Origin of the sequence: Nitratireductor kimnyeongensis (genome assembly GCF_019891395.1) — a bacterium.
GTDB classification, from domain to species: Bacteria; Pseudomonadota; Alphaproteobacteria; order Rhizobiales; family Rhizobiaceae; genus Nitratireductor; species Nitratireductor kimnyeongensis.
The window spans coordinates 974,625-1,025,000 of sequence record NZ_CP078143.1; the positions used below are offsets into that span (position 1 = coordinate 974,625).

Sequence of the window (50,376 nt, forward strand, 5' to 3'; positions counted from 1 at the left end):
TCTCGAAGCCGACGAAGTCCGCAACGAAGCGCGACCGCGGCCGGTTGTAGACATCCTCGGGAGATCCGACCTGCTCGATCGCGCCTTCCTTCATAACGACGATGCGGTCGGCCAGCGCCAGCGCCTCGTTCTGGTCATGCGTAACGAAGACCATGGTGACGCCGCTCTCACGCTGGACGCGTTGCAGCTCGGTGCGCATTTCAAGACGAAGGCGCGCATCGAGGTTGGACAAGGGCTCGTCAAGCAGCAGAACCTTGGGCTCCATGACCAGCGAGCGGGCAAGCGCCACGCGCTGCTGCTGACCGCCCGAGAGCTCGGCCGGTTTGCGGCTGTGGAACTTTCCGAGCCCGACCATGGCAAGGCCGGCTTCGACCCGCTGGTTGATTTCGGCGGTGGGAAGCTTTTTGAGGCGCAGGCCGAAAGCGACGTTCTCGAACACAGTTAGGTGCGGGAACAGCGCATAGGACTGGAAAACCAGCCCGACATGGCGCTTGTTGGCCGGCACATGGGTGATGTCGGCACCATCCAGCGTGATCTTTCCGGAGGCCGGACGCAGGAGGCCGGTGATGGCGCGCATGGTTGTGGTCTTGCCGCAACCGGAAGGGCCCAGAAGCGCAATCAGTTCGCCCTTGCGGATGGAAAGGTTGAGACGCTCGACCGCGACGGTCTTGCCATAGGCGAGCGTGAGATCGCTCAGATCGAGATAGGTTTCATCAGACATAGCGGGAGAACCCCAGGAAACGTTCCGCAAGGAAAACGATGGAAATGGAGAGGAAGGCGAGCAGCGCGGCAAGAGCGGCCACCGACGGATCATAGGTAATTTCCATGTACCAGATCATGTCGATGGGCAGCGTGCGCACGCCCGGCCCTGAAAGAAAGAGCGACACCGGCACCTGGTTGAAGCTGGTGACGAAGCCCAGAATGAAGGCCGCCAGAATGCCGCTCTGAATGTTGGGCAGCACGATCCGGAAGAAGGTGGCGACCCGCGAAGAGCCGAGGATCACCGCAGCCTCCTCGATATCGCTGCGCAGATTGTCGAGCGAGGCCGAAACCACCCGCACCGCATAAGGCAGGATCAGCGCTGTGTGGGCGATGAACAGCGCCAGTCCGACGCTCACATCGAGCGGGATCACCAGATAGCGCAGGAGCGCCAGACCAACAATGATGCCCGGCACGATGATCGGCGCGGAAACGATGGTGCGGATGGTCTCGCCGAACGGCAGACGATAGCGCGAGGCGGCATAGGCCACCGGCACGCCGAGCACCAGGGCAGCAAGCGTGCCGAAAATGGCGAGGAACATGGACAGCGCAAAGCTTGCCCTGAAACTCTCCACCTCGAACACCTTCATCACCCATTTGAGCGACAGGCCCTGCGGCGGAAAGGCGAGCGTTTCGCCGCCTGAAAGCGCCGCTGCGACGATGATGACGAACGGCCCGAGGAGGAAGGTCAGAACAAGGGCCAGCGTGACATAGGACAGAAGGCGGGAGGTCATCGCTTGTTCCTCGCGGTGGCCAGGCGTTTGAGCAGCAGATTGGCGGAAAAGCTCATCACCATGAGGATCATGGCGATGATGCTTGCCGAGGCAAAATCATTGGCGACGGTGACGCGCTGATAGAGCAGCGTCTCCAGCATCAAGACCTTGGAGCCGCCGAGAATGGCGGGGGTGATGTAGGCCGTGAGCGAGCCGGTGAAGACCAGCGTGCCACCAATGACGAGCCCTTCCTTGGTCAACGGGAGGATGACCTTGACGAAGACCTGCAGCCAATTGGCACCCAGAACGCGCGCGGCGGGCACGGCATCTCTGGGCATGTTTTCAAGCGCGCTGATGAGCGACAGGATCATGAGCGGCAGGAAGAGCTGCAGAAGACCGATAAAAACGGCCGTCTCGGTGAAGAGGAACCGGATGGGCGTGTCGGAAAGACCGAGCCAGACGATGGTCTCGTTGACGAAGCCGGTGCGGCCCAGAATGACGATCCAGGCATAGGTGCGGGCAACGGGCGAAATCATCAGCGGCATGACGACGAGGCCGATCATGCGGCCGCGCGCGGTGGGCGGCAGCGAGACGATGGAATAGGCCGTGGCATAGCCGATGACCGCCGACACGGCGGTGACGATCGCCCCGAGCTTCAAGGTGCGCCAGAAGACGGCGCGGTTGAGCTCGCTTTCAAAGAAGCCGGCATAGGATGCCAGGGTCCAGCTCCCCTCAGCGCGAAAGCCCTCGGAAAGCAGGATGCCCACGGGTACGAGAAAAACGATCGCCGCGAAGACCGCCGCAGGCAAGGCCAGCGCCAGTCCTTCCATCCGATTGTGAAACATGTGTTGGGACCTTGTGTTGGGTTCGGGGGCGAGCGCATCGCCCGCCCCCGAACCATCGCATCAGCGGATCGGCTTACTGGCCGATCTGGGCATTCCACTCCGAGAGCCAGCTCTCGCGATTGTCGAGTATGACGGCCGGGTCGAGCAGCTTCAGGCTCTCGACGGTTTCGGCGCCATAGGTGAGGTTTTCCGCGATATCGTCAGAGACCTTCACTTCGGCATTGGCAGGGCTGTCCACCAGCGCCTCGGCAAGCTTGGTCTGGATCTCGGTGGAGAGCCAGAAATCCATGAACTGATAGGCAAGATCCTCGTTCTTGGCGCCCTTGGTCAGGATCATGACATTCATGCCGCCAGTCTGGCCTTCCTTCGGCGTGGCCCAGGCCATGTCAAACCCCATCTTGGAGTAAGCACCCCAGGCGAAACGACCGATGGGGGCAGCGAGGATTTCTTCCTGCTGCATGAGCTGCGCGACCTGCGAGGAACGCTCATAGAAGGTGACGATGTCGACCTTGTTCTTGGCGACTTCACCGATTGCGGCCTTCAGGTCTGCAGCATCGTCGCCGATGGCCTTGCCGACCATGTAGAGCGCGGGCGGGCCCTGATTGGTGCTCACATTCGGAAATGCAACGCGGCCCTTCAGCTTGTCCTGGAACAGATCGGCCCAGCTTTCGATCGTCACCTCGTCGGCGCGGTAGGCGATCGACGTGGCGTAGAAGGTGTAGCCGACACCCATGTTGTCGCCGACCGGGTCCTTGGCGATCTCGTAGAGCTTGTCATAGTTCGAAAGGCGGCTGACATCGATAGACTGAGTGATGCCCTTGCGCGCGGCAGAAAGCGCATCATGGGTGGACATGACGGCCATGTCGATTTCCGGATCGTCCTTGCGGGCTTCGAGCTTTGCGAGGCGCTCCACGGAATTGCCTGTCTCGACCACGAGTTCACAGCCGCACTTGGCCTCGAACGGATCGTAGACGATCTCCTTGAAGGCATCCTGGGCAAAGCCGTAGACGGAGATCACGAGGGTTTTGTCGGCAGCCTGCGCTGCGCCGCTTAGTGCAGCCAGCGCGACGCCGGAGGCCAGGAGTTTCTTGAGCATGTCTGATCGCTTCCTTCTCTGGTGGTGCTTTTTCTAGACTTGGTCGATGGTGGGTGACGCCGAACCGCGAAAACCCGGCGGCGTCTCGCCAGAAACGGGGAGCCCCAACATTGGCCCGCTCGACTGACGAATGATGAGTTCCATTGGTATGGAGTTCTGATCCCGGATGGTCTTTGGATCAGGTAAGACACCGTCGGTGCCTTCCTGTTCGATCTGGGAAATCAGATCGGCAATTGCGATCGCCGCAATCCGGTCCATATCCATGCGCATGGTGGTGAGGCTCGGTGCGATCACGCCAGCCCAGATCAAATCATCGAAACCGGTCACGCTCACGTCGCCCGGAATGGAAATGCCGCCCTGCTGCAGTTCGGTGATGGCGCGCAGGGCATGAAGATCGGAAACGGCAGCGAAAGCGGTGACGCCCTCCTCGACCAGACGCACCAGCCCCAATGGGCAACCCGATCCATGGCGTCGTTCCATCTCGCTGATCCAGATGAGACGGGTTTTCCCAATGCCAGCGAACGCCGCACGGATGCCGCCAACACGATCGTTCTGAACGTTGGAATCGGCATGGAGACCGATGATCACAAGAGAGCGATGGCCAAGATCAAGCAGGTGCCGACCGATCTCCATCCCGCCATTCCAGTGATCCGCAGCGACCGTGTTGCCAGGCGTGGAGGGCGAATCGATCACCGCGACCGGACGGCCGATATCGCCAATGCGCGTGCCATGGCGGGGAACGACGATAATGCCATCGGCCCCGCGCTCGATCAGGCGGTTGATGGCGCGGGTTTGGGCATCGATATCACCACGGCTGTCGCCGATGAGGACACCATAGCCCGCTTCGGAAGCCGCATGTTCGATCGCCTGCGCGAACTGGGGAAAGAGCGGATGAGCAATGTCGGCCAGAACAAGGCCGAGCACATGGCTGCGCCCGGTGCTGAGTGCGCGGCCTGCGAGACTGGGCACATAACCCAGCTCCTTTGCCTTTTCGCGAATTACCCTGCCGAGCTCCTGCGACACGCGGCCCTTTCCGGACATCGCGTTCGAAACGGTCGCAACCGATACGCCAAGGGCCCTGGCAATATCGGACAGGTTGGCGCGTGAAGCCATCGAAGCCCGGTACAAGTGGAGATTAAGCGTTTAAGCAATATGCATGGGGGCGGGTGCTCTGTCGACTCCGTTTTTGGAGTTCCCCACAAATGGGTGTCAGGCGGGTCTATGGTCCCACCTTACCTTGCCGAGTTGGACTTGCCGAAATGAGGTCTCCCCTAATCGGCCGACCGCACAGACAGAGGTGCCCTGAAGCGCTTGAGCCGCAGGGCATTGCCGAGTACGAAAACGCTGGAAAGCGCCATGGCCCCGGCGGCAAGCATGGGCGAAAGCAAGAGCCCAGTGGCGGGATAGAGCACGCCCGCAGCGACCGGGATGAGGCTTGCATTGTAGGCGAAAGCCCAGAACAGGTTCTGCTTGATGTTCTTCATGGTCGCCTGCGAAAGACCGATGGCGTTTGCGACGCCTGTGACATCCCCGGCCATCAGAACCACGTCCGCGCTCTCGATGGCGACGTCGGTGCCAGTGCCGATGGCAATGCCCACATCGGCTTCCGCCAGAGCCGGAGCATCGTTGATGCCATCGCCGACGAAGCAAACCGGGCCTACCTGCCCGCGCAGGCGCTTGATCGCCTCGACCTTGCCTTCCGGCAGCACTTCGGCTTCCACACGGTCGATACCGAGCCTTGCAGCAATCGTTTCGGCGGTGCGGCGGTTGTCGCCGGTGACCATGGCGACCTCCAACCCCAGTGCATGAAGTGCCGCGATGGCTTCGGGAGTCGATTCCTTCACCGGATCGGCAATGGCGATCAGGGCGGCAAGCCTGCCATCGACCGCAGCGTAAAGCGGTGTCTTGGCATCGGCGGCGAGTTTCTCGGCGTCGGCTGAGGCCTTGCCGATCTCGACATTATGCTGGCGCATAAAGCGGTCCGCGCCGATGTGAAGACGTCGACCATCGACATCGGCAGCGATGCCAAAGCCCGCAACCGCCTTGAACTCGTCGACCGACTTGAGGCGCAGGTCTTCGGAACGCGCGGCTTCCACAATAGCATCCGCCACCGGGTGTTCCGACATGGCCTCCGCGGAAGCGGCGAGCGAAAGGACATCCGCACGCTCGAAACCGGGCTGCACCACGAAGTCGGTGAGTGCGGGGCGCCCCAGCGTCAGCGTGCCGGTCTTGTCGAATGCGACAACGCGCGTGTTGCGCATGTTCTGCAACGCTTCGCCATTGCGGAACAGGACACCCAGCTGTGCTGCGCGACCGGTGCCCACCATGATGGAGGTTGGTGTCGCAAGCCCCATGGCGCAGGGGCAGGCGATGATGAGAACCGCCACCGCATTGACCAGCGCGAAAGCCAATGCCGGATCCGGACCAAACATCAGCCATATGACGAAGGTCAGCGCCGCCGCCAGCATGACTGCCGGCACGAACCAAGCCGTGACCCGGTCGACCATGGCCTGAACAGGAAGCTTGGCTCCCTGGGCGTTTTCAACCATCCGGATGATCTGCGCCAGCACCGTGTCGGCACCGATCTTGGTGGCCCGGTACACGAAGCTGCCTGCCTTGTTGATGGTGCCACCGATCACCTCGTCGCCTTCCGCCTTGGAGACAGGCGCAGGCTCACCCGAGATCATGGCTTCATCAACATAGGAGGCGCCGCTCTCGACGACACCATCGACCGGCACCTTGTCGCCCGGGCGCACCTGAAGGCGGTCGCCGACAACCACCTCCTCGAGCGGCACATCAATGAAGGCATCATCGCGGAGAACGCGCGCGCTTTTGGCGCGCAGCCCCATCAGCCGCTTGATGGCTTCGCCGGTACGCCCCTTGGCTCGTGCCTCCAGAAGCCGTCCAAGCAGGATGAGCGTGACGATGACGGCGGACGCCTCGAAATAGACATTGACGGTTCCCGAGGGAAGAATGGCGGGTGCGAAGGTGGCCACGACCGAATAGGCCCAGGCAGCGGAGGAACCGAGCATGACGAGCGAGTTCATGTCGGGCGCAAAGCGCATCAGCGCCGGAAAACCCTTGCGGTAAAAGCGCAATCCGGGACCGAACTGAACAATGGTCGCGAGGATGAAATAGACGATGTAAAGCGTCGAGCGGTCGACAATGCCCATCAGCCAGGCATGCATGCCCGGTACGAAGTGACTGCCCATTTCAAAAAGGAAGATCGGTAGGGTGAAGATTGCCGCCAGCGTGAAATCGCGCTTGAGCGCGCGCAGCTCTGCGGCCTTGGCCGCCTCATGTGCATCGCTGTCGCCAACGCGATCGGAGCGCAAGACTGGCGTGTAACCGGATTTGCGGATCGCCTCTTCCACACCGGAACGGGCGTCATCATTCAAGAGATCAACAGAGGCGCTTTCGGTGGCGAGGTTGACCGTCACGCCGGAAACGCCGGGGACTGCCGCAATGGCCTGTTCAACCCGGCGCACGCAGGAGGCGCAGGTCATCCCGTCAACGCCAATATCGAGACGGCTTGCCGGTATCTTGTAGCCAGCCCCTTTCACCGCCTTGACGATGCTTGAGAAATCCACGCCGTTTTTGAGGTGCACCTCGGCGGTTCCGGTTGCCAGATTGACCGTCGCACTTTCGATGCCATCGACAGCCTCGATCGCGCTTTCTGTGCGCCTGACGCAGGAAGCACAGCTCAGCCCCTCGACGCGAAAGCGTTTGACATTTGCTGGAGAGGCACTGGCAGCAGGGGCATTCATCACGTTCATCCCGAAAAACATTGTTCAGGATTGGGCTTCTAGACCTTCCAGTCAATGGAACGTCAAGCACGAAAATTCAGAAACGCTTTCAACGTTCCCGATCTTTCTCCAGACACATTGTCGTTTGCCCGTGAGCATCACACGAATATGATTGGGATCATACAGTCGCGATACCTACATCAGGCTCAGCGGGCATTGGGCTCTCCACCGATGCCCGATCTTGATGGAGACGAACAATCAGGAAGCCGGAGCTGCGAATGAACTACAAGAAGACCGAAGAAGCCTTGGCCCGTCTGACACCGGAGCAATATTACGTGACGCAGCAGAGCGGCACGGAGCGGCCGGGCACAGGTGAATACCTAAGCAACAAGGAACCGGGCATCTATGTCGATATTGTTTCGGGCGAGCCGCTGTTCGCCAGCAGCGACAAGTATGAATCCGGTTGCGGTTGGCCAAGTTTCACCAAACCGATCGTGCCTGCCCATGTCAACGAGTTGCGCGACACGACCCATGGCATGATCCGCACCGAGGTGCGCTCGGTCCATGGGGACAGCCATCTCGGCCATGTCTTCGAAGACGGGCCCATCGACCGGGGCGGTCTGCGCTATTGCATCAACTCGGCCGCACTGCGCTTCGTCCATCGCGACGCGATGGAGGCGGAAGGCTACGGGGCCTATCTCGACCAGGTGGAGGACGTGAAATGACGGAACGTGCAGTACTTGCCGGCGGTTGCTTCTGGGGCATGCAGGATCTCATCCGCAAAATGCCCGGCGTCGTGAGCACCCGCGTGGGATACACTGGCGGCGATGTGCCCAATGCGACCTATCGCAACCATGGCACCCACGCGGAAGGCATCGAGATCATCTTCGATCCGGAGCAAACAAGCTACCGGCGCATTCTGGAGTTTTTTTTCCAGATTCATGATCCCACGACCGTCAACCGCCAAGGCAACGACATAGGCATGTCGTATCGTTCAGCCATTTACTATGTGACGGATGAACAGAAGCGCATCGCCGAAGATACGATTGCCGATGTCGACGCCTCGGGATTGTGGCCCGCCAAGGTCGTGACGGAAGTGGAGCCCGTGGGCGATTTCTGGGAAGCCGAACCGGAGCATCAGGATTATCTGGAGCGGTATCCGAACGGGTATACATGTCATTTCCCCCGTCCGGGCTGGGTGCTGCCCAAACGCGACGCAGCCGAGTAACCCTCAACCTCCGATGATCACCGCTCGCGCGGCCATGCGGCATGCATGTCGTCAATCACATAGGCATGGGCGTGACGACGCCCGTGCCCATCTCCCGCAAGATGCGGATGATCCTCCGGGAGGTCATCATGGCTGTGTTCTACAATCTCGGGATCGCGGGCCGGCCAGATGGCAAGGCCGACCCCTATAGCAACCGCGGCCAGCGCCGCGAGGATGATCGACGTGGCGGGAAGGCCAAGGGCAACCCCTGCCCAACCGGCTAGCGGATATGCGATAAGCCAGCAGGCATGAGACAGCGCAAATTGCGCGGCGAAGAGTGCCGGGCGATCCTCGGCATTGGCCGAACGTCTCAGCAACCTGCCCGACGGCGTCTGCGCCGTTGAAAACCCGACGCCGAGCACGAACCACAACGCCACCAACCACCCGAAGCCGGGCAGCGCCGCCGCGGCCAGCGTGCCAACCGCGAGAAGACACGCCCCCGCCAGCATCACCGTGCGATCCGAAGCGGTGTCCAGCAATTTGGGCAGAGTGAGCGCGGCCACCATCGAACCGCCACCGAATGCCGCCAGCGCCAGCGCAGTCGCCTGATTGTCGAGGGCGAAGACACCCTGCACATAGACAACCGTATTGACGATCACCAGAGCTCCCGCCGAAGCAATGGCGAGGTTCAACGCCAAGAGCCCGCGCAAACGTGGCGTTGCAAGGTAAATGCGAATGCCGCGCGTTGTCCGATCATAGATGCCGCGTGGCTTTGCCGGTTTCGGGCTGGGCAAGGCCACCGACATCACGAGCGCCGCCGAGACGAGAAACCCGATCACGGTTCCGGCAAACAGGCTGTGAAAAGAGACAAAGGAAAGGAGGGCCGCCGCCAGCATCGGACTCACGACGCTTTCAAGATCGTAGGCCAGACGCGAAAGGGAAAGCGCCCGCGTATACGCTCTCTCATCCGGCAGGATATCGGGAATCGTGGCCTGAAAAGCCGGTGTAAACCCCGCTGAAGCGGACTGCAGCATGAAGATAAGCACGTAAACCTGCCAGACTTCCGTGACGAAGGGCAGGAATATTGCGACACCAGCGCGCACCAGATCGAGTGTCACAAGCATTGCGCGGCGCGGCACTCTTTCTGCGAAGGCGGAGGCAAGCGGCGCAACACCGACATAAGCGATCATCTTGATGGCGAGCGCCGTTCCCAACACCGCTCCTGCATTGTCGCCAGCCAGTTCGAAAGCGAGCAGACCCAAGGCCACTGTCGCAAGCCCGGTTCCGATCAGTGCGATCACCTGCGCGCCGAACAGATGGCGATAGATTCGGTTCTTCAGGATCGCCAGCATCACAAATACTTCGCTATTTCCCTGAATTCATCGAGTGCCTGCCGCCGCTCGCGCGCCATCGGCCCGATCACCTCTTCAAGACAATGATCAAGATGATCCTGGATCAACGTCTTCTTCGCCTGTGCAATGGCCCTTTCGACCGCGTGGAGCTGCTGTGCGATCTCAAGGCAAGGTCTGCCAGCCTCGATCATGTCGATGACTCCGCGCAAATGCCCGTCGGCGCGTTTGAGGCGCTTGACGATCTGGGGGTGTGTTTCGTGCAGATGAGGTTCCGTGGCCATTAGTATATGCTATCCCCCTGCAGGGGATAGAGCAAGACGCATTGACGTGAATATGGCCGTCCGTGACGGATCTATCGCAAGCCGGTCAGAGGCGGCGCGCAGACGAGCCGTCGGACACCTCATTCCTTCCAACCGGACATTACCTGCCTCGCGAAACGGGCCGGGAGGATGCGCCTCAGCTGCCGGCGCGCGCCGAGGCGATTGCGTCCAGCGTTCTGCGCTGGCGGTGCATTTCCAGAAAGACGCGATAGTCGCGATCAAAACGTTCCCGGGCTACCGGGTTCGGTCGTCGCGCCCTGCCCTTCTGCGCCATACTCACACAGGCATCCGTCAGACTATCGTAGAGCCCGGCAGCCGTGGCCGCCACCATCCCGGTTCCCAATAGCATGGCATCTTCCGCGCCCGGCTCTTCAACCGTGCACCCGGCGGCATCCGCATACAACTCCATCAACAACGGATTTTTCGTATGGCCTCCGGTTACGTGGAGCGTGTCGATCGCATAGCCCGTTTCGTTCAGCGCATCGAGGATGTGACGAATTCCGAATGCAATCGCCACCGCCGTACGCCAGTAAAGCCGGCAAAGACTGTCGAAAGAGGCATCGAGGGTCAGTCCCGATATCACACCGACCGCATGGGGATCGGCCAGCGGCGACCGGTTTCCGTGAAAGTCCGGCAGAACGTGCAGCCGGGCGGCAAGGTCATTTCCCTCCACAGCCCGCAATTCGTTGACGCGGTCGCAGATACGCTTGTGCATCTGCGCATCCGGTTCGCCCCCGGCTGCATGCCAGCGTATGATGTGATCCAGCAAAGCGCCTGATACCGATTGGCCGCCTTCAGCGAGCCAGCATCCCGGCAATGCCGCGCCAAGATAGGGCCCCCAAACGCCGGGTACGGGACGAGCCTCGCGGGAAAAGGCCATGACGCAGCTCGACGTCCCGGCGATCAGAGCCATGTGCCGATCGATACTGAAGGCGTCGCCGGCAAAACCGCCGAGCACACCGAGCGCTCCACCATGAGCATCGATCAGCCCGGCTCCGACCCTGCACTGTTGCGTGAGACCAAGCGCATCCGCAGCGTTGGCGGTGAGTGGTCCAAGATCCAGACCGATGGGGCTCGCCTCTTCCGGCAATTGTCCGCGTTCAAGCATGTCCGGGATACCGACAGTTTCGAAGAAATCGCTCTGCCAACCCGATTTTTCATGTGCGAGATAGGTCCACTTGCAGGTCAGTGTGCATTGTGACCGCGCGAGCGAACCCGATGCTTTCCAGGTCAGGAAATCTGCCAGATCGAAAAAATGACCTGCCGCATTCCAGCATTGCGGCAGGTTTCGCTTTAGCCACATCAGCTTCGGTGTCTGCATCTCCGGCGACATGACGCCACCGATGTAATCAAGCACACGGTGGCCGGTCCGCGTGCATTCATCGGCTTCGGCAAGGGCACGATGATCGAGCCAGACGATCGTGTCCCAGCCCGGTCCCCCATCGGGTGAAACACTTAGCTGGCCACCATCACGATCTCGCACCACCAGCGAACATGTGGCATCGAAGCTTATACCGACGACGCTTTGAGGCGACACCCCTGCCCGTTCAACCGCATTGCGCACCGAAGCGCACACCGCGCGCCAGATGTCTTCGGAATCCTGCTCGGCGAAATCTGCTGCAGGCCGGTTCATCCGGATCGGAGTCTCGGCTCGCCCCAGAAGTTGGCCCTCACGGTCAAGCACACCGGCGCGGGCGCTTCCTGTGCCCACGTCAACCGCCACCACAAAATTGCGCATCAATTCTCTCTCTGGATCTCCTCCAACCGGACGATAAGGTCCGGAAGCAGTTGCATCCTGTCAAAAATCAGGTCCGGTTCCAAGCGTTTCAGGATTGCGCGATGCGCTTTTGATCCAGCGTGGGATGCACCGGCAAAGCACAGGACCCGCATACCTGCCCGGTGCGCAGCCTCGATCCCGGCAGGGCTGTCTTCCACAACGACACAACGGGCCGGTTCAATCCCCATCGAGCGGGCGGCAAAGAGAAAGAGATCGGGAGCCGGCTTGCCGTTGGGCACCATCGTCGCGCTGAACACATTCGGTTCGAAACGATCAAGAAGTCCCGTCACCCCAAGCGACACACGGATACGCTCCGGCTGGCTGGAAGACGCAACACAGTATGGCAGGGCAAGACCGTCGAGGGCGTGCTGGATCCCGCTGACGGCCTGCAGTTCGTTACGAAAGGTTGCGTAAAGGTTCTCTCGCATGCGCGAGAGCGCAGCCTCATCAAGATCAACGCCGAAATCAGCGCTGAGCAGCGATCTGATTGTGCTCAACGAACGACCGAGAAACAGTTCATAAGCCGTCTCCGGATCAATATGAACGCCATTTTCCGCAACGGTTTCCAACAGGACCCGCATGGAAAGCGGCTCACTGTCCACGAGCACGCCATCACAATCGAAGATCACAAGCGCGATATCGTGCCTCGTTGTCACGGGAGACACATCCCTCACCAGCAGGAATAACCGCCATCCGCCAACACGATCGAACCGGTCATGAGGCTGGATGCATCGGAAGCGAGGAATTGGACCACCGAGGCGATCTCGTCGGGTTGACCGACACGCCCCATGGGGGTCATCTCGAGCCAGGTAGCATACATTTCGGGATTTTCCCGAATACCGAACGCCGTGAGCGGTGTCTCGATATAGGTTGGAGCGACCGCGTTGACGCGAACCCCGCGCCGTCCCCATTCGGCGGCGAGCGACTTGGTCAGCTGGTGCACCGCCGCCTTGGAGGCATTGTAGAATGCCTGGGGCTGAGGCTTGTTGACGATCACGCCGGACATGGAACCGATGTTGACGACTGAACCGCTGCCGCGTTCCAGCATCTTGCGACCGAAGGCTCGGCAGCACCAGAACAACCCGTCGACATTGACGTCCATATGGAAACGCCAATGCTCGTCACTGGTGTTTTCAGCCGGCACATCGCTCTGCGCCACGCCTGCATTGTTGACGAGAATGTCGATCCGCCCATGCCGCTGTTCAATTGCATCAGCCGCCGCATTCACCTGGTCCGACCGGGTCACGTCCAGCACGATGCTCTCCGCCGAATGGCCCAGCTTTTTCAAGGCGTCGACGCTCGCTTCCGCCAGATCAGCTTTCATGTCGGCAACGACCACATGGGCGCCGGCTTCGCCGAGCGCGCGCGCGCATGCGGCGCCGATACCCTGTCCCGCGCCGGTGACGACGGCGACGCGTTCATCGAGCCTGAGTTTTTCCAGATACATTTCAAGACACCTTCTTTATTCTGCTTACCCTGTGTGCCGGACCATCAACTCAAGGCGTTGCCGGCGTCGTCGAAACGGTGCAGGCGCTCGGGGGACGGGGTGAGATAGACCGTCTCACCGTGACGCAATGCAAACTCACCGTCGGCGCGCGCGGTGAGTTGCCCGATCCCGTCAATATCGACATGAAGAAACGTGTCGGAACCAAGATGCTCAGCCACGCCGACCTTGCCCTTCCAGTGACCGCTTTCGGTAGAAAGCTGGAGGTGCTCAGGGCGCACACCGATTGTCGCCGCCCCCATCTTCTCTGCCTCGACCCCCTTGACGAAATTCATCCGCGGCGAGCCGATGAAACCCGCTACAAAAAGGTTTCGCGGGCTGCGATAAAGCTCCAGAGGCGAGCCCACCTGTTCGATGCGTCCCGCGTTCAACACCACGATCTTGTCGGCCATCGTCATGGCTTCCACCTGATCATGGGTGACGTAGATCATCGTCGTGTTGAGCTGATGATGAAGTTCGCTGATCTCAAGCCGCATGGAGCCGCGCAAGGCCGCATCGAGATTCGACAAGGGCTCATCGAAGAGAAACGCCTTTGGCTCGCGGACAATCGCACGGCCGATCGCCACACGCTGGCGCTGACCGCCGGAAAGTTGGCCGGGGCGACGGTCGAGATAATCCGTCAGGTTCAGGATGCGCGCGGCGTTGCGCACCTTTTCGTCGATCACCGCCGTGTCCGCTCCTGCCATTTTCAGCGGGAAGGCGATGTTCTTGTAAACGCTCATATGCGGATAGAGCGCATAGGACTGGAAGACCATGGACAAGCCACGCTTTGCCGGAGCGCGAGCGGTCATATCTTCACCGTCAATCAGGATCCGGCCGCTTGTCGTGTCTTCCAGGCCCGCAATCAGGCGCAACAGTGTGGATTTGCCGCAGCCTGACGGACCGACGAACACGACAAACTCATTGTCCGCAATCTCCAGATCGATTTCGGGAATGACGACGGTCGAGCCGAAGGCCTTGTGCACCTTTTCGAGTCGGATTTCCCCCATGGTGGTCGTTCCTTATTTGACGGCGCCGAAAGTGAGGCCACGCACGAGCTGACGTTGCGAAAACCAGCCCATGATGAGGATCGGGGCGATGGCGAGTGTCGATGCGGCCGAGAGCTTTGCCCAGAACAGCCCCTCCGGACTGGAATAGGAGGCGATGAAAGCCGTGAGAGGTGCCGCCTTGGCTGCGGTCAGATTGAGTGTCCAGAAGGCCTCGTTCCAGGCGAGAATGATGTTGAGAAGCAGGGTGGAGGCGATGCCCGGGACCGCCATCGGCGTCAGCACATAGATGATTTCCTTGGCAAGCGAGGCGCCGTCCATACGGGCGGCTTCGAGGATATCGCCGGGTATCTCGCGGAAATAGGTGTAGAGCATCCACACGATGATCGGCAGGTTCGCCATGGTGAGGACAAACACGAGGCCGATGCGCGTGTCGAGCAACCCCGCATCGCGGAACAACAGGTAGATCGGCACCAGAACACCGACTGCCGGCAGCATCTTCGTGGACAGCATCCACAGGAGCACGTCCTTGGTCCGTTTCGTGGGCGCAAATGCCATGGCCCAGGCTGCCGGGATGGCAATGAGCAGGCCGAGCAAGGTCGAACCAAGCGAGATCACCACCGAGTTCATGAAATGCTTCAGGTAGTCGGAGCGGCTGTTGACCTCGACATAGTTCTCCGCCGTCCACTCGAAGAAAAGGAATTGTGGCGGGGTTGCGATCGCCGCGCCTTCAGACTTGAAGCTGGTCAGCACCGTCCAGAGGATCGGAAAGAAGATGATGAAGCCCACCAGCCAACCAATGACGGTGAAGGTGATACGGGTGCGGGTGGAAACGCCACGGGCCATCGGCTCTCTCCTATTCCAGATTCTTGCCGATGAGGCGGACAAGGAAGATGGCAACGATATTCGCCAACACCACCGCAACGATGCCGCCGGCGGAGGCACCACCCACGTCGAACTGCAAAAGCGCCTGCACATAGACCAGATAGGTCACAGTGGTTGTTTGCACGCCCGGCCCACCATTGGTGGTCACGAGGATCTCGGCGAAAACCGAGAGCAGGAATATGGTCTCGATGAGCACCACCACCGTGATCGCACGCGCCATATGCGGCAGCACGATGTAAATGAAGCGGGAGAGAGCGCCTGCGCCATCCATTTCCGCGGCTTCCTTCTGCTCCGTGTCGAGCGACTGGAGAGCCGTCAGCAAGATGAGCGTTGCGAAGGGCAGCCACTGCCAGGACACGATCATGACGATCGAAAAGAGCGGCGCCTCGCCAAACCAGTCGACAGGCTGAAGGCCGAAGGTCCGCGCGATCCAGGCAAACAGCCCGTTCACCGGATGCATCAGCATGTTCTTCCAGACCAGCGCCGATACGGTTGGCATCACGAAAAAGGGAGCGATGACCATCAAGCGCACAATGCCTTGCCCGAAGAACGGCTGGTCGAGCAAGAGCGCCATCAGAATGCCGCCACCGACACTGATGAGGAGCACGCCCCCCACCAAAAGCAGCGTATTCAACAGCCCAGTGAGGAATGCGGGATCCGTCAGGAAAAACCGGTAATTCAGGAAGCCTGCCCACTCCTCCATGCCCGGCATGAGGAGGTTGTAGCGCAACATCGAGAAATAAAGCGTCATGGCCAGCGGAACAGCCATCCACAGAAGCAGCAGAACGACTGCGGGCGTCATCATCAGCCGGGCGCTGGCGCGGGTCTGTAGCGTGGCCATGAGCCTGCCTCTTCAAACCGAATGTTGACCGATAGGCGAGACCGGAATCGCAGCCGAGAGAGAGAGGGGCAGCCGCGATTCCGGGGGGTGGCGGGTTTACTTGGGATATCCCGCCTTTTCCATTTCGCGCTGGGTCAGGGCCTGCGCGTTGGACAGCGCCTGGTCGACGCTGGATTGCCCGGCAAGTGCGGCCGAGAATTGCTGGCCGACCGCCGTCCCTATCCCCTGAAACTCGGGGATCGCGACAAACTGCACGCCCACATATGGCACGTCTTCGACCGTCGGGCTGGTCGGATCAGCAGCCTGAATGGACTTGATGGTCAGGTCGGCGAAAGGTGCGGCTTCCTGATACGCGGAGTTCTCATAGAGCGAGGTCCGCGTACCGGGCGGCACATTGGCCCACCCTTCCTTCTCCGCCACGAGCGCACTGTATTCCTTGCTTGTCGCCCAGGCGATGAAGGTCTTTGCCGCATCGGTTTTCTGCGAGCCTGCCGGAACGGCCAGAGACCAAGCCCAGAGCCAGTTCCCACGCTTGCCGAGCCCCTTGTCGGGAGCAAGCGCAAAGCCCACCTTGTCGGCAACCTGGCTTTCATCCGGATTGCTCACAAATGAGGCCGCCACCGTGGCGTCGATCCACATGCCGCATTTTCCGGTCTGGAAGAGCGCCAGATTCTCGTTGAAGCCATTGGAGGATGCTCCGGGCGGTCCGGCATCGTTCATGAGATCGATGTAGAACTGCAGGGCTTCCTTCCATTCCGGCTGGTCGAACTGCGGCTTCCATTCCATATCAAACCAGCGCGCACCGAACGAGTTCGCCATGGCGGTGAGGAACGCCATGTTCTCGCCCCAGCCGGCCTTGCCGCGAAGACAAATGCCGTAAACCTCATTGTCCTTGTCCGTGATCTTGCGCGCGGCTTCGCCGATAAAGTCCCAACTTGGGGCCTCCGGCATCTCGAGCCCGGCTTCCTCGAACAAGTCCTTGCGGTACATGACGAAGGAACTCTCACCGTAGAATGGCGCCGCATAAAGCGTTCCGTCCATCGAAAGGCCTGCGCGGATGGCGGGCAGCAGATCATCGACGTCATAGTCCGCGGCGAAATCGAGTGGCACCAGCCAATTCTGCGCGGCCCAGATCGGCACCTCATAGGTGCCGATGGTCATAATGTCGTACTGACCGCCCTTGGTGGCAATGTCAGTGGTGACGCGCTGACGCAGGACATTTTCCTCCAGCGTCACCCATTCCAGTTCGATATCGGGATGCTTTTCCGTGAACGCGCCCGCAAGCTTTTGCATGCGGATCATATCGCCATTGTTCACGGTTGCTATTGTCAGTGTTTCCGCCTGCGCGACACCGGCAATGGTCATTGCCGAGCACGTCATCATGGCCAGAAGCCTCGCCCTCATGGTCTCCTCCCAAAGATTTGAGCAAATGCTATGTTAATGAGCAAATACTCACTTCACTGCAAAGTCAAGCCCTTCCGTCTCATTGAAATGGAAGCGAGTGCCCGAAGATCTGACTCAGCCAGCCTCCAGCAGCGCTGTCGCTGTCCGCTCATCAGTAATCAACCCGTTGACAATGTGGCGACTGACGGCCGCCTTGATGGCGGGAAGTTTTCGCGCGCCCATTGCCGCTGCTATGACGAGCGAGGTTCCTGACGACGGCAATGGCGCGCTTGCGACACGATCGTTCAGTCCGCCCTCGATGAAGGTTCCGTCTGTGCCAAAAGACCACCCCACGATCTCCCCGACCGCACCAGCCTTCTGGAGGGCGTCCAGCTCCGGCCTGGAAACGAAACCGTCTTCGAACACCGGTGCGTTATCTGTCATGTCGCCTATACCGACAAACGTGACATCCGCCCGTCTTGCCAGTTCCAGCGCCGGTCGGATCATCGGCTGCTCGTGGAGAAGATTCCGCTCCTCCGACGACGAGACGATGACCGGCAGGGGCATGGGAAAGCTGCGGGCCTTCACGGTATCCGCCATGGTGAAGATAACGTTGTAGTAGGCCGCCGAACCGTCGGGAGCGATATTTCCTGTCAGTGAGACGATGCGGTGTTGAGGACATTCCATCGGCGGGAGTTGTTCGATCGCAGCCTTGAGCGTGCGCCCTGTCCCGATCGCCATGACGATGGGCTCCTGTGAAAGCAGATGACGCTCAATCTGGGCCGCCGTCGCCTCTGCCACGCCGACTGTGGTCGAGTTCGATTCAGGATCGCTGGGCACCACTTCGGCGAACTGAAGACCGAAGCGCTCCTTCAACCTTCGCGCCATTTCCATGCAAGCAGCAATCGGATGATCGATCCGCACCCGGACGAGCCCTTCCGTAACGGCGAGGGAAACAAGACGTTGCGCCGACTGGCGCGAAACCCCCAGCGCCGCGGCAATCTGATCCTGCGTGTTCCCTGCCACATAATAGAGCCACCCCGCCCGGGCGGCGTCGTCCAGTCGATTTCCGCGTGCGCTCATACTTCTCAACTCTCGCCCTGCTTGTCACTCCGGTGATCGCAAGTCTAACGAAGCAACGGACAGACAACCAGCAGCTTCATGCCAGCGGAGATCTTCTAGAAGCAGGTTCGCCTTTCCCAAGCGCATCGGAACTCACCAAGCCGAATTGTCACGGCTTTAACAGCCAGCATCACCTATGCGAAGCGAAAGGGACGGGAAAGAGACGCGTCCCATAGAGAACCAGCGCTGAGTGGATGCGCTGACGAACGATGTCCCTGATGCGTTCAGGCACCTGATCGAAGAGTGAGCCTGCCAAATGGGTTTCCCCTCATGTTTCGGAAAACGGAGGGTCGAAGATGCTCAAGAACCAGCACAAGCCGAAAGATAACGCGTTCAGTGCCTGCAGATCATCCAGCATTGTCTCAAATATGTATGCGATGAGCGGCGCCTGAATCGTTGGGAAGAGCACCGAAAGCATTGATCGGAACGGACCCGGAAACTTGCTCTTTGGCTTTCGACGTCAAGGCAGGTCGCGCGCCGCGATCAGAGATCAGGACCAATCATCATTCGAACGCCTCCAAATTGAAGAGACGCAAAAGCGGCGTTGACTCATGGAAACGTTTCATTTAGGCATTTCAACATCAATGAAACGTTTCATTTCACGATGGCTGGAACGTTTAGGGAGAAAAGAATGAGAATATCACGTGTCGAGGCGATCGCCCTCAACCTAGACCTGTCGCGCCCGTTCAGCGGTGGGACCTATGTCGTCAAATCCCGCCCAACAATTCTCACCAGCGTCACGCTGGAGGATGGGACAATCGGGTCGATCTATGGCGGCGACGAAACCGACACGCAGTCGCGCATTGTGGAAACCATCAACGCCGTCTATGCGCCGAAACTTGTCGGCGAAGACATCCGGGATTTCCAAAAACTCTGGCAATTGATGTCCGACACTTTTGTCGACCTAGGCAACCGCGGCCTGCACCAGTTGGACATGCACCCCCGCGCCATTCTCATGCAGGCGATCAGCGCGATCGACAATGCGATGTGGGATGCCCGCGCCCGCCACTACGGCGTTCCGCTGTGGAAACTCCTCGGCGGCGTGCGCGACCGCGTGCCAGTGATCTCGATCGGCGGCTACTACCCGCCCGACGGCCAGGACCCGAGCGAAGCCATCGCCGAAGAAATCGACGCCGTGCGTGCTGCCGGGTGCATTGGCATCAAGATGAAGGTCGGTCGGATGGCCGTCGATCAAGATATCGAACGCGTTCGCGCTGCGCGCAAAGCCGGTGGTGACGACTTTGTCCTGACAGTGGATGCCAATCAGGGCTGGAAGCTTGGCGACGCCATCGACTTTTGTGCCGCCGCCGAAAAACTCGACCTTGGAATTCGCTGGCTGGAAGAGCCGTTGACCTGGCACGACCAGACCGACGGGCTGAAGCGGCTTGCCTCGAAGACACGCATACCGATCAATGTCGGCCAGGGCGAGATCACCGGCATTGCCTGTCGAGACCTGATGTCCAAGGGCGACGTCAACATCCTCAACCTAGACTGCACCCTCTGTGGCGGTGTGACCGAATGGCAGCGCGTCGCGGCCATGGCACGCTTCATGAATGTCGAGATGGCGCACCACGAGGAGCCGCAGATCGCGGTACATCTCATCGCCGCCAACCCCCATGCACTTTATGTCGAGATCTTCGCGAACAAGGCGCGCGACCCGCTACTTTGGGAGCTTCCGAGCAATTTCCCGAAAATCAGCAACGGCTACATGGAGGTCCCTACAGCCCCGGGCATCGGTGTAGAACTCAATCAGGACGTGATCGAAAAATATCGGGTTTGAGAGAGTTATGGCCAAGCGCACACATAAGGGATCTGTCACGATCAAGGACATCGTGGCTGAAACGGGATATAGCCTTGGGACGGTGTCTCGGGCGCTGAACGGCAAAGAGGGCGTCCGGCCGGGTGTGAAAAAGCGCGTCGAAGAGGCCGCGCGTTCGCTCGGATACCGCCCGAACCTTGGCGCAAGGGCCATGCGATCGAAGAATTTCGGCAACGTCGCCTTTCTGGCCAACATGTCGAACATTGCCTTCACCCGGATCGCCCAAGGCGCGCAGGGCTACCTGAAACAGCGCAACTATTCGATGTCGCTCTGTCATATCGACGACGAGGACTGCATATCGCAGATCGCCCATTACATGGGAAAACAGCAATTCGACGGGGTGATGCTCTCTCCGAATTGCGAGCCGAGCCGCGAATTGAGCGACGTGATCATCTCTGCCGGCCTCCCCCACGTCCTGATCAACCGCGTGATGCCGGGTCTCTCGGGTGGGGTGATCATCGACTATTACAGTTCGGTGGCCGAAGCGATGGACTACCTCATCGACCTTGGCCACCGCGGTATCCTGATCGTGGGCGGAAGCGCCAACATCCTGCCGACGACACGTTCGGTCCAGGCTTACCGGGACGTCAGGCGCAAACGCGGTCTCGACGGCACCAGGGAATATATTGCTTGCCGCCACATTGACGAACGCTGGGGCACAGAGGCGGTTCAATCCAACCTCGACGACATAAAGGCGGGCCGGATCACCGCGATCCTGAGCCTAAACAATACGATCTTTATCGGAGTCCTGAAGGAACTGCGCCGGAACGGCGTGACATGTCCCGCCGACGTGTCGCTGGTCAGCTTCGAGGACGGGCAGCTGCTCAGCCTTCTCGAGCCGCCGATCACCGCGATCGTGCGCCCCCTGCTCGAGGTGGGCGTCAGGGCGGCAGAGCGACTGGTGGGGCTGTTGGGAGAAAAAGAGAATGATGAGGACGCAGCGGAAGCCGTGCCGGTGGAAGTGCGCACTCACCTTGTAAAACGGGAATCGTGCGGCCCCGCCCGCAGGCCTGATTGAAGAATTGGAGGACTTCGGAAGAAATGATGGAACTTAAGATGCATATCGCGGGCCGTGCGGTCGCAAGCGCGAGCGGGAAAGTCTTTGACAAGATTGACCCTTCAACGCTGGAGCGGATTGGCACCGTCCCCCGTGGCGATGTCGAGGATGTGGAGCGCGCCGTCAGCGCCGCAAGCGCGGCGTTTCATTCCGAGGGCTGGTACGATATGGCACCGGCGGACCGGGCGGCACTGCTTTTCAAACTCGCCGACAGCATTCTCGCCAACAAGGAAAAGCTCGCCCGCGCTGAAAGTCAGGACGTCGGCAAGCGCCTGTCCGAAGCCGAAGCCGACGTCGTCGTGGCGGCTCGATATTTCCGCTTCTACGCCGGCGTGGCCGACAAGATCGGCGGCGAGACCATTCCGATTGGCCCCGACGTGCTCGATTACACCGTGCGCGAACCATTCGGTGTTACGGCGCATGTAACTCCTTGGAACTATCCGCTGCAGATGGCCTCACGAAGTGTTTCCGTGGCGCTTGCCACCGGTAACACCGCCATCATCAAACCCGCGGAGGATACGCCTCAAACGTCGATCATACTGGCGGAACTGGCCCAGCAGGTCGGGTTTCCAGAAGGTGTGATCAACGTCGTCACAGGCTTTGGTGGGGAAGTGGGCGACGCGCTTGTCAGCCATCCCGAGGTGCGCCATGTGACCTTCACCGGATCGGTCCAGACGGCGTCTCGCATCATGCAATCTGCGGCCAAGAACAACACCCCGGTCATCCTCGAGTGCGGAGGCAAGCCGCCCCATATCGTGTTCTCGGATGCGAACCTGGACGCTGCCCTGCCCGTCATCGTGAAGTCGATCACTCAGAATGCAGGCCAGACCTGCTCTGCGGGATCGCGGCTTCTGGTTGAACGCTCCATCGCCGACGAGACGATTGCCCGGTTGAAAAAGATGATGGGCGATATTGATCTTGCACCGGGCATGGATGACCGGGGCATGGGACCAATCGTCTCGGAAAAGCAGATCGTGCATATTGAGGAAGGCCTGCGCAAGGCCATCGAGGACGGGGACGAAGTTCTGCTCGGCGGTCGGCGCCGCACCATCGGATCAAGCGATCTCTTCTTCGAACCGACCATTGTCCGCGCCGCGACACCAAATTCACACATCGCGCGGCACGAAGTCTTTGGGCCGGTCATAACCGTGCTCGTCTTCGAGGATGAAACCGAGGCCTTAAAGCTCGCCAACGACACCCCCTATGGTCTCGCCACAGGGGTCTGGACCAACGAGCTTGGCCGGGCCTTGCGCCTCGCCCGTCGCCTGACCGGCGGCCAAGTCTTCATCAACAACTACGGCGCCGGAGGTGGTGTCGAAATGCCGTTCGGCGGCACCGGGCGAAGCGGGTTCGGACGCCAAAAGGGTCTGGAGACGCTCCGCTATTACACGCAGACGAAGAACGTCGCGATCAAGTTCAACTAAGCTTCCTGGAGGAATAAGTGTCTGAATACGAAGGAAAAACCGTCGTCGTAACTGGCGGCGGGGCCGGGATCGGCCGCGCCATCGCAACCGCTTTCGCGCAGGAAGGTGCGAATGTCATTATCGCCGACATCAAGGCGGACATCGCCCAAGAGACGGCCAAAGCGCTCAGCGGATCGACCGGACAAATCGTTGCTACGGCCTGCGATGTCTCCAAGCGCGGAGATGTCTTCGCTCTCGTCGAACTGGCCGTCACCAAGACGGGGCGACTCGACATCATGGTCAACAACGCCGGGATCGCGATGGCGCCGACCAACCTCGAGGAACTCGAGCCCGAATTCATCGACAGGATGATGGGCGTCAACTTCAACGGCGTGATCTGGGGCTGTCAGGCGGCGTTGAGCGTCTTCAAGCCGCAGAAGAGTGGCGTGATCCTCAACATCGCTTCGATGACTGCGGTCCGTCCCCGCCCCGGGCTTAACATCTACGGCGCTTCGAAAGCGGCGGTGATCGTCCTGACCAAGGGAATCGCGCTGGAGGTTGCCTCACAGGGCATCCGCTGCCTGGCGATCAACCCGGTTGCCGCCGACACCGGCCTTCTGAGCGACTTCATCGGAAGCGGCAAGGATCGTTCCGAGGGTGAAAAAGCCTTCGCCAGCACCATTCCGGTCGGCCGCCTTTGCCGACCTGATGACATCGCCAATGCGGCGCTGTTTCTCGCATCGTCCCGTGCCGAGATGATTACGGGTAGCTGCGTCGACGTCGACGGCGCCAGAGGCGTCTGAACCACATCCTAGGGAGGAAAAACGATGAATATCATTAGCAAGACCGCCGTATCTGGTTTGCTGCTGGCCTGCATGGCCAGCAGCGCCGGCGCTGAGGAAATGACGCTTCGCGCGTCGTCGACCTTTGGCGAAGGCCACGTCATGTGGCCCCATGCCGACGCCTGGATGAAAGAAGTGTCCGCGAAGACGAATGGCGACACCAGCTTTCAGGTCTTCACCTGGGGTGAATTGATCTCTGCCGGTCAGGATCACGACGGCCTGATGTCCGGCCGCGCCGACGTGTCGCTGGCCATGCTGCCAGCTTACGAGCGCGACAGGTTTCCCCTGTCCGAGGTCACGCTGCTGCCGCTGACAAAGTCGTCGCTGTCGATCGCCATGTCGGCCTTCACGGATCTGATGAACAGCGATGTCGAGATTGCGAACGGCAAGACCTATTACCAGCTGGAATGGGAAGATCAGGGCATGAAGGCCCTTCCCACCATCATCACGCCGGAATATCAGATTGCCATCGTGACCCCACCGGAAAGCCTGACGGACAACGACGCCCTGTCGCGCCTGCGTCTTCGGACGGCGGCCCGCACTCATGACATCTATGCGAAACTGATCGGCGCCAATACGATCTCTATGCCCGGCGGCGATATGTACGACGCTCTCAGCCGCGGCGCGCTCGACGGCAACGTGATCAGCGTCGCCGATTGGAGCACCTACGGTTTCGAGGAAATGTTCACGGCCTCACTCAGCGGCATTTCCCTCGGGCACTATCCCGGAGTGATCGGCTTCTCGAAAGCACGCTGGGAGGAGTTCTCTGCAGAAACCCAAGCGCTGTTCGAGACCGCTGCCGCGGAAACCATCGACGGGGCGATCGAGACGATTGCCGCCCGGACCGAAGCCAACCTTGCGAAGAACAAGGACCACGGCGGCATCGTCGTGGACGTCAGCGATTTCGATGAAGAGTTCCAGGCTCGATATCTCGAGGCGGTTGGTCAGACCTGGGTCGAGTGGATCGACGCCATGGAGTCGGAAGGCCATCCAGGACGTGCAATCGCCATTCTGTGGCGTGACCTCATCCTGAAACACGGTGGTGGCGTGCCAGAGTCCGTGAAGGACCTGTGATCCCGCACCGGTCCGGCAGCGCTGCCGGACCGGCTCACCGACACTGTGAAAGGAAGTTCGGCAATGGAGCCTACCTGGATCATCGCGACGACATTCGGTGCCTTTGCACTGTTTCTGCTTTTGGGGCAGCGCATCAGCTCGCTTCTCATCCTCAGCGGAATTCTCGGCATCTTCCTGATCGGAGGCTGGGATCTCGCGTCGTCGTTCCTCAACAACGACCCCTATCTTCGTGTTGCCAGCTACAGCCTGACCCCCGTGCCGCTGTTCGTGCTGATGGCGCAGTTCATCCTTCGGGCGCGGCTGGTTAACGATCTGTACCACCTGATCTACACGCTTTCGCGCGGAAGTGCTGCCCTACTCGGCGTGCTGACCGTCGTTCTCGGTGGTCTTCTCGGCGCCGTTTCCGGCTCAGGCACAGCGACGGCGGCGGCCATGGGTCAGGTGGCGGTTCCCGAACTCGTGAAGCGCGGCTATGGCGATTATCTGGCCGGTGCCATTGCCGCCAGCGCAGGATCCCTGTCCGCGATCGTCCCGCCCAGCATCATCCTGATCATTTACGGCGCCATCACCCAAACCTCGATCTCGACCCTGTTCATCGCAGCGATTGTGCCTGCCTTGTTTATGGTCCTCATCTACGCTGCATACGCGACCTGGCTTCTGGTCAAGAGCCTGCGACTGGCGAAGACCGGCTCCCCGCCGCAACAGACCCTTGCCGAGGATACGACTGAAGAGAGCCCACCGGGATGGGGGCGCTACCTCATCGCTATTCTGTCCTGCGGAACCATCGCCCTGATCATCTTCGGTGGAATTTATTTCGGAATATTCACCCCGACCGAGGCGGCGGCGGTGGGCTGTGTGGTCAGCTTCCTGACCGCTCTCGTTCTCGGTGCCGTGGACCGGCGGTTCATGGTGAAATCCGCGCGGGAATCGATCGACATCACCGTTATGGTCCTGCTCATCATGGTCGGCGCCCAGATCTTCGGACGTTTCCTTTCGTTGTCGCGGATCCCGCACAACTTGGTCGAAGTGGTGTCCGGCTTAGGCGACATGCCACTTCTTCTTCTCGCGATCATCCTGGCGCTTTGCTTCCTGCTGTTCATGTTCATCGAAGGATCGGCCGTGATCGTGATGATTGTACCGGTCGTTCTGCCACTGATCGTCAACATCGGATACGACCCGATCTGGTTTGGCGTCATCTTGTGCGTCCTGTGCGCCGGAGGCCTCCTGACGCCCCCTGTCGGACTAAGCGTCTATGCGGTTGCCGGTGTGACGGGGCTCAGGATCGACCGGTTGTTCCGCCATTCCACCATGTTCGCGTTTCTGGTCTTGCTGCTGGTCGGGGGGCTCATGATCCTCTTCCCCGGCATGGTGACCTTTCTCCCAGAACAGATGAAATAGGAGAGCATCTTGTCCTGCTTTTACAATCTTCACCGCTGGCTTATGCGGATCCTGTTCATCATCAGCGCGCTGGCACTCGCGGCAATGGTCATTTTTACCTCGGCGGATATTGCGCTTCGGAATTTCACGGGGTCATCCATCCCAGGAAGCTATGAATACGTGCAGCGATACCTGATGCCGCTTCTGGTCTTCCCTGCCCTTGCTCATGCCTATGAGAGCAACATCCTCCCCAGCACGACGCTGTTGACGGATCGCATGAGTCCCACGGCAAGACAGGCACTCTTCGTCCTGTTTCGGCTTATCGATATCGCCATCTTTGCCCTGATCACCTGGTTCGGGCTGCAATATGCCCTAGATGCGACCTCGCGGGAGGCTGCCTTTCTGGCTGGCGGCAACATGGTGCCACTCTATCCCGTCCTCTACATTGTACCGGCCGGCACCGGGCTTCTGGTGCTGGAGCTTATTCAGAGCTCGGCGAAGCAATTTCGCGAGGCGGCGGAAGTGCATGCAGAAAATCTCTCTGCCGGCGCATAACGTGGGGAGAAAACGCGGTGGATTCCAGTCGGAACCCACCGCTGCTCTAACCCGGATCGGGTCGGGGTCTGTGTGCCACAGGCCCGTTCTGGCAAAGCTCAATCGTTTCGCCTCTGCCGAAATGGGGACGTCAGAAAAGCAAGTAAGCCCAGACCCGCATCGGCGCTCCGCGTGCCAAGATGGTTTCACCGATCACAGGTGCTACTGCATTGATCTGGATGTCATAGCGTGTCGCCGACACCGGATCGGCCGCGTTCTCGGCATAGCATAGTTCGCAATCCCATTTGACTTGGTCGGCGTGCCCCCACGCCCGGCCGCTCATGCTGGGCGCGGAGCGATCGCCCCGACATCATGATCAGAGGTGGTCGTTGGCATGAGCGTTGACTGGCTCCGCGAAGGCGTTGGCCAGCCCGACATCGACCTGCACCAAGGCCACCTCTTGTGGGACGATCACCCGCTTCGCCAAGGCCGGCGCATTGCTCGATAATCACAGCAATATCGGTGCCGGCATTGGCGGGCGGATAATCAGCACCCCTGGCCTTGGGGCTGAACATCACTGCATCGGCGCCGGTTGGTGACACTCGCCGCGTTCCTGCAAGCCTTCGACTGCAGCCAGCGCTCGCAAAGCAGCCCAATTCAGGTTTTCAGATGTTCGGGTACAGGCTGCACCCGCCGTCGACGACCAAGGTCGCCCCGGTCATGTAGTCACTCATGTCGGAGGTTAGGAAGGCGAATGCATTGGCCACGCTGTCAGGCTTCTGCATGTAACCCAGCGGGATTGCGCGGTCGGTTCGCGCTTTATAGTCCGCATCTTCCGTATACATCTTCAGCGCCATACCGGCTCCAACAATCCCCGGAGCAACCGAGTTGGCGCGAATGCCGCGCGAGGCGAGCTCACGCGCAAAGCCGCGCATCATCGCCTTCATCCCGGATTTCGAGGTGTTGTACGGCGTAAGCTCTGGCCACGGCACATCCTGGACCCAGGAAGACGTGAAAATCAAATTCCCTTTTGCTTTCTCGCTCAGCCAGACTTTCGTCGCCCTCTGCGCGAGGACGAAAGCGCCTCGCAGGTTCACCCGTATCAGTTCGTCAAAATCGGCCAAGGCATAATTTTCAACGCCAGCGACATGAACAATGCCGGTGTGGCAGCATACGGTATCGGGCATCCCCAGATCGCTGATAATCTTGTGGTAGGTCGCTGCAACCTGTTCCTCATCCGCCGCATCGCACTGATAGAACGTTACGTGATTTCCGCTTGCCTCAAAACTGCTTGAGGCGACCTCTGGATCAACAATGTCGAGCGCCGCCACCCGCGCGCCCAATGCGCTCAGTTTGTTTACAACGGCCACCCCAAGCGCGCCGCACGCTCCAGAGAGCACAACGATCTTTCCGTTGAGATCCAATGGGTTCATGATGGTCTGTCCCTTTGCTGTTCTGGATCGGTTTATCCACTCTGCATGCTGTTCGGGCCACCCAGGCGGCCCGAACCACTGCAGATTCAATTGACAGTCTCAGTCCCAATGTCCGGGCAGGTCCGGATTGTTCAGGTCCTTGGCCTGCATATCGTAGCCCCCGCTCTTTCGACGCTCCTTGTACTTGTCCGAATAGAAGTAATCGGCATTGCTCTTGGTGACGACCGAACTACCGGTATTCATCAGAGGCACGTCAAAGCGCGGACGGTCGTTATCGGTGTCCCACATCGGGTCCAGCAGGCCGTGACGATCCAGGTAAAGTGCCAACAGTCCCATGTACCCGAAGGTGTAGGGGTCAGGCATGATGGCGGCTTCCAGCTTGCCTTCCTTGATGTAGTCCAGGACGTTTGGATTGGTGTCGAAGGTCAGCACTTTCACATCGGATCCGGCCTCCTGCAGCGCGGTCACCGCACCCATCGCTGCGGTCGGATTCACGGTGAAAATGAAATCGAGGTCGGGATGGGCCTGAATCAGCGAGGCGGCATCCTGCGCGCCCTTGATTTCGTCATGGCCCGGGTTGGTTCGGGCGACAATCCGTATCTCGGGCCAGTGGGTTTCCATGTTTCTTGTGAAGGCAGCGGAACGATTGTCCAGATTGACCTGGCCCACCGTCTCCATAACAGCGATCTCACCCTTGCCGCCCAGCTTCTCACCAATGTAATCGGCAGCCTTCCGCGTCATCAGATCTTCGTTGTGATTGATCCACATCGCCACCTTGGCACCCGGGATGGGGTTCTCCCCGATCACCAGAGGAATGCCCAGTTCGTTAGCGCGCGCTGCCGATGCGGCCAGCGGATCGCCGTCAGACGGGTTCACCATGATGCCAGCTGGGTCAAACGCCAGGATTTGCTCAAATACATTGATCTGTTCGGAGATATCCGCAGTCGTGGCGCCCATGTACTTGGTGTTGACGCCCAACTGACGCCCAGCATCCATGAAACCTTCATAGTAGCTGGTCCAAAAGTCATACCCGCTCAAAAACGTCAGAAGATAGTAGGTCTCCTCCTCAGAACCCACGAACGCGGGACGGGTGTTCGACGTGAACCCTTCAGCTTGAGCCCCCGGCGCGAATCCACCGGTCATCCCGGCAGCGGCGATTGCAGCAACCGCAACCGCTTTCAGAAACTTGTCCATCAACATAGATCCTCCCTTTGAAGATTTGAGTTTCAGTCTTCTCTTTTGCTTCCCATCTTTATAGTTCACGTGAACATTTTCGTATGAACAAGCCGCAAAGGTGGGAAGGCTCTAAGCGTCGGCGACTGCGACCTCCCCATGCGCAAAGACGCCTGACGCCTGATGGTGCAAGAATGTCTCGGTGATTTGATCGTCGGACGCGATCGCAGCAATGCGACCTTCATGCATGATGACGACGCGGTCACACAGACCGACCGCCTCCATCAAATCCGAGGAAACAATGATTACGCCAATACCATTCTCCGCCAGGTCGCGCATCATTCGGTAGATCTCGATCTTTGCACCGATGTCGATCCCCTTTGTCGGTTCATCGAAGATGATGATTCGTGGCGAGATCGCCAATCCCTTCGCAATCAGCACCTTCTGTTGATTTCCCCCGCTCAGGTTGACGCAAAGCTGTTGAACGTTGGAGGATTTGATACTCAGGCTGCTACGAAATTCCGCCGCCAGACGTTCCTCTTTGGCCACACTGAGGAAGAAGCCGCTTACGATATTGTCCAGGTTCAACGCCGAGGTGTTCTGCTGGATGCTTTTCTCCAGAAACAAACCTTCGTTCTTTCGGTCCTCTGTCAGGTAGACGATGCCATGCTTCAACGCGTCGGAATACCGAGAGATATCCAGGACCTCGCCGTTCATCGATAGCTCGCCGTCCTGTTTCGCATCCAGGCCACAGAGGCATTTGAACAGCTCGCTGCGCCCGCAACCAATCAGTCCGGAGAAGCCCAGTATCTCGCCGCGCTTCAGGTCAAAGTCGATGCCGTGGAAATGGGTGGCGTGTTCGAAGCCGCGCGCCGACAGGATCGTATCCCCGGTCGAGCTGGCTTTGGGCGGAAAGAAATCAGCCACTTCTCTGCCGATCATCTTGTTTATGATCGACATCTTGTCCACCTCGTTCACGTTCAGCGTGTCGATGTAGTGGCCATCTCGGAGGATCGTGACCCGATCGCAGATGGTAAAGATCTCTTCCATTCGGTGGCTGATATACAGGATACCGACCCCGCGCTTCTTCAGTGCCGCGATGATCTTGAACAAGTCCTCGGTTTCGGTTTCGGTCAGCGACGAAGTAGGCTCGTCGAAGATGATCACCTTGGCATTGATAGAGATTGCCTTGACGATCTCAACAATCTGCTGCTGCGAAACAGAGAGCCGGCTCATCTTCATCCGTGGGTCCAGATCGAGATGAAACTTCGTCATCTCATCTCTTGCCCGGCGGTTGAGTTCGGTGAAGTTCACGAACTCCATCCGGCCGCGTGCGATCTTGTTCATGAAGATATTCTCGGCGATCGAAACGTCCGGGCAATTCACCAGTTCCTGATGAACCAGGCTGATGCCCATGTTGATTGCGTCCAGAACATTGTTGAACCTGACCGGTTTGCCTTCAACGATCAGGTCGCCATGATCCAGCGAATAGACCCCTGACACGATCTTCATCAGCGTGGATTTGCCTGCGCCGTTTTCGCCGACAAGGCTGTGCACTTCACCTGCACGCAGTTCCAGATGCACGTTCTCGAGAGCCTTCACACCCGGGAAAGACTTCGAAATGTTTCTCGCCTCGAGAATAATTCCATCCATCGTTCTACCCTCCCAAATCTGCCCGCCAATCGCCGCGAACGCTCAGTGTTTGCGATCACCACGCCTCAGGACGAACGCATCCAGAAGAACCGCCAGAAGCAGGATGACGTTGCTGATCAGGGCCTGCCAGTAAACCGAAACCCCCAACAACACGATTGCACTGCTCACGAAGCCGAGGAAGATGAGGGCAAGCGAGGTGCCGATGATGGACCCCTGCCCCCCATTCAGCGTGGCCCCGCCAATCACCGCAGCCGCAATCAGCTGGACTTCCATCCCCAGGCCGAAATTCGGCGAGGCCGAGCTGAACCGCGCCACCGACAGCACCCCGGCCACACCGCAGAGAAGTCCGATGAACGCATAGACACCAAATTTTATCCGATTGACGTTGATGCCGGAGAAATGCGCAGCCACCTCGTTGCTGCCAATATAGACGGCCTTACGCAGCACCTTGGATTTCTTGAGAAAAATGTGGGTTGTGATCGTCAGTACAAAGAAGATTATGATCAGGTAGGAGACGCCCATGACCTTGCCGCTACCGATCTCGCGTAGCCAGACCGGCATCTCCCGCATGGAGATCGGCGTGCCTTTTGTTGCCACCAGCGTCACGCCACGGCTGATCCCCATAATGGCCAGCGTTGCAATGAAGGCGCCCAATCGGAAGCGGGTGATCAGGAGCCCATTCAAACACCCGAAAAACAGTGCCACACCGACACCGGCCATCAGCGCGTACCAGATGTTGGTGGCCAGGAAGACCTTCCCCAGAACCGCCGCGCTGATCGCCACAAGCCCGCCAACCGAAAGATCGAGCCCCCCGATTACCAAAGCTATGGTAACGCCGATCCCGACGATCCCGGTGATCGAGACGCTCAGCATCGTGGTCTGAACATTGTTCATGGTTGCGAACATTGGTGACACGAACGACAGCACCAGAAACATCGCACCAATCAAGAGAACCAGTGTTGCCTCGCGATACTGCAGGACATGTTTCATGACATCCCCGACCGAAGACACTTGGAACCGAGACGCACCACCTGTGCTCGTCATTGCCGGTAGATTGTTACCCATCGAGCCCTCTCCCTATCCCTCCTCACCCTGCTGTGTGGGTGACTGACAATCATCCCGTCAGGCGCAATTCTCTCGAACTGAAATAAGCAGCGCATCACGCATTCAACGTGGGGCGCGCTCACTGCCTCGCGTGATCGTCGCATTGCAAGTCGCATTGCAAAATGTTCACGTGAACAATATGATTGGACACCGGGCATGTCAAGCCAATGAATATGATGACCGAAACAGCACAAGGAATCCGCCAGCCGGCTTAGTTCCGCTTCGTACAAATGCCGCAAAGCGGCCCGCGCAGCTGATTCTCCCGGTGGAAACGGGCGCGGTGATCACGGCGACAACCATCTGGCAAGAATGCCGGCAGGCATGGGGTCGCTCAGGAAAAAACCTTTTACAACCAGCTCGGACACATGATTGAGCTTTTGTCATGCCCACGCCGGTCAACTACTATTCGGCGAGCGACAGGCGAAAGGAATATTCGTGGCCAGACGAGTAACCATCAAAACGATTGCCGAGGATCTGGGTATTTCCCACATGACCGTGTCGCGCGCGCTCTCAAACAGCACGAACGTTCGGCGGGAGACGCGTGAGCTTATCCGAAAGCGCGCTGCGGAGATGGGCTACGTCAAAAGCGCTGCAGCAAGCGCGATGCGCGGGGATGCGACCCGGATAGTGGGGCTCCTGGTTCCAAATCTGGTGAACGAGTTCTATGCACGGTTTGCCAATACACTGGCCCTTCTATGCGAAGACAACGACCTTCACCTGATAACGCATCTGACGAATGATGACCCCAACCGGGAGCGTTTGGCGTTGATGAAGCTGCAAGAACTGCAGACCAACGCAGTTGTGACGGTTCCAGCACCTGCGACACAGCCCCACGGCAAGCAGCTGTTTCAGGGTATGAAGCCCATCCAATTCATTCGCACCCAGCCGCTGCCATTTGCTTCGGATTCCATCGTGATCCACGACGCCGAAGCGATCCGACAAGCGGTTGGTCATCTGGTGTCGAGGGGGCATCAAAGGATTTCTTATTTCGGAGGCCATGCTTCCCTGTCCTCAGGTCGGCAAAGGAAGGCCGCGTTCCTGGAGGCAATGGAGGCCCACAACCTGACTGTGCACGAGGGGCTGATCCAGACAGACAGCCCTTCCTTCGAGATGGGCGCCCGAAAGGCGGCCGCCGTCCTCGCGGGGCAGATCGACAGCAGTGCGATCATTTGCGGCGGGTTTGAGATTTCCAACGGCGCACTCGATGCCTGCCTGCGGGCCAACGCTGTATTTCCACGGGACGTGGCCTTTGTTGGCTATGGCGATCCTGGATTCTATCGCTGGATACAAGGTGGCATCACAACGATCTCGTTGCCGATCGACCAGCTGGCGGAACAGGCGCTGCAACGCCTTCTGCAGCTTGATCCGGACGCTCCTGTCCAGCAACACGGCTTTGCTGCAGAGTTCATCCTGCGCGCCTCGGCCTGAACGCACCGATAAACGTTCCGCCGCTCTACACCGTTCAGGACATCAGCGGCGCTTGCCCCACCAGGTATCAGCCAGAGGATTGCCCCCCACGAAACTACCGGCGCCCAGGTCACATTCTATGCGCAGACATTCGTTCCACTTTGCCATGCGCTCGGACCGCGTGAAGGAACCCACCTTCAATTGCTTGCAATTCAAGCCAACGGACAGATGTGAAATCGTGGTATCCTCGGTTTCCCCCGAACGAGCAGAGATCACGGGACGGTAGCCCGCGCCTTCTGCAGCAACAACGGTTTCGATGGTCTCGCTCACCGTTCCCGCCTGATTCAACTTTACCAACACAGCGTTGCACGCGCCCTCTGAGACCGCCTCTCTCACGAGGTCTGCGTTTGTCACGAGGTAATCATCCCCAATGATCTGCACCTTGTGTCCATAGGCTTTGGTGAACGCGATCATGCCCATCTTGTCGTCCTCGCCCAGTGGATCCTCGATCGAGACGATTGGGTAATCTTCCATCCAGCGGCCAAGCAGCTCGTTGAACCCGTCTGAATCCATATCGCGATCATCCAGCGCCAGCCGGTACCGCCCCTTCTTTCCAAATTCCGACGCCGCAACATCCAACGAGATGAGCACACGCTCACCGGGCACCTCGCCCGCAGCCTCGATTGCGCGAACCAGCGTTTCCAGCGCCTCTTCATTGCTATTAAAAACGGGCCACCAGCCACCTTCATCCGCCACGCCCAGGCCGCCGCTCCCGACCTTCTCACTCATCAGTCTGCCAGCGGCGAAATATACGTTCGAAGTGATCTCCATCACTTCATCGAAGCTTTCGGCACCGGGCACCATGATCATGAAATCCTGGATATCCACCCGCTGCGCCGCATGAGCACCGCCTCCGAAAATCTGAATCTCGGGTAATGGAATCGCGGGCTTGCGATCATACGCCTTGCTGATCCATGCCCAAAGCGGCACGCCCGCATTGGCGGCTGAGGCATGAAGACAGGCCAGAGAAGTGGCCACCATCGCGTTGCCGCCAAGGCTGGATTTGAACTGGCTGCCATCAAGATCGATCATTGTTCTGTCGATCATGGCCAGATCGTCGCAGTCCATCCCGATGATCGCCGGGGCGATGCGCTTGATCACGTTTTCGACCGCACGCGACACGTTCTTGCCGGCGAGAAAATCTCCGCCATCGCGCAGGTCGAACGCCTCGCGCGCTCCGCGCGACGCACCAGCTGGAGCAATAGAGCGGCCCATGGCACCGCTTTCAAGGTGAACGTCGACTTCCACCGTTGGGTTGCCGCGGGAATCCCAGACTCGTCTGGAAGCCACTTCCTTGATTGCCGAACCGCTCATGATTTCATTGCTTCCTTGAAAAGAGAAATAAGGCCATCCAGCGTGTTCACCGGATTGGCGATAATGGACAGGGACAAGGCGCGTATCTGCTCCCTGTGCTCCGGCGCCAGATATTCCACGGGCGATTTTCCGTCGATACGCGCCAACATCAGCATTGGCAGCAAGCGTGCGATGCGCTGTTTCAAAGCTGCCGGGTCTTCCCAGTCGACGGCTTCGAAATAGGTCTCGGCGAACTCGGCGATGGCGGTCAGAAACGGCTCTGCATGCTGCGGCAGGTGAAACCCCTTCAGCACCAGATGATTGAGGCAGAAGGCCACATCGAAGGATGCGTCCCCCATCGTCGCGCATTCTGCATCCAGAAGGACCGGAGCTCCATCGCGGAACAGGATATTCTTGGGACTGACATCGCCGTGGCTCAGAACCGCATCGCTCTTGAACAGCGCGTCAGCCATATCGGTCAGAGCGTCCGAAACCTCGGGGTGCACACCGGCGCTGAAGCGCAAATAGGGGTCCAGACGCAATGCATCGAAGTCCATCGCATTGTCGAACCCTGAACGATCAAAGGTCGGGCGGGATGAACGCTGATGCACCCGGCTCAACAGCCTGGCAACTACAGCCGCTTCTCCCTGCGCCGGGCCTCGCTCCAACAGCGCGTCCTTCCAGACAACCACCGTGTCGCCAGTAACGAATTCCATGGCGAAGCCGTTTGCCGCCACCGAGCGCCCGTAGAGCTTCGGGAAATAGTCCGCAGCCATCTCAGAGGCAACCTTGAGCCAAGCATACTCGGCTGCATTGCGATGCACCGGGGCGTGCCAATCCTCTTTCACTCGCAATTTGGCCAGCGCGAACTTCACGCAAAAATCGCCGTTCTCGGTCTCGATCCTTGCGATGTCGGAGGCAACCCCACCCGCCAAAGGCGTCACAGACCTGATCTGTCTCCTGCTTGCCAATCCCAACTCTTTCAGTAAGGCGGCCCCTCTGTATTCGATAGAAGCTTCTGCCATGCCCTCTCCAAAACCAGAAATGTTCACGTGAACATATCGCAAGTTGACCTCTTGTCAATTGAAGATCAGCTTCATCGGACAAACGATGAGGGTTGCGGCCGGACCGAGCGAGCTGCCGCGCGTTCGGCCAGCGCTGGAAATGATACGAAAATGTCGACGCCGACGAGGATCAGGTTCTCAGATCACCGGCTCGTCAATTGCGATAGATTGCGCCGTACAGGGAGGTGAAACTCTCGCGAATTTCAGCATAAAGCGACGTTTGGCGTTCATCGGGAGCATAGGTTTCAAGAGTATTCACCATGGCCTCCACGCCTTCATCTATCGTTGAAAACATACCAGCTCCGAATGCAGATAAAATTGCCGCTCCCAACAAGCCGGCTTCATCTTCCTTCAACCGTTTCACCGGGCGGCCATAAATGTCGGCCTGTATTTGTGACCAAAGTGCGGAATTGGCACCGCCCCCGGTCAGCCGGATTTCGGTCAGCTCCAGCCCCATTTTCTCGAACTCTTCGAGAATGAGCGCATTCTGAAAAGCCACACCTTCCATAATCGCCCGCGCCACGGCTCCCAACCCGTGCCCCTGCGTGAGGCCGTGGAATGTGCCGGTGGCGGCCCCGTTCCACTGCGGCGCGCCAGCGCCGGCCAAATACGGTAGAAACACTAATCCGTTACAGCCGGGAGCAATCATCGCGGCCATTTCATTGAACAGGCTGTATTCAACACCATTTCCGTTGACGACATCCTGAGTCAGGTTGCGCAGCCATTTGAGGGCCGCACCAGCTGTGTTCTGCAAACCCTCACTGATGTATTTTCCAGGATAGGCATGAACCTCGGCAGGAATAGCCCGGTTTGCATCGAATGGGGGATTATCGAAAGAGCAGATAATGACGCCGGCAGTGCCCAAAGTGACCGAGCCAATTCCGGCTTGCGTGACCCCAGCCCCGATACCCGCGCATTGCTGATCACCCCCGCCTACGACAAGTTCAGTTGTCACCGACAAGCCAGTGCGAGAGGCGATCTCAGCCGATATATTTCCCAAGCTTGATCCCGAAACGACGAGTTCCGGCAGTTTTGCGAAATCAATGTCGGTAGCCTTGATAAAGGACGGCTCCCAATCATTCTTCCGCACCGAGAACAAGCCGTGAAGCGAAACATTCGACAAGTCTTCCACGAACCGTTCGGAACCGAATCGCTTCAGGAGGAATCCATGCGGATTCATGAATTTATGAGTTCTTGCGTAAATCTCGGGTTCTTCATCCTTCAGCCACATGATTGATGGCAAGGTCCAAACATTAGCTATGGGAAGACCGGTTGTGTCGTAGAATTTCTTGTCTCCGATCACCTTCCGGATGTAGTCGCACTGGGCGTCCGAACGGTTATCCTGCCATGATATCGCGGGGCGAAGAGGACGGCAGTCCTCATCAACCGGTATCAGAGTGCAGCGCTGGGTGCAGAAGGACAGAGCCCTGATGGCGTCAGGCCTTACGCCGCTTGCACGCACCACGTCAGTCAGCACGTCCACACAGGTTTCAAACAGTCTTTCCGCGTCTTGCTCGACGCGATTGGGCGCCGGAAACTCGCATGGATATTCCTTATAGGCGGTGCCGAGCCGAGCGCCTGCCGTGTCGAAGATAATCGCCTTAGCACCCGTGGTCCCGCAATCAACCGCTGCGATGAAATCCTTCATACCATCCTCCCAAGTCGCCCTAGGAAGGGGCGCATCCCCCACGCGCCCCTTCCGTTGCGATTATTTCACTCGGCCTTCCTGCCATGCCTGAAGCAACTCTGTGTAAGGCACGGTCTGGCCCTGCGGCTTTTCGTTGGCCAATTTTGCCTTCGGCGCGCCCGGTTGCGAAAACCAGAATTCCGGATCTTTCTCCTCATTCAGTTTCGGCGCGCAGCGATCCATGCCGGCCCGTTCCAGACGTTGCAGGACACGGTCCATCTGACCTGCCAGCCGGTCCATTGCCTCCTGGCTGCTCATCTCGCCTGTGACTGCTGCTGCGACATTCTCCCACCAGAGCTGCGCGAGCTTCGGATAGTCTGGCACGTTCGTGCCGGTCGGCGTCCAGGCAACCCGTGCCGGCGAGCGATAGAACTCTACAAGGCCACCAAGTTTGGGCGCCCATTCGCTCATGACGTCCGAATTGATGTCACTCTCTCGGATAGGTGTGAAACCGTGGAGAGTGCGTTCCAGCGATACCGTCTTGGAGGTGACGAACTGGCTATAGAGCCATGCGGCAGCTTTGCCCTTTTCGGAAGCCGAGTTCATGATCGTGAACGCGGCCACGTCCTGATAGCCCAGCTTCATGCCTTCTTCCCAATAAGCACCTGCAGGCGATGGAGCCATGCGCCATTTCGGCAGACCATTTTCGTCCGCAACTGCCACACCGGGTTGAGCCGCACTCTCGGCGAATACCGTGTACCAGAATATCTGCTGTGCGATCTGCCCCTGGTTGGGCACCAGCCCCGCCTCGTAGAAGTTCATCGCCTGGGCTTCAGGAGGGGCGTAATCTGCCATCCAGTCAATGTATTTTTGCAAGCTGTACACGGCAGCAGGGCCATTGGTGGCACCACCGCGGGAGACGCTGGCGCCGACCGGGTGACATCCTTCGACCCGAATGCCCCACTCGTCTACGGGGATGCCATTCGGGATGCCCACGTCGCCCGCTCCGGCCATCGATAACCAGGCGTCGGTGAAACGCCAACCCAAGGAGGGATCCTTCTTTCCGTAGTCCATGTGCCCGTAGACGCGCACACCGTCTATCTCCTTGACATGGTTGGTGAAGAAATCCGCGATGTCCTCATAGGCCGACCAGTTGACCGGAACCCCGAGCTCATAGCCGTAGATCTCCTGGAATTGCTTGCGAAAATCTTCCCGTTCGAACCAATCGGCCCGAAACCAGTAAAGATTGGCAAATTGCTGCGCCGGTAGCTGGTAGATGTCTCCATCCACATCCTTGACGAAATCGATGCCGATGAAATCGTCCAGATCCAGCGTCGGATTTGTGTACTTCGCTCCCGGACCTTCCATGTATTCGGTGAGATTCATGACTGCGGAATTGCGGAAGTGGGTTCCTATCAGGTCACTGTCATTGATGTATGCGTCGTAGATGTTCTCACCTGACTGCATCTGCGTCTGGATCCGCTCGATGACGCCGGCCTCATCGACCACTTCATGCGTCACCTCGATACCGGTTATCTCGGTGAACGCCTTCGCCAGAACTTCTGCGTCATATTTGTGAACCGGGATTCCGTCCGAAAGGACCTTGATAGAGACACCATCGAGATCGGTTGCTGCATCGATGAACCATTTCATTTCAGCCAGACGTTCATCCGCACTCAAGGTGGAATCGTCGAATTCTTCTGCAACCCAGCGTTCGGCGGCTTCCATGTCCGCGTGAGCAACATGGCTCCAGGCGGTCGCCGCCAAAACGGTGGAGGCAAGTAGTGAGGTCTTTATTCGCATAAGGTTCTCCTCCCATAATCTGCGAATGCTGCCGCCTATCCCCGTGCGAGGATCAGTGCGGAGACAGCCAGGCCAATACCGAGCGCGATCCACTGGCTCGCATCGGTAAAGGCGATCCACAGGATGTTGATCCACCCCGTGACAAGCAGGGCGATGAACAGGCGCTCCCCCCGCGTTGTGGTGATTTTCAAAAAGCCCTGGCGCGCGACCGTCGGCCATAGGATTTCCAGCATGGTCATGGTCAACAACAGCATCGCGATCACGGCGAAAAACACGGCAGTCGTCGGTGTCCAGGCCATCCATTCCAACATGATGATATCCTCCTCAGACCCGCCCCATGGCAAAGCCGCGGGCGATGTGGTTGCGAACGAACCAGATTACGAGAATGCCGGGCACGAGGGTCAGGACGCCGGCTGCAGCAATGAGGCCCCATTCAATTCCGGCGCCGGAATAGACTCGGGTCATGACGGCAACGATCGGCTTGGCGTCAGCGGTCGTCAAAGTGCGTGCAAGGATGAGCTCAACCCAACTGAACATGAAGCAGAAGAAAGCTGTAACCCCGATACCTGAACGAATGAGCGGGATCAGAACTGTCAGGAAAAAGCGCGGGAAGGAGTAGCCGTCGATATAGGCGGTCTCATCCACGCTTTTTGGCACACCCTTGAGAAATCCTTCCAGAATCCAGACTGCTAGTGGAACATTGAAGACGCAATGCGCAATGGCCACAGCTATATGTGTGTCGATCAATCCGAAGGCGGAATAAAACTGGAAATAGGGCAGGACGAAAACGGCTGGTGGCGTCATCCGGTTGGTCAGCAGCCAGAAGAACAGGTGCCTGTCTCCAAGGAACCGGAAACGACTGAAAGCATAAGCCGCCGGCAGGGCAACCGCCAGACTGATGATCGTGTTCAGCGTCACGTAAAGTGCCGAATTGATGTAACTCGACCACCAGCTGTGCGTGGTGAAGATGATGCGGTAGTTTTCCAGAGTGAAGGTCTGGGGCCAGAGAGTGAGTTCACTGATGATCTCATTGTCTGTCTTGAACGACATCACGACGAGCCAATAGATCGGTGCGAGCAGGAACAGGAAAAACAGGCTCAGCACCAGCTTTTTAAGAAGCGGTTTGCGACCCGGCCGAACCCGGGCGGCAGCAGAGGTTTGAGTCCCCGCGAGGGAAGGCGTGGTGGGCATGGTTTCAGTCATCATTCGCCCTCCTGAGTCCGGGTGATGGAGCGGAAGAAAACGAAGCAGAGCGTAACGATGATCATGAAGTAGATGATCGAAAAGCTCGCCGCCGGGCCGAGGTCGAATTGGCCGATGGCCTTCTTCACCAAGGTCTGGCTGAGAAACGAGGTGGAGCTTCCGGGGCCGCCGCCGGTGATCACGAACAGTTCGGAATAGATCATCAGACTGTCCATCAGCCGGAGCATGATGCCGATGGTCAGAACGCCTGACAGCTTGGGAAGCTCGACATAGCGGAAAACCTGCCAGCGTGACGCGCCGTCGATCTGCGCTGCCCTGTAATAGGCTGGATCAATCGCGCGCAATCCAGAGTATGCAAGCAGCACGATCAGCGACGTCCAGTGCCAGACGTCCATGACGATGATGGTGAACCAGGCATCCACGACATCTCGGGAATAATTGAAGTCGATGCCGAGTGCCGAAATCGCAGCGCCTCCAAGGCCGATATCCGACCGCGCGAAGATCTGCCACATCACGCCAACAACGTTCCAGGGCATGAGAAGTGGCAATCCCAGAATGATCAGGCACAGGGCCACTGACCGGCCTCGCTTCGGCAGTGCAAGAGCGATCACGATGCCAAGCGGCACTTCGATCAGCAGAACCAGGCTCGAGAACATAACCTGACGAAGCAACGCGTTGCGAAGTTCGAAATCGCCCAACAGTTCCTCAAACCATTCCCTGCCGACGAAGTAAGCATTGCCCGGACCGAAAATGTCCTGAACCGAGTAGTTGACCATCGTCATCATCGGAATGACCGCGTTGAATGCAACGATCACCAGAACCGGCAGAACCAGAAGCCAGGCGCGATTGTCCTTAACGTTCATGATGCGCCTCCGAAAGCGGACTTGGGAAGGTCAACCCGTTTCCGGTTTTCAAACAGGCGGATGGCGCCGGGCTCTGGTGCCAGATGCACCGTATTTCCAACCTGTACCCGGACCTGTTGATGGACACGGGCAAGCATTCGCCCCGGGCCGATATCCACCGACACGATCTGCTCGTCGCCGTGATTTTCTACTTTGGTCACCGAGCCGGGAATGGTACCCGCTGCGCCAGCATCACGGAGCGACACGAATTCCGGTCTGATCCCGAAGGTGAGATCCTTGTTGCCGGCTTTCAGGCGCTCGGATAAACCATTCAGGGCAAAACGGGATTGGCCGACAACAAGATCATCTCCATCGACTTCGCAACTGATGAAATTCATCCCCGGCGTGCCGATGAAGTAGCCGACAAATTCATGGGCGGGATTGTTGAACAGTTCTTCGGGCGAACCGACCTGCACCACTTCGCCATTGTCCATGACGACCACACGGTCTGCCAAGGTCATGGCCTCATGCTGATCATGGGTCACATAGATCAGCTTGACGCCGAGATGGAGTTGCACCGCCTTGAGCGTCCGGCGCAGGGCCATCTTCTCAGCAGGATCGATGACCGTCAGTGGTTCATCAAGGAGGATCGCTGAAACGTCCTCGCGAACGAGACCGCGCCCAAGCGAGATGCGTTGCTTCTGCTCTGCAGAGAGCCCGCGCGCCTTCCTGTTTAGAAGAGGCGTCAGGCCAAGCTCTTCGCCAATGAAGCCGACCCGTTCCCGTATTTTCGCGACCGGCACGTTCCTGGTCTTTAGCGGGAAGGCCAGGTTCTCGCCAACCGTCATCGTTTCATAAACGACCGGAAACTGGAAAACCTGCGCAATATTGCGTTCGCGCGCATCAAGCGCGGTGACGTCGCGCCCATCAAAGAGAACCTTCCCTTCTGACGCTGTCAGCAATCCAGAAAGAATGTTCAACATGGTCGTCTTTCCCGAGCCAGACGGTCCCAAAAGGGCGTATGCCAAGCCCTCCTCCCAAGTCAGGTCGACGCTCTTCAACGCGTAATCATCGTCGCTCTCAGGGTTTGCGAGATAGCTGTGACGCAGCTTGCAAAGTCGTATTTCAGCCATTGGCCGCCCCCCCGTTCGGACTGGCTACCAGGGCACCGGACCGATCGAAAACCAGCATGTGGGCCGGGTCGAACCTCACATGCACCGTCTGATCGATCACGTAGTCGTTTATGCCGCGCTCCTTGATGGCCAACATGGCGCCGCACGCGCGCGCATAGATGAAGGTGTTGGAGCCAGAAACCTCGATGAAGTCTACCTGGGCCGGGATCCCTGTTGCCGACTGGTCGGTGAAGAGATGATGAGGAAAGACGCCAAGCTGGTAGTCGCCCGCATCCAGAGCGGAGGTGTGGACGGGCTCTGGGCCGATCTCGGTATCGCCGGCGAACCATTTGCGGCGAGCGCCATCAAGCTCGAGACTTGCAGGAAGAAGCGAGACGGGTGGCTCGCTGACCTGCCTTGCTGCCGTCACGTTTCGCGGGCTCCGGTAAACCTCTTCGGCAGCACCGTGCTGAACCAGATGCCCTTCGCTCATGATCACGACGTCGCCGTTCAGCACAAGAGCTTCGGTTGGTTCGGAACTGGCGTAAACGGCAATGGTTTGGCTGTCGGCGAAAATTCGACGGAACTCGCCGCGCAAGTGTTCGCGCAGCTTGTAGTCCAGATTCACCAGTGGCTCATCCAGCAATATGAGCTGCCTCTTCCGCGCAATGGTTCGAGCAATGGCGACACGTTGTTGCTGACCACCGGACAACTCCAGTGGGAACCGGTCAAGAAGATTGGAAATTCCGACAATATCAGCGACATCCGTGACGCGCTGCCTGATCGCTTCATTGCTTTCGCCGGCATTGCGCAGAGGCGCTGCAATGTTTTCGAAAACGGTCTTGGCAGGATAATTGACGAACTCCTGATAGACCATACCGACCGACCGCTTGCGGACATTGACGCCGGTCATATCGACGCCGTCGACCAGAAGCCGCCCACTGCTCGGTTTTGTCAGGCCGGAAAGGATGCGCAGCAATGAAGTTTTGCCCGCGCGCGTCGGACCGACGACGGTCGTGAAGCTCCCCGGTTCCAGCGTCAGGTCAAACGGATAGAGCCAGTCATCTCCATCGACATTTAAAGCAATCTTCTCGGCGACAATGCTCATGATGCCGCTTCCCTGGGACTGGAAGCCTGTCTGGTCTGGCTGATGTAATCGGCCAGTTGGTCAATACCGCTGGCAGGAAAACGTAGTCCGCATTTGGTGCGGCGCCAGAGAATATCCTCCACACTCACCGCCCATTCGTTTTCAATGAGATAGTCCACTTCCGCCCGGTACAGGTCGCCACCGAAGCAGGGGCCAATATCCGCGAGTTCGTCCGCCCCAGCGAGAACCATGTGAATACGCGAACCATAGGTTCGGCATAGCCGGACGAGAAGCGTGTATGGAAGCCAGTGATAGCGCTCCTTCAGTGTCCGGGCGTAGGCGAGTGGACCATCGGTCCCGATGTCGGCTCCCGGCAATAGGGTGTTCTCCGTCCTGCTGGGGCCGACATCGCCCGGGAGGAAGTCGTGCAACTCTTTCAGGACATGCGCGGCCAACCGCCGGTAGGTGGTCAGCTTGCCACCCAATATCGTCAGGAAGGGCGCGCCGCTTTTATCGGGGCCCAGATCCAGCTTGAAGGAATAGTCACGCGTGACAGTCGTCGGATTGACGTCCCGCGACTTTCCCTCCTCAAACAGCGGACGAACGCCGGAATAGGTCCAGACAATATCCTGAGCCGAGACAGCGCGGGAAAAGAAGCGGTTTACGGCGGCGAGCAGATAGTCTCGCTCTTGCTCGGAAATCTCCACGCAGCGCGGGTCGTCGTCATGAATGTGGTCGGTTGTGCCGACCAGCGTGTAGTCGGTTTCGTACGGGATTGTCACAACGATGCGCCCGTCGCCAACCTGAAGCATGGTAGCGTGCTCGCCTTCGTAGAGGCGCGGTACAATGATATGGCTGCCCCGAACGAGCTTTGAGGAATAATTCGTTGAGACACCCGGCACGGCTTCGGCGATGGGGACGGCCCACGGGCCCGCCGCGTTGACAATGGCCCTTGCCTTAAGGCTTCGACTTGCCCCGCTCTCCCGGTCAACCGCAGTTACGTCCCAGACCTCCTTCTTTCGTGTGGCGGTTTGAAATGCTGTCCGTGCGTAGATGTCCGCGCCATCGTCATGTGCGCCCTGAAGATTGGCAATAACCAGTCTTGCATCATCCACCCAGCAATCGGAATAGACGAAGGCCTTGTCAAATTTGGCCGCAAAACCGAAACGGTCCGCCTGCCGTGAGAGACGAATGGCTTCTGCCCCCTTGAGCGTGACGCGTGCAGCGAGATGGTCGTAGAGAAAGAGACCGAGCCTGACCAGCCAGGCAGGTCTGCTGCCCGGCACGACCGGCATGACAAAGCGAAGCGGCCATGTGATATGGCCCGCCTTTTTCAGAAGGCGTTCACGTTCAGAGAGCGACTCACGAACAAGCCGGAAATCGTAGTATTCCAGATAACGCAGTCCACCATGAATGAGTTTGGTGGAGCGTGAAGACGTGCCGCTGGCAAAGTCGTCACTTTCCAGAAGCGCCACCTTGAGCCCGCGGCCTGCAGCATCGGCCGCCACACCGGCACCATTGATGCCGCCGCCGATTACCAGCAGATCATAGCAGTCGTTATCGCCTCTAATCTGAGACACCGTCTCCTCCCCAACTCCAAGAAAAATCCGCATTCCCTCCCGGTGTGGCCGACTTGTTAAGGTCGCCGCAATCCGAGCTTGCCGGGGTTGAGGATATTGTTCGGATCAAGCGCGTCCTTGACGCGCTGAAGAACAGCGGCCCCGCTTTTAAGAGCGCGCTGCACATAAGGGCCGCGTGCCAGGCCTGCGCCGTGATGATGTGAAATCGATGCACCGGTCTGCAGACTGGCTTCCATGGCGATTTCCCAGATCCGCCTGATCCGCTCCTCAGCGGCGGAACCGTCTTCTGCTTCGCCAAGAAGGATCACGTACAGCGATACCCCTGTCGTGTAGACATGACTGAAATGCCCCAGCACCTCGTCGGCCATGGGTTCCAACTGTTCTGTCAGGAGCTTGTAGGTATCCATGATCCGCTCCCAGTTGTTCGAAATCTCAATGGTTTCAGCCACACCCTCGGGTCGCGTTACAAAGCTTTCGATGGTCGAAAAATCGAACCTGCGGTGCGTCCAGGCCTCCGATCCTTGCGGCCCCAACAGCTCGCCTGAGAACTTTGTACAGATCGTGCGGAGCGCTTCCATCTCCGCCCGTGCCGGGCCTTCCATCCCTTCGGTTCCCAGAAACATCACGGGAGACGGGAAGGACTTATCCTGCATTGCGTGGCGCGCTTCGGCAGTGTCATAGAAGCGAAGCAGGGACGGTCGGAGATTAGCCGCCATGATTGCCCGCATCGCATCAACCCCGAGCTGAACCGAAGAGAACCTGACTGTCTCGAAGGTCTGGAATTCAGGAAGAGGGAAGATCTTCAGCGCGACCTCGGTGATCACGCCCATTGTGCCTTCGGAACCGATCATCAGGTGGCGCAAGTCCGGACCAACAGCCATTCTGGGCAGATCGACCGTTTGCAGAACCGACCCGTCCGCCAATACGGCGTTGAACGAATAGGCAAGATCCTCGATCCCCCCGTAACGACTGGACAATTGCCCGGTTGCGCGCGTGGCCAGCCATCCCCCGACCGTCGATCGATAAAGGGATTGGGGCGAGTGGTTGAGCGTAAATCCGAGGCCACGCAGGTGCTCTTCGAGGTCTCCTCCCATCACACCGGCCTCGACCCGGACGATCAAATTGGTCGTATCCACAGCCAGGATGCGGTTCATGCGGGAGAGATCCAAAGTGATGCCGCCATATTCGGTGAGCGGTTGACCGACAACAGACGATCCCAGCCCCCAAGGCGTGACGGGGATCCTCTTCTCGTTGGCCCAGCGAAGAATGGCTTTGACCTCGTCTTCGTCGGCCGGGTAGACGACGGCGTCAGGTCGGCAGGGAGACTTACCGTTCTGCCGCCATTTTGCGGCAACTGGCCACCAGTCGAAGCTGTGTTCTGTGAGCCCGGCTTCTGTAACATCCACCTGAGAGGCAGTACCAACAAGCTTCCTCAGTTCTGCCAAAAGATCGAATGCCGCATTGTCGAGGACGCTCATTTATCGTTCTCCCTTTTCATCCTCAGCAATGAATGACGGAAAACGCTACTTGATCAAAATCGATAATTTGATATTTTCATATCGATTTTATCTATATATGAGCCCCATGAGTTTCGCTGAGCTAAAGGCTTTCGACGCAGTTGCCCGCCACTTGAGCTTTGTTCGAGCAGCAGAGGAGCTGGGACGCACTCAACCGACGCTGACGATGCAGGTTTCGCAACTTGAGCGCTCGTATGGTGCGGAACTGATCATCCGCAACAGGGGCAAGATCAGAAGTCTGACTCCGCTGGGCCAATCCCTCCTCAAGATCACCCGCACCATGTTTGCTCTCGAACGTGATGCTTATGAACTGTTGCGCGATACCGGTGCCTTGACAGGTGGCGAGGTGCGATTGATCGCAACATCTCCAATTATGATCATCCGGCTAACAAAAGCCTTCAATACACGCTTTCCAAATGTCGCCTGCAGATTGACCTTCGGCAATTCCGAAGAGGTCCTTAAAAGCATTCTGGATTGTGAAGCCGATCTCGGAATCCTGGGCGGGGCCGTTCACCACGAGGAATGTTTGACATTGCCGGTAGCCAAGCCGGAAATCGTCCTCGTCGGACATAAGGATTATTTGAAGGGCAAGCCCAGCGTCTTGTCTCGAGAGGACTTCTCCAAGGAAACTCTCCTAATCCGCGAGGTCGGATCGGAGACAAGAGAGCTTCTGATGGAGAAGGCCAACAAGCACAATTATCGCCCGAAACGAACGATGGAAATCGGCCGCCGCAGCGGAGTGTTGGCAGCAGCTAAGGCTGGGATGGGCCTGGCAGCCGTTTCGGAACATGAGATTGACGATAACCCGGCGTTGAGAATTGTCCGACTGAAAAGCTTTCGCGTGTTTGGCGTCAACCACGCGGTCTGCCTCAACAGCAGATCCAGAACACCGATCATCAAAGAGCTCCTGAGTTGCTTCGGCCCTTCGTTCTCACAGCAGAACGGTTCACGAATGGGCTCGTTCAGCGATTGACGGGTATATTCAGGGCCAGCAGGTCAGTAGGATAGCGAGAAGCTGTTGCGTTTCAGGCGATGGTTGCCCGTGTATGCTTCATGGGAGGCGCGGGGGCGGGTGTTGAATCAAAAAAAGCGCTCGTTTGAGCGCTTTTTGATTGATTTGGTTGCGGGGGCAGGATTTGAACCTGCGACCTTCAGGTTATGAGCCTGACGAGCTACCGGGCTGCTCCACCCCGCGTCAATGTTTTTGCGTTTTTGCCTGTTTTCATGACAAAAGGCCGCGTGTTGCGGCCTTTGTCGTTTTTGGCTTTGTTCAGAGAAGATTTCCATGCGTTTAGCAGACCTGGCAGCGACCTACTCTCCCGCGTCTTAAGACGAAGTACCATCGGCGCTGGGGCGTTTCACGGCCGTGTTCGGAAAGGGAACGGGTGCAGCCGCCCCGCCATAACCACCAGGTCGGCGAAACGCATGTAATCGAGAAGCTGGTTTTTGATGCCTGATACGGGCAAAGCCCGCAAGGCCAAGCGGCCGTCGCGCATGATTGCGCTTGCCGTCCGCCGGATAGCGGCTTTCGCCGCGCTCATCCGCAAGGACAATTGCGATGAGCATAAGCCCAGATGAGCATAAGCAATGAGAATGATTCAAGCCTATCGAGTTATTAGTACCGGTAAGCTCCATGCGTTGCCGCACTTCCACACCCGGCCTATCAACGTGGTGGTCTCCCACGACTCTCAGGGAATACTCGTTTTCAGGTCGGTTTCCCGCTTAGATGCCTTCAGCGGTTATCCGTTCCGTATATAGCTACCCTGCTATGCGGCTGGCGCCACAACAGGTCCACCAGAGATACGTCCATCCCGGTCCTCTCGTACTAGGGACAGATCCTGTCAATATTCCTACACCCACGGCAGATAGGGACCGAACTGTCTCACGACGTTCTGAACCCAACTCACGTACCGCTTTAAATGGCGAACAGCCATACCCTTGGGACCTGCTCCAGCCCCAGGATGCGATGAGTCGACATCGAGGTGCCAAACAACCCCGTCGATATGGACTCTTGGGGGTCATCAGCCTGTTATCCCCGGCGTACCTTTTATCCGTTGAGCGATGGCCCTTCCACGCGGGACCACCGGATCACTATGACCGACTTTCGTCTCTGCTCGACTTGTCAGTCTTGCAGTCAGGCAGGCTTATGCCATTGCACTCAGCGAACGATTTCCGACCGTTCTGAGCCCACCATCGCGCGCCTCCGTTACTCTTTAGGAGGCGACCGCCCCAGTCAAACTACCCACCATACACTGTCCCGGATCCGGATAACGGACCGCGGTTAGACATCCATATAGATAAGGGTGGTATTTCAAGGATGGCTCCACGCGAGCTGGCGCCCACGCTTCAAAGCCTACCACCTATCCTACACATGCCGACACGAATGCCAGTGTAAAGCTATAGTAAAGGTGCACGGGGTCTTTCCGTCTAACCGCAGGAACCCCGCATCTTCACGGGGAATTCAATTTCACTGAGTCTCTGCTGGAGACAGCGGGGAAGTCGTTACGCCATTCGTGCAGGTCGGAACTTACCCGACAAGGAATTTCGCTACCTTAGGACCGTTATAGTTACGGCCGCCGTTTACCGGGGCTTCAATTCAGAGCTTGCACTCCTCCTCTTAACCTTCCGGCACCGGGCAGGCGTCAGACCCTATACGTCGTCTTGCGACTTCGCAGAGCCCTGTGTTTTTGATAAACAGTCGCTACCCCCTGGTCTGTGCCACCCCCATCCGGTTGCCCGAACAAGGGTCACGCTTATCCCGAAGTTACGCGTGCATTTTGCCGAGTTCCTTCAGCAGAGTTCTCTCAAGCGCCTTGGTATACTCTACCAGTCCACCTGTGTCGGTTTCGGGTACGGTCTATATGGAGGAGCTATTTCCTGGGACCACATGGCTGCCTCTCCAATCCGATAAGGAAAGACAACGTCCGCAATCCGTCACTACCTCCAGGCCCACGAATATTAACGTGGTTCCCATCGACTACGCCTTTCGGCCTCGCCTTAGGGGCCGGCTAACCCTGCTCAGATTAACTTTAAGCAGGAACCCTTGGACTTTCGGCGAGGGGGTCTCTCACCCCCTTTATCGTTACTCATGTCAGCATTCGCACTTCCGATACCTCCAGGAGCCCTCACGGGTCTCCCTTCATCAGCCTACGGAACGCTCCGCTACCGCTTGCAAAGCAAGCCCAAAGCTTCGGTGTATGGCTTTAGCCCCGGTACATTTTCGGCGCAAAACCCCTTAATTAGACCAGTGAGCTGTTACGCTTTCTTTAAATGATGGCTGCTTCTAAGCCAACATCCTGGTTGTTTTGGGAGTCTCACATCCTTTCCCACTTAGCCATAACTTGGGGACCTTAGCTGTTGGTCAGGGTTGTTTCCCTCTCCACGACGGACGTTAGCACCCGCCGTGTGTCTGCCGACTAGTACTCCTCGGTATTCGGAGTTTGGTTAGGTTTGGTAATCCGGTGAGGACCCCTAGCCCATCCAGTGCTCTACCCCCGAGGGTATTCGGTCGACGCTCTACCTAAATAGATTTCGCGGAGAACCAGCTATTTCCGAGTTTGATTGGCCTTTCACCCCTAGCCACAAGTCATCCCGATCTATTGCAACAGATATGGGTTCGGTCCTCCAGTAAGTGTTACCTTACCTTCAACCTGCTCATGGCTAGATCACTCGGTTTCGGGTCTAATGCAACGTACTGAACGCCCTGTTAAGACTCGCTTTCGCTACGCCTACACCTACCGGCTTAAGCTTGCACGTTACATTAAGTCGCTGACCCA

General features: G+C 58.5%; 43 protein-coding genes, 1 tRNA gene and 2 rRNA genes (2 of these 46 running past the window's edge). 12 read left to right on the forward strand and 34 right to left on the reverse strand.

Annotation, left to right across the window (positions count from 1 at the left end; genetic code table 11):
- From KW403_RS04565 to KW403_RS04590, 6 genes are all read right to left on the reverse strand, one after another.
- A protein-coding gene (locus KW403_RS04565; protein WP_223021569.1) for an ABC transporter ATP-binding protein crosses the window boundary here: on the reverse strand, positions 1 to 721 show its 5' portion. 305 nt of this gene lie to the left of the window's left edge; the window shows 721 of its 1,026 coding nt (coding positions 1-721); its start codon is at positions 719 to 721; its stop codon lies off the left edge, out of view.
- The gene (locus KW403_RS04570) at positions 714 to 1,493 is read right to left on the reverse strand and encodes an ABC transporter permease (protein ID WP_223021570.1); all 780 of its coding nucleotides are present in this window, start codon (positions 1,491 to 1,493) and stop codon (positions 714 to 716) included. The genes KW403_RS04565 and KW403_RS04570 overlap by 8 nt, the downstream gene beginning before the upstream one ends.
- On the reverse strand, positions 1,490 to 2,317 hold the full coding sequence (locus KW403_RS04575; protein ID WP_223021571.1) for an ABC transporter permease: 828 nt from the start codon (positions 2,315 to 2,317) through the stop codon (positions 1,490 to 1,492). The genes KW403_RS04570 and KW403_RS04575 overlap by 4 nt, the downstream gene beginning before the upstream one ends.
- Before the next feature lie 73 nt (positions 2,318 to 2,390).
- Positions 2,391 to 3,413 (reverse strand): polyamine ABC transporter substrate-binding protein, encoded by a 1,023-nt coding sequence (locus KW403_RS04580; protein ID WP_223021572.1) that lies wholly within the window; start codon positions 3,411 to 3,413, stop codon positions 2,391 to 2,393.
- A 33-nt stretch (positions 3,414 to 3,446) separates the two neighbouring features.
- Complete coding sequence (locus KW403_RS04585; RefSeq protein WP_223021573.1) at positions 3,447 to 4,526, reverse strand: LacI family DNA-binding transcriptional regulator; 1,080 nt, start codon at positions 4,524 to 4,526, stop codon at positions 3,447 to 3,449.
- 158 nt (positions 4,527 to 4,684) lie between these two features.
- Positions 4,685 to 7,180, reverse strand: coding sequence for a heavy metal translocating P-type ATPase (locus KW403_RS04590; protein WP_223021574.1), 2,496 nt, complete (start codon positions 7,178 to 7,180; stop codon positions 4,685 to 4,687).
- 257 nt (positions 7,181 to 7,437) lie between these two features.
- Between KW403_RS04590 and msrB the strand changes: the two genes are divergently transcribed.
- Positions 7,438 to 7,884 (forward strand): peptide-methionine (R)-S-oxide reductase MsrB, encoded by a 447-nt coding sequence (gene msrB, locus KW403_RS04595; RefSeq protein WP_223021575.1) that lies wholly within the window; start codon positions 7,438 to 7,440, stop codon positions 7,882 to 7,884.
- Positions 7,881 to 8,387 (forward strand): peptide-methionine (S)-S-oxide reductase MsrA, encoded by a 507-nt coding sequence (gene msrA, locus KW403_RS04600; protein WP_223021576.1) that lies wholly within the window; start codon positions 7,881 to 7,883, stop codon positions 8,385 to 8,387. The genes msrB and msrA overlap by 4 nt, the downstream gene beginning before the upstream one ends.
- Before the next feature lie 17 nt (positions 8,388 to 8,404).
- On the opposite strand, the gene KW403_RS04605 is transcribed toward msrA, so the two are convergent.
- From KW403_RS04605 to KW403_RS04650, 10 genes are all read right to left on the reverse strand, one after another.
- Positions 8,405 to 9,718 carry an MFS transporter gene (locus tag KW403_RS04605; RefSeq protein WP_223021577.1) on the reverse strand — a complete coding sequence of 438 codons (1,314 nt, stop codon included), beginning with the start codon at positions 9,716 to 9,718 and terminating at the stop codon, positions 8,405 to 8,407.
- Positions 9,718 to 9,999: a metal-sensing transcriptional repressor gene (locus KW403_RS04610; RefSeq protein WP_223021578.1), complete on the reverse strand. Its 282-nt coding sequence runs from the start codon at positions 9,997 to 9,999 to the stop codon at positions 9,718 to 9,720. The genes KW403_RS04605 and KW403_RS04610 overlap by 1 nt, the downstream gene beginning before the upstream one ends.
- 175 nt (positions 10,000 to 10,174) lie before the next feature.
- Complete coding sequence (locus KW403_RS04615) at positions 10,175 to 11,776, reverse strand: FGGY-family carbohydrate kinase (RefSeq protein ID WP_223021579.1); 1,602 nt, start codon at positions 11,774 to 11,776, stop codon at positions 10,175 to 10,177.
- Entirely contained in the window at positions 11,776 to 12,471 is a 696-nt protein-coding gene (locus KW403_RS04620; protein WP_223021580.1) for an HAD family hydrolase, read from the reverse strand. Before KW403_RS04620 ends, KW403_RS04615 begins: the two co-directional genes overlap by 1 nt.
- A gap of 14 nt (positions 12,472 to 12,485) precedes the next feature.
- Positions 12,486 to 13,262 carry an SDR family NAD(P)-dependent oxidoreductase gene (locus KW403_RS04625; RefSeq protein ID WP_223021581.1) on the reverse strand — a complete coding sequence of 259 codons (777 nt, stop codon included), beginning with the start codon at positions 13,260 to 13,262 and terminating at the stop codon, positions 12,486 to 12,488.
- A 44-nt stretch (positions 13,263 to 13,306) separates the two neighbouring features.
- Positions 13,307 to 14,308, reverse strand: a complete 1,002-nt coding sequence (locus tag KW403_RS04630; protein WP_223021582.1) for an ABC transporter ATP-binding protein — start codon at positions 14,306 to 14,308, stop codon at positions 13,307 to 13,309.
- A 12-nt stretch (positions 14,309 to 14,320) separates the two neighbouring features.
- Positions 14,321 to 15,151, reverse strand: coding sequence for a carbohydrate ABC transporter permease (locus KW403_RS04635; RefSeq protein WP_223021583.1), 831 nt, complete (start codon positions 15,149 to 15,151; stop codon positions 14,321 to 14,323).
- 10 nt (positions 15,152 to 15,161) lie between these two features.
- Positions 15,162 to 16,031: a carbohydrate ABC transporter permease gene (locus KW403_RS04640; protein WP_223021584.1), complete on the reverse strand. Its 870-nt coding sequence runs from the start codon at positions 16,029 to 16,031 to the stop codon at positions 15,162 to 15,164.
- A 96-nt stretch (positions 16,032 to 16,127) separates the two neighbouring features.
- A complete protein-coding gene (locus KW403_RS04645) occupies positions 16,128 to 17,435 on the reverse strand; it encodes an ABC transporter substrate-binding protein (protein WP_223021585.1) in 1,308 nt (435 codons plus the stop codon).
- A 114-nt stretch (positions 17,436 to 17,549) separates the two neighbouring features.
- A complete protein-coding gene (locus tag KW403_RS04650; protein ID WP_223021586.1) occupies positions 17,550 to 18,497 on the reverse strand; it encodes a sugar-binding transcriptional regulator in 948 nt (315 codons plus the stop codon).
- Between the two features lie 670 nt (positions 18,498 to 19,167).
- On the opposite strand from KW403_RS04650, the gene KW403_RS04655 reads away from it, so the two are divergent.
- From KW403_RS04655 to KW403_RS04685, 7 genes are all read left to right on the forward strand, one after another.
- On the forward strand, positions 19,168 to 20,316 hold the full coding sequence (locus KW403_RS04655; protein ID WP_223021587.1) for a mandelate racemase/muconate lactonizing enzyme family protein: 1,149 nt from the start codon (positions 19,168 to 19,170) through the stop codon (positions 20,314 to 20,316).
- Positions 20,317 to 20,323: 7 nt separating this feature from the next.
- Complete coding sequence (locus KW403_RS04660; protein WP_223021588.1) at positions 20,324 to 21,373, forward strand: LacI family DNA-binding transcriptional regulator; 1,050 nt, start codon at positions 20,324 to 20,326, stop codon at positions 21,371 to 21,373.
- 26 nt (positions 21,374 to 21,399) lie between these two features.
- Positions 21,400 to 22,836 (forward strand): aldehyde dehydrogenase family protein, encoded by a 1,437-nt coding sequence (locus KW403_RS04665; protein WP_223021589.1) that lies wholly within the window; start codon positions 21,400 to 21,402, stop codon positions 22,834 to 22,836.
- Positions 22,837 to 22,853: 17 nt separating this feature from the next.
- The gene (locus KW403_RS04670) at positions 22,854 to 23,618 is read left to right on the forward strand and encodes an SDR family oxidoreductase (RefSeq protein ID WP_223021590.1); all 765 of its coding nucleotides are present in this window, start codon (positions 22,854 to 22,856) and stop codon (positions 23,616 to 23,618) included.
- Between the two features lie 24 nt (positions 23,619 to 23,642).
- Positions 23,643 to 24,731 (forward strand): type 2 periplasmic-binding domain-containing protein, encoded by a 1,089-nt coding sequence (locus tag KW403_RS04675; protein WP_223021591.1) that lies wholly within the window; start codon positions 23,643 to 23,645, stop codon positions 24,729 to 24,731.
- Positions 24,732 to 24,794: 63 nt separating this feature from the next.
- Positions 24,795 to 26,129 carry a TRAP transporter large permease gene (locus tag KW403_RS04680; protein ID WP_223021592.1) on the forward strand — a complete coding sequence of 445 codons (1,335 nt, stop codon included), beginning with the start codon at positions 24,795 to 24,797 and terminating at the stop codon, positions 26,127 to 26,129.
- Between the two features lie 9 nt (positions 26,130 to 26,138).
- Positions 26,139 to 26,663, forward strand: a complete 525-nt coding sequence (locus tag KW403_RS04685) for a TRAP transporter small permease (RefSeq protein ID WP_223021593.1) — start codon at positions 26,139 to 26,141, stop codon at positions 26,661 to 26,663.
- Positions 26,664 to 27,307: 644 nt separating this feature from the next.
- Here KW403_RS04685 and KW403_RS04690 read toward each other — a convergent pair.
- From KW403_RS04690 to KW403_RS04705, 4 genes are all read right to left on the reverse strand, one after another.
- The gene (locus KW403_RS04690) at positions 27,308 to 28,075 is read right to left on the reverse strand and encodes an SDR family NAD(P)-dependent oxidoreductase (RefSeq protein ID WP_223021594.1); all 768 of its coding nucleotides are present in this window, start codon (positions 28,073 to 28,075) and stop codon (positions 27,308 to 27,310) included.
- Positions 28,076 to 28,174: 99 nt separating this feature from the next.
- Complete coding sequence (locus tag KW403_RS04695) at positions 28,175 to 29,269, reverse strand: substrate-binding domain-containing protein (protein WP_223021595.1); 1,095 nt, start codon at positions 29,267 to 29,269, stop codon at positions 28,175 to 28,177.
- A gap of 111 nt (positions 29,270 to 29,380) precedes the next feature.
- Complete coding sequence (locus KW403_RS04700; protein ID WP_223021596.1) at positions 29,381 to 30,901, reverse strand: sugar ABC transporter ATP-binding protein; 1,521 nt, start codon at positions 30,899 to 30,901, stop codon at positions 29,381 to 29,383.
- Positions 30,902 to 30,943: 42 nt separating this feature from the next.
- Positions 30,944 to 31,891, reverse strand: coding sequence for an ABC transporter permease (locus KW403_RS04705; protein WP_223021597.1), 948 nt, complete (start codon positions 31,889 to 31,891; stop codon positions 30,944 to 30,946).
- Between the two features lie 549 nt (positions 31,892 to 32,440).
- Here KW403_RS04705 and KW403_RS04710 point away from each other — a divergent pair.
- A complete protein-coding gene (locus KW403_RS04710) occupies positions 32,441 to 33,433 on the forward strand; it encodes a LacI family DNA-binding transcriptional regulator (protein WP_223021598.1) in 993 nt (330 codons plus the stop codon).
- 42 nt (positions 33,434 to 33,475) lie between these two features.
- Here KW403_RS04710 and eno read toward each other — a convergent pair whose 3' ends face one another.
- The 11 genes from eno to KW403_RS04765 form a co-directional block, all read right to left on the reverse strand.
- Positions 33,476 to 34,786: a phosphopyruvate hydratase gene (gene eno, locus KW403_RS04715; protein ID WP_223021599.1), complete on the reverse strand. Its 1,311-nt coding sequence runs from the start codon at positions 34,784 to 34,786 to the stop codon at positions 33,476 to 33,478.
- Positions 34,783 to 35,790, reverse strand: coding sequence for a phosphotransferase family protein (locus KW403_RS04720; protein ID WP_223021600.1), 1,008 nt, complete (start codon positions 35,788 to 35,790; stop codon positions 34,783 to 34,785). Before KW403_RS04720 ends, eno begins: the two co-directional genes overlap by 4 nt.
- 193 nt (positions 35,791 to 35,983) lie before the next feature.
- Positions 35,984 to 37,477, reverse strand: a complete 1,494-nt coding sequence (locus KW403_RS04725) for an FGGY-family carbohydrate kinase (protein WP_223021601.1) — start codon at positions 37,475 to 37,477, stop codon at positions 35,984 to 35,986.
- 60 nt (positions 37,478 to 37,537) lie between these two features.
- Positions 37,538 to 39,259 carry an ABC transporter substrate-binding protein gene (locus KW403_RS04730; protein WP_223021602.1) on the reverse strand — a complete coding sequence of 574 codons (1,722 nt, stop codon included), beginning with the start codon at positions 39,257 to 39,259 and terminating at the stop codon, positions 37,538 to 37,540.
- A gap of 35 nt (positions 39,260 to 39,294) precedes the next feature.
- On the reverse strand, positions 39,295 to 39,570 hold the full coding sequence (locus tag KW403_RS04735) for a DUF2160 domain-containing protein (protein ID WP_246637895.1): 276 nt from the start codon (positions 39,568 to 39,570) through the stop codon (positions 39,295 to 39,297).
- 13 nt (positions 39,571 to 39,583) lie between these two features.
- Positions 39,584 to 40,465, reverse strand: coding sequence for a carbohydrate ABC transporter permease (locus KW403_RS04740; protein WP_425518221.1), 882 nt, complete (start codon positions 40,463 to 40,465; stop codon positions 39,584 to 39,586).
- Positions 40,462 to 41,325 (reverse strand): carbohydrate ABC transporter permease, encoded by an 864-nt coding sequence (locus tag KW403_RS04745; protein WP_223021603.1) that lies wholly within the window; start codon positions 41,323 to 41,325, stop codon positions 40,462 to 40,464. Before KW403_RS04745 ends, KW403_RS04740 begins: the two co-directional genes overlap by 4 nt.
- Complete coding sequence (locus tag KW403_RS04750; protein ID WP_223021604.1) at positions 41,322 to 42,437, reverse strand: ABC transporter ATP-binding protein; 1,116 nt, start codon at positions 42,435 to 42,437, stop codon at positions 41,322 to 41,324. Before KW403_RS04750 ends, KW403_RS04745 begins: the two co-directional genes overlap by 4 nt.
- Positions 42,430 to 43,524 carry an ABC transporter ATP-binding protein gene (locus tag KW403_RS04755; RefSeq protein WP_223021605.1) on the reverse strand — a complete coding sequence of 365 codons (1,095 nt, stop codon included), beginning with the start codon at positions 43,522 to 43,524 and terminating at the stop codon, positions 42,430 to 42,432. The genes KW403_RS04750 and KW403_RS04755 overlap by 8 nt, the downstream gene beginning before the upstream one ends.
- Positions 43,521 to 45,083, reverse strand: coding sequence for a glycerol-3-phosphate dehydrogenase (glpD, locus tag KW403_RS04760; protein ID WP_246637896.1), 1,563 nt, complete (start codon positions 45,081 to 45,083; stop codon positions 43,521 to 43,523). Before glpD ends, KW403_RS04755 begins: the two co-directional genes overlap by 4 nt.
- Positions 45,084 to 45,139: 56 nt before the next feature.
- Positions 45,140 to 46,561: an FAD-binding oxidoreductase gene (locus tag KW403_RS04765; RefSeq protein WP_223021607.1), complete on the reverse strand. Its 1,422-nt coding sequence runs from the start codon at positions 46,559 to 46,561 to the stop codon at positions 45,140 to 45,142.
- 49 nt (positions 46,562 to 46,610) lie between these two features.
- Between KW403_RS04765 and KW403_RS04770 the strand changes: the two genes are divergently transcribed.
- On the forward strand, positions 46,611 to 47,573 hold the full coding sequence (locus KW403_RS04770; protein WP_223021608.1) for a LysR substrate-binding domain-containing protein: 963 nt from the start codon (positions 46,611 to 46,613) through the stop codon (positions 47,571 to 47,573).
- Between the two features lie 145 nt (positions 47,574 to 47,718).
- Here the strand turns inward: KW403_RS04770 and KW403_RS04775 are convergent.
- Positions 47,719 to 47,795: transfer RNA gene (locus KW403_RS04775), tRNA-Met, on the reverse strand.
- Between the two features lie 103 nt (positions 47,796 to 47,898).
- Positions 47,899 to 48,013 (reverse strand): 5S ribosomal RNA (gene rrf / locus KW403_RS04780).
- Positions 48,014 to 48,049: 36 nt separating this feature from the next.
- Here rrf and KW403_RS19440 point away from each other — a divergent pair.
- Positions 48,050 to 48,178, forward strand: a complete 129-nt coding sequence (locus KW403_RS19440; protein WP_281425579.1) for a hypothetical protein — start codon at positions 48,050 to 48,052, stop codon at positions 48,176 to 48,178.
- Positions 48,179 to 48,194: 16 nt separating this feature from the next.
- On the opposite strand, the gene KW403_RS04785 is transcribed toward KW403_RS19440, so the two are convergent.
- A 23S ribosomal RNA gene (locus KW403_RS04785) occupies positions 48,195 to 50,376 on the reverse strand; it runs 614 nt beyond the window's last position.

Excerpts from the sequence above, each read along its gene's own strand:
- KW403_RS04570 (WP_223021570.1), bottom strand. The coding sequence starts at position 1,493 with ATGACCTCCCGCCTTCTGTCCTATGTCACGCTGGCCCTTGTTCTGACC.
- KW403_RS04575 (WP_223021571.1), bottom strand. The coding sequence starts at position 2,317 with ATGTTTCACAATCGGATGGAAGGACTGGCGCTGGCCTTGCCTGCGGCG.
- KW403_RS04580 (WP_223021572.1), bottom strand. The coding sequence starts at position 3,413 with ATGCTCAAGAAACTCCTGGCCTCCGGCGTCGCGCTGGCTGCACTAAGC.
- KW403_RS04585 (WP_223021573.1), bottom strand. The coding sequence starts at position 4,526 with ATGGCTTCACGCGCCAACCTGTCCGATATTGCCAGGGCCCTTGGCGTA.
- KW403_RS04590 (WP_223021574.1), bottom strand. The coding sequence starts at position 7,180 with ATGAATGCCCCTGCTGCCAGTGCCTCTCCAGCAAATGTCAAACGCTTT.
- msrB (WP_223021575.1), top strand. The coding sequence starts at position 7,438 with ATGAACTACAAGAAGACCGAAGAAGCCTTGGCCCGTCTGACACCGGAG.
- msrA (WP_223021576.1), top strand. The coding sequence starts at position 7,881 with ATGACGGAACGTGCAGTACTTGCCGGCGGTTGCTTCTGGGGCATGCAG.
- KW403_RS04605 (WP_223021577.1), bottom strand. The coding sequence starts at position 9,718 with ATGCTGGCGATCCTGAAGAACCGAATCTATCGCCATCTGTTCGGCGCG.
- KW403_RS04610 (WP_223021578.1), bottom strand. The coding sequence starts at position 9,999 with ATGGCCACGGAACCTCATCTGCACGAAACACACCCCCAGATCGTCAAG.
- KW403_RS04615 (WP_223021579.1), bottom strand. The coding sequence starts at position 11,776 with ATGCGCAATTTTGTGGTGGCGGTTGACGTGGGCACAGGAAGCGCCCGC.
- KW403_RS04625 (WP_223021581.1), bottom strand. The coding sequence starts at position 13,262 with ATGTATCTGGAAAAACTCAGGCTCGATGAACGCGTCGCCGTCGTCACC.
- KW403_RS04630 (WP_223021582.1), bottom strand. The coding sequence starts at position 14,308 with ATGGGGGAAATCCGACTCGAAAAGGTGCACAAGGCCTTCGGCTCGACC.
- KW403_RS04635 (WP_223021583.1), bottom strand. The coding sequence starts at position 15,151 with ATGGCCCGTGGCGTTTCCACCCGCACCCGTATCACCTTCACCGTCATT.
- KW403_RS04640 (WP_223021584.1), bottom strand. The coding sequence starts at position 16,031 with ATGGCCACGCTACAGACCCGCGCCAGCGCCCGGCTGATGATGACGCCC.
- KW403_RS04645 (WP_223021585.1), bottom strand. The coding sequence starts at position 17,435 with ATGAGGGCGAGGCTTCTGGCCATGATGACGTGCTCGGCAATGACCATT.
- KW403_RS04650 (WP_223021586.1), bottom strand. The coding sequence starts at position 18,497 with ATGAGCGCACGCGGAAATCGACTGGACGACGCCGCCCGGGCGGGGTGG.
- KW403_RS04655 (WP_223021587.1), top strand. The coding sequence starts at position 19,168 with ATGAGAATATCACGTGTCGAGGCGATCGCCCTCAACCTAGACCTGTCG.
- KW403_RS04660 (WP_223021588.1), top strand. The coding sequence starts at position 20,324 with ATGGCCAAGCGCACACATAAGGGATCTGTCACGATCAAGGACATCGTG.
- KW403_RS04665 (WP_223021589.1), top strand. The coding sequence starts at position 21,400 with ATGGAACTTAAGATGCATATCGCGGGCCGTGCGGTCGCAAGCGCGAGC.
- KW403_RS04675 (WP_223021591.1), top strand. The coding sequence starts at position 23,643 with ATGAATATCATTAGCAAGACCGCCGTATCTGGTTTGCTGCTGGCCTGC.
- KW403_RS04680 (WP_223021592.1), top strand. The coding sequence starts at position 24,795 with ATGGAGCCTACCTGGATCATCGCGACGACATTCGGTGCCTTTGCACTG.
- KW403_RS04690 (WP_223021594.1), bottom strand. The coding sequence starts at position 28,075 with ATGAACCCATTGGATCTCAACGGAAAGATCGTTGTGCTCTCTGGAGCG.
- KW403_RS04695 (WP_223021595.1), bottom strand. The coding sequence starts at position 29,269 with ATGGACAAGTTTCTGAAAGCGGTTGCGGTTGCTGCAATCGCCGCTGCC.
- KW403_RS04700 (WP_223021596.1), bottom strand. The coding sequence starts at position 30,901 with ATGGATGGAATTATTCTCGAGGCGAGAAACATTTCGAAGTCTTTCCCG.
- KW403_RS04705 (WP_223021597.1), bottom strand. The coding sequence starts at position 31,891 with ATGAAACATGTCCTGCAGTATCGCGAGGCAACACTGGTTCTCTTGATT.
- eno (WP_223021599.1), bottom strand. The coding sequence starts at position 34,786 with ATGAGCGGTTCGGCAATCAAGGAAGTGGCTTCCAGACGAGTCTGGGAT.
- KW403_RS04720 (WP_223021600.1), bottom strand. The coding sequence starts at position 35,790 with ATGGCAGAAGCTTCTATCGAATACAGAGGGGCCGCCTTACTGAAAGAG.
- KW403_RS04725 (WP_223021601.1), bottom strand. The coding sequence starts at position 37,477 with ATGAAGGATTTCATCGCAGCGGTTGATTGCGGGACCACGGGTGCTAAG.
- KW403_RS04730 (WP_223021602.1), bottom strand. The coding sequence starts at position 39,259 with ATGCGAATAAAGACCTCACTACTTGCCTCCACCGTTTTGGCGGCGACC.
- KW403_RS04735 (WP_246637895.1), bottom strand. The coding sequence starts at position 39,570 with ATGTTGGAATGGATGGCCTGGACACCGACGACTGCCGTGTTTTTCGCC.
- KW403_RS04740 (WP_425518221.1), bottom strand. The coding sequence starts at position 40,465 with ATGATGACTGAAACCATGCCCACCACGCCTTCCCTCGCGGGGACTCAA.
- KW403_RS04745 (WP_223021603.1), bottom strand. The coding sequence starts at position 41,325 with ATGAACGTTAAGGACAATCGCGCCTGGCTTCTGGTTCTGCCGGTTCTG.
- KW403_RS04750 (WP_223021604.1), bottom strand. The coding sequence starts at position 42,437 with ATGGCTGAAATACGACTTTGCAAGCTGCGTCACAGCTATCTCGCAAAC.
- KW403_RS04755 (WP_223021605.1), bottom strand. The coding sequence starts at position 43,524 with ATGAGCATTGTCGCCGAGAAGATTGCTTTAAATGTCGATGGAGATGAC.
- KW403_RS04765 (WP_223021607.1), bottom strand. The coding sequence starts at position 46,561 with ATGAGCGTCCTCGACAATGCGGCATTCGATCTTTTGGCAGAACTGAGG.
- KW403_RS19440 (WP_281425579.1), top strand. The coding sequence starts at position 48,050 with ATGCCTGATACGGGCAAAGCCCGCAAGGCCAAGCGGCCGTCGCGCATG.